Origin of the sequence: Thauera sp. (assembly GCF_035444905.1) — a bacterium.
Taxonomy (GTDB): domain Bacteria; phylum Pseudomonadota; class Gammaproteobacteria; order Burkholderiales; family Rhodocyclaceae; genus Thauera.
This window is the reverse complement of sequence record NZ_DAOMPS010000035.1, coordinates 1-47,198: the sequence shown is the minus strand read 5'-3', so window position 1 is coordinate 47,198 and position 47,198 is coordinate 1. Positions and strand designations below refer to the sequence as shown.

Genomic DNA, 47,198 nt, shown 5'->3' with positions numbered 1-47,198 from the left:
ATGCCTCAATCTGACAAATGCGGACCGCCGGCGACGTGAGCAGCGTCGGGTTCGGTCTCGGCCTTGGCGCGTGCCCGGAAGCGTTCATAGCAATCCAGCCCGCAGAAGTGCTCGACGTATTCCGCGCCTTCCGGGGTGAAGGCGGCATCGAGCGGAATCTCCTTGCAGCACACGCAGCAGGTAGCGGTGGACGGTTGGTTGGCGTTCATGATGGCGCTGCTCCTTTGGCTGACGAAGCAGGTGAACTCATCCGCCGGCATCGGCCTGGCGAACAGAAAGCCCTGTACCGCGTCGCAGCCCAGTTTCCGTAACTGCACGAAAGTGGCGTGCGTTTCCACCCCCTCGGCCACGACGTCCATGCCGAGACCGTGCGCGAGTTGGATCACGCTGCCGACGATGGTCCGGTCGCGGGTGTCATCCGCGAGGCCCGCAACGAACGATTGGTCGATCTTGAGCGTGGTGATCGGGCAGCATTTCAGGTGGCGCAGGCAGGAATAGCCCGTGCCGAAATCGTCGGCGGCAAAGCGCACGCCGATGGCGCGCAGCGAGTCGAAGACCGGAAAGGTGGCCGGATCGCCGAACGCGACCGATTCGGTCAACTCGATTTCCAGGTACTCGGCGGGCAGACCGGCATCGGTCAGTGCTTGTCTCACCTGCTCGCCGAATGCCGGCCCGACCTGGCTTGCGGATACATTGACGGCCAATCGGAACGGCCGCCAATTCAACGCCAGCCAGCGCTGCATCTGACGGCAGGCTTCACCCAGCACCCACGCGCCGATTTCGGACATCAGCCCGGACGATTCGGCCAGTGGCAGGAACGCGCCCGGCGGCAGCAGGCCAAGGCTCGGGTGCCGCCAGCGCAACAGCGCTTCCGCGCCGGCAATTCGGCCGCGGCGCAGTTCGACGATGGGCTGGTAGTGCAGCTCAAGTTGCCGGTGCTCGGCCGCCTGGGCCAGTTGCGCCGCCGTCCAGCCATCCGGCTCGTAAGCGCTCATGATCTTCCCTTGAACGCCCGCATCGCCCGCGCCAGGGACAGGACAAACAAGCCGGTCAAGCCGAGCGCCGCAATGCCCCAATGCTCGCCGAGGAACGCCCCGGCGGTGGTGCCGGCGAGCACAACGGCGAGAATCGGCAAATGGCAGGGACAGGTGAGCACGGCAAGCGCACCCCACAGGTAGCCGGTAAGCGGCTTGCGTGTCTCGAGGGAAACTCGCTCCGAACTGTTCATGCCGAAATCTCCGACGTGCTGTGCGCCAGTTCGGTCAACTGCGCGTCGAGCTTCGCCAGCGCCTGGCGTCGGCGCTCGACCTGCTGGCACAGGTCGGCCAGACGCGCCGACGCCTCATCGCCGTCAGCGGCGTCCAGCGCCCGGCACAACCGCGTCAGCAGGTCGAGGCCGATGCCTGCCTCCAGGGCGGCCCGCACGAAGCACAACCGCTGCAAGGCCTCCGCATCGAACAAGCCATAGCCGCCGGCGGTGCGCGCCACCGGCCGCAACAATCCACGCACCATGTAATCCCGCACGACATGCACGCTCACCCCTGCGTCATCAGCCAGTCGGGACACCGTGTAGGCGTTCATCGAACACCTCCTGTTCCTCACCCGGCGCAGCAGGACAGCTGCTTCACGTCCTTGTTGAACGTCTGCGCCGCGAGCTTCAACCCTTCAACCATCGTCAGGTACGGGAACAACTGCTCGGCCAGTTCCTGTACCGTCATGCGATTGCGGATGGCGAGCACTGCGGTCTGGATCAGTTCGCCCGCTTCCGGCGCCACCGCCTGTACACCGATGAGCCGTCCGCTACCTTCCTCGATGACCAGCTTGATGAAGCCGCGCGTGTCGAAGTTGGCGAGCGCGCGCGGCACGTTGTCGAGGGTGAGCAGGCGGCTGTCGGTCTCGATGCCGTCGTGGTGCGCCTCCGCCTCGCTGTAGCCCACCGTCGCCACTTGCGGGTCGGTGAACACCACGGCTGGCATCGCGGTCAGGTCGAGGGCCGCGTCACCGCCAGTCATGTTGATCGCGGCACGGGTGCCCGCCGCGGCCGCCACATAGACGAACTGCGGCTGGTCGGTGCAGTCGCCGGCGGCGTAAATGTGCGGGTTACTCGTGCGCATGCCCTTGTCGATGACGATGGCGCCCTGCGCATTGAAGGTGACGCCTGCCGCTTCGAGGTTCAGGCCGCGTGTGTTCGGTGCGCGGCCGGTGGCGACCAGCAGCTTGTCGGCGGCAATGATGCCGTGCCCGGTGGTCAGTACGAATTCCCTGTCCGCATAAGCGACGTGGCTCGCCTGGGTATGCTCCAGCACCTCGATGCCCTCGGCACGGAAGGCGGCGGTGACGGCCTCGCCGATGGCCGGGTCTTCGCGGAAGAACAGCGTGTTGCGCGCCAGGATCGTGACCTGGCTGCCCAGCCGGGCGAAGGCCTGTGCCAGTTCGACGGCCACCACCGACGAGCCGATCACGGCGAGCCGCTCGGGGATGCTGTCGCTCACCAGTGCCTCCGTTGATGTCCAGTACGGCGTGTCCTTCAGCCCGGGGATCGGCGGCACGGCCGCACTGGCGCCGGTGGCGACCAGGCAGCGGTCGAACGCCACCACGCGCTCGCCACCTTCGACCAGGCGCACGGTCAGGGTGTGTTCGTTCTTGAAACTGGCCTCTCCGCGCAGCACGGTGATGGACGGATTGCCGTCCAGGATGCTCTCGTACTTGGCGTGGCGCAGTTCATCGACGCGCGCCTGCTGCTGGGCCAACAATCGCTCGCGCAGGATCGCCGGCGGGGCGGCTTTGATGCCGCCATCGAACGGGCTTTCCCGGCGCAAATGGGCGATGTGGGCGGCGCGGATCATGATCTTGGACGGCACGCAGCCGACATTGACGCAGGTGCCGCCGATGGTGCCGCGCTCGATCAACGTGACCCGCGCGCCTTGCTCGATGGCCTTCAGCGCCGCCGCCATCGCGGCACCGCCGCTGCCGATGACAGCGATATGTAAACCACCCCCATCGCCCCCCGCCTTGTCGCCACTGCCCAGCCACTCGCGCATCTTGCCGAGCAACCCGCTGCCCATCGCGGCGGGCGGCGCATCGGCGAGCGCGGCCCGGTAGCCAGCTGCTGCGACTGCCGAGACGAGCATCGTCGGATCAAGCGCCGGCTCCCCGCTCACACGGGCCAAGGCGTCAGGGTACGACACCTCCGCCTTATGAACACCGGGCACGGTGAGAAGCACCTTCTCGACGTGGTTTGCGCAGGAATCGCAAGTCATCCCGGTGACGTGCAGAACACGGCCATTCATTTCATACCCCCTTCTTCTGGTTCAGTCCGATTTCAACTTCGCAGCAGACCGCTTCCGCCCGCCGGCGACGCCAGGCGTAGATCGTGATACCAACAAAAATGACGAGGGCCGGGATCAGCACGTAATCAAGCCACCCAACCCAGGCGGACAGACCCAGGACGCCGAGCAAAATCACGAGAACGGGCGTCGCGCAGCACACTGCGGCGATCACCGAACCGGCGATACCGGTCTTGAGCAAGGTCCGGTTATCCATGACTTACTTCTTGAGGCCGGAGGGATAGCCGGCGTCGGCGGTGGCCTTGGTGAGAGCTTGGACGTTGGTCTTCGTATCGTCGAAGGTGACGACGGCCTCGAGCTTCTCGAAGCTCACCGCGGTCTTGCTCACGCCTTCGACCTTGGAGAGCGCTTTCTTGACCGTGATCGGGCAGGCGGCGCAAGTCATGCCGGGCACCGACAGCGTGACAGTCTGCGTGGCGGCCCACACCGGGGCAGCAACGGCGACGAGGACGAGGGAGGCAAACAGCTTTTTCATGGCGAACTCCTGATCAGTAGAAAAATGGCACGACGAAGGGAAAGGCGAGCGCGACCAGAACCAGCGCGACCACGATCCAGAACATGAGCTTGTAGCTGCCCCGCACCTGTGGAATCGCGCACACCTCCCCCCGCTTGCAGGCTTGCACCGGGCGGAAGATGCGCCGGTAAGCAAAGAACAGCGCCACCAGCGCCGCGCCGATGAAGATCGGGCGGTACGGCTCCAGCACAGTCAGGTTGCCGATCCAGGCGCCGGAAAAGCCGAGCGCGACCAACACGAGGGGGCCGAGGCAGCAGGTCGAGGCGAGGATGGCCGCGACACCGCTGGTGGCCAGCGCGCCACGACCGGTCTTGGGTTCCGACATAAAGCTTCTCCTTCCGGGTCTTTGCTTGATGTTGTAACGTTACTGCCGTAGTCAACTACGGAGTCAAGCGGTATGGAGAACGATCTGGAGAATCTGACCATCGGCGCCTTCGGCAAGGCGGCCGGGGTCAATGTGGAGACGATCCGGTTCTATCAGCACAAGGGCTTGCTGCCCGAGCCGGCGCGGCCCTATGGCAGCATCCGCCGCTATGGCAGGGCCGATGTAGCACGGGTGAAGTTCGTGAAATCAGCCCAGCGGTTGGGGTTCAGCCTGGATGAGATCGCCGAGCTGCTGCGGCTGGAGGATGGCACCCACTGCGACGAAGCCAGCCGCCTGGCCGAGCACAAGCTCCAGGACGTGCGCGCCAAGCTGGCCGACCTGGCTCGCATGGAAATCGTCTTGTCCGAGCTTGTGTGTGCCTGCCATGCACGGAAGGGGAACGTGTCTTGCCCGCTGATTGCGTCGCTGCAAGGGGAGAAAGAACCTTGCAATGTTGGTAGCCGAGAGGCGGCTACCCTTTAACGTACGTTTTTTTCCGTTTTCTGAGACGACCCCTTAAAGGGCACCTTCGGACCTTAGCGTACGATTTTTCCCGTTTCGTGAGCTGACCCCGTAAAGGTAGCCCTGCTGCAGGCTGATGCCCATGTCGGCCAGGCAGCGCGCCTCGCCGAGGGTTTCGACGCCCTCGGCGATCAGCGTGCACGGCAGTTCGGCCGCGAGCCGGATCAGGTTGCGCACGATTAACTGACGCCGGCGATCCTGATCGATGTTGCGGGTCAGGTTCATGTCGAGCTTCAGCGTATCGGGCTGAAAATGCGTCAGCAGGTTGAGTCCGGCATAGCCGGCGCCGAAGTCGTCGATCGCCGTACCGAAGCCGATCGCGCGGTATTCCTCGACGATGCGCCGAAGATGGCCGTCGTTGCGCACCTCCTCGACCTCGGTGATCTCGAACTGCAGACGGTCGAGCGGGAAGCCCACCCGGTTCGCCGCCTCGATGGTGGCGTGAATGCAGGCACGTGGCTCATAGACGGCGTTGGGCAGGAAGTTGATGCTCAGCCTCGAGGACAGCCCGAGCTGGTGTGCGAGCTCGATGGCGCGGGTGCGGCAGCGCTGGTCGAACTGGTAGCGGTTGTCGTCGTTCACCCGCGACAGCACGCTGGCCGCGCCTTCGCCATTGGCGCCCCGTACCAGCGCCTCCCAGCCCCATACCGCCCCCGTGCCGAGGTCGACGATGGGCTGAAAGGCCATGCTGAAGTCGAATGGCAGGGGTTCGAGCGTACGACAGCGGTCGCAGGCGGGTGCCTCGGCGGCTGAATTCGCCGGGTGCAGCGGGATCAGCGTTTGCATGGTCGGCGCAGCCTTGGGGAAAAGAGGGTGCGCGACAATATGGGGCGTACGCAGCACGGGTCAAGGAGGAAAATCACGATCCGACCGGAGAGCCATGCGCAGTGTGCAAACGCGGGCTCAGCCCAGGCTCATGCGCAGCCTGCCGATGTCCGGAATGTGGATGGTGCGGCCCTCGACCTCGATCAGGCCGGCGCCGGTGAGCTCGTGCAGGATGCGCGAGAAGTGCTCCTGGGTGAGGTTGAGCCGCGAGGCGATGGTGCCCTTGCTGGTGGGTAGCCGGATCGACACTCGACCCACGGCGACGCCTTCGCCCTCGCGCTCTTCCTCGCGCAGCAGGTAGCCGATGATGCGCTCGCGACCCGAGCGCAAGGAGTAGCTCTCGACGTCGGCCATCAACTGGTGCAGGCGCTGCGCCAGGCCGGCGATGATCTTGCGGCAGAACGTCGGGTCGCCGGCCATCTCGTCGAAGAACACCTGTTTGCCGATATGCAGCAGGCTGGCATCGGTCAGCGCCTGTGCCATCACCACATAGGGCTTGTCCATGAACATCACCGCCTCGCCGAAGCTCTGCCCGGGATGCAGGATGTCGACCACCTTTTCGTTGCCCTCGGCCGAAGTGAAGGCGAGCTTGATCTGGCCGCTGAGGATGAGGTGAAAACCGTGGCAGGTGTCGCCGCGATGGAACAGGATGTCGCCACGGGCGGCCTTGAGTTCGCGTACGCCACGCGCGAAGCGGGCGATTTCGTGGCAGCCGAGGCCGTTGAACAGCGAAGCCTGGCCGAGAAGTCGGCACAGGCGCTCGAGTTCCGGGGTGGCGGACTCGCCGGACGTGTCGTCACGCAGCGCTTGGGCGCAGGGAAGGTCTCGGTGGTTCATGGCGTCACCGGGTGAGCTGGGCATAGAACATGGGCAGGCGGGCGGGCAGTTCGTCGGGCTGGCGAATGACGGCAAAGCCGGCCGGGCCGAACAGGTGGGGCAGGTAGCTCGCCCCCTCGCGATCGATGGTCACGCAGAAGGGCACGATGCCACGGCCACGGGCCTCGACGATCGCGACCCGGGTGTCCTCGATGCCGTAACGGCCATCGTAGAGATCGAGGTCGTTGGGCTTGCCGTCGGACAGGATGAGCAGGATGCGACGGGCCGCCGACTGCTTGTCGAGGATGCTGGTGGCGTGGCGGATGGCCGCGCCCAGGCGCGTATAGTAGCCGGGCTTGATCGCCATGATGCGGCCGCGGGCGCGGTCGTCGAAGCGCTGGTCGAAGTCCTTCAGGCGATGAAAGCGCACGTTGCTGCGTTTGACCGACGAGAAGCCGCACAGCGCGAAGCGGTCCCCGGTGGCCATCAGGGCCTCGCCGAACAGCAGCAGGGAGTCGCGGATGACGTCGATGACGCGCGCCTCGGACGACACCCAGGCGTCGGTCGACAGCGACAGGTCGGCCAGGGCGAGGCAGGCGAGATCGCGCTCGCGCTTTTCCAGCGACAGATAGAGCTGGTCGGAGGGGTGGTGGCCGCTGGCGCGGTCGGTGGCGGCACGCACCACCGCATCGACGTCGAGTTCGCTGCCATCGCCCTGCGCCTTCAACCAGCGGCGGCCCGGCGTGAGCGCGGCGAACTGGCGGTGGAGGCGGCGCGCGGTACGCCGCAGCGGCTCGGGCAGCGGGCAGGGCGCGGCACGCGGATCATGGGCGGCGGCGCTCAGCTCGATCAGACGCACGTGGTCCTCGCGCAGCAGGTTCTTGCGGTAGTCCCATTCGGGCAGCGGGATGCCTTCGCCCAGCACGACGTCGTCCTCGGCGGCCGAGGGCAGGTCGAGGTCGAAGCGTACCTTGGAGGCGACGCGCTCGTTGTCGCGCGTGATCGACAGGTGCTCGAGGTTAGCCGCGGCGTCTGCAGCGTTGTCGTCAGGATCGTCGTCCGTGCTGCGCTTGACCTTGATGAACTCCGCCACCGACAACAGGCTTTCGGCGCGGAAGGGGATGATCATGCCGTGCTTCTCGGGCGCATTCTCCTGGCGCTCGACGCGGTGGGCCTGCTCGCTGGCGTCGCGTCCGGGACGGCTGTTGCCGCCCTCGGCGGCTTCGGCGCCGCTGCCGCTACCGGTGAGGCCGCTGACGTCCTTGCTGCGGAAGTCGCTCAGCCACAGCAGCACCGGCTGCGCGGGCTTGGCCTTGAGGGGTAGGGCGGGGAGCGCCGCGACACTGCCAGGGGCATGCATCGCCTGGCGCAGCAGGGTCTCGCGCTCCGCCTCGGCCGGTGGCAGCTTGGAGGGCGGGCGGCGTTGGGCGATGACGGCATCGACCAGGCGCCGATAGCGCGCCTCGATCCCCGGCCAACGCTTGAGCGCGCGCAGCGTGGCGCGCTGGTTCTCGCGCAGCTCGCGGCTGGCTTCCACGTCGATCTGGCCCTGGGGCGGGGGAGGCAGCGCAGCGTCGACCGCGGCATCGGTGTCGGCGTCGCCGTCGGCATGGCCGGCGGCGAGCGCGGCCAGCCACAGGTAGAGATCGCGGTTCAGGCTGCGCTCGGGCAGCGCATCGATCTCCGGTGGCAGGCGCAGGGTGGAGATGTCCATGCGACCGCGGGCGAGGCGTTCGTCGGCGCCGGCCAGGCGTTGCAGCAGGCTGCGCCGAGCCCCATGGGCATCGGCCGTGGCGGCGGCGACACGCAGGCCGGGGTCGCCGCCGAGGGCGCGAAAGAACACGCCCGCGACCTTTTCGATGTCCTTGAGCCTGACCGCGGCCTTGGGAAAGTGGCCGCCCGCGGCGCGGGTGATCAGGCGGTGCCACAGCAGGCCGACGGACTCTTCCATGGTTCAGCGTTCCTTGAGCGCGCGGAAACCCGCTTCGTTCTGCCGTGCCGCCTCGTCGGCGACCCAGCTCAGCAGCGCGCCCTGCGGGTTGTCGCGCTGGGTTTCGCCGCAGGCGTCGATGCATCGGCGGCACTGCGTGCAGGTGAACATGTGGCGTTTGATGTTGCGCGGGCGCAGCCGCATCGGGCACACGGCGTCGCAGGCGGACTGGCGATCGGGCAGGCAGCTCGCGCAGTCGCTGGCGCGTTCGCGCTTGAAGCCGACCACCATGGCGTCCTTGTTGCCCATCCAGGCCAGGCTCTGGAACAGGCCAACGGCACACACGAAGCGGCAGAAGAGGTGGCGGGCGAAGAGGAATTCGAGGCTCAGCACCACGGTCGCTGCGGTGATGAAGATGAACTGGTTGCGGGTCAGTTCGCCGGCGAACAGGTTGCCGTAGACCTCGGCCGGCGGCAGCAGGTAGGTGAGCAGCACGACCGCCCACAGGAAGGCGAAGGCCACCGCCGCGGGCACGACGATGCCCCACCAGCGTGCGTCGGTGCGGGCCGGGGTGCCGTCGGGCTTCCACGCCGGCAGGCGGTGCTTCTCCCACACCGTGGGCTTGCCCGAGGCACGCGCCATGAGCTTGTTGATGGTTTCCACCACCGAGAAGTGCGGGCAGAGCCAGCCGCAATACATCCGGCCCCACTTCCAGGCCACCCAAAGCACCGCGGCTGCGACCGCCAGCAGGGGGACGAACAGGCGCAGGATGATGTTGCCCGCGGCCTCGAGGGCGCTCGCCTGGCCGGCGAGGAAGGGATCGAGCCCGAGCCGCCACTCCATGCCGAGCAGCCAGGCGTGGTCTGCATCGAGGTCGTAGCGGAACAGGTCGAACACCGGTGCCAGCACGAACAGCGCGAAGAATCCGACCTGAAAGGCCAGGCGCAGACGCTGGCGCGAGCGCGGCGCCTGCGCCTGCCCTGCGGCCGGAACGCGGGCGATGGGGATCACGCGGCGTGTGGACGCGGGCGCTGCCATGACGTGTTCCTGTCCCCTCACGCCGGTTCGCGCGGCCCGAAAACCGGATAGCGCCAGCTGCGACCGTTGATGGCGCGCGACAGGCCCATCACCCCGAGCAGGATCAGGCTGGCATGGACCACGGTGAAATAGAGCACGCCGATGACCCAGGTCCACGGGTTGTCGAGGCCGCCGAGGAGGAAGATGGACACGCTGATGATCACCAGCAGCAGTCCGCCCCAGATGCAGGTCCAGCCGGTCTGGCGCAGGTGGTTGCGCACCAGCGGGTCGGCGTGGTCGTGATGTTTGGCCCACAGGACCATCAGCGCGAGGAAGGCGAGGCCGGGCAACAGCATCAGGTTGATCAGGAACAGCGCCTCGGCGGCCACCGCGAGCTGCGGACCGGGCATGATGTGCTTGAGGGGGTCTGGGCGTTCGATGTTCATGAATTCTTTATAGCGCGCCGGTGCCGGATTAGCGTCCGAAGGTGGCGGCGACCACCTCCATCAGCCCCTCGGCGATGTCGGCGTCGTCGGTCAGGCTCTCGACGATGCCCACCCGGCAGGCCGCCACCGGGTCCATGCCGTCCTTGATCAGCAACGCGGCGTAGACGAGCAGCCGGGTGCTCGCCGACTCCTCCAGGTCGCGATCCTTGAGTGAGCGCAGGGCGCCGCCGATCGCGACCAGGCGCCGCGCCAGGTCGGGCGGGCAGGCGGTCTCGCCGATCAGGATGGCCTCTTCCTGCGCGGCACGCGGAAAGTCGAAGCGCACGCTGATGAAGCGCTGCCGGGTGGAGGGCTTCATGCCCTTGAGCAGGTTCTGGTAACCGGGGTTGTAGGACACCACCAGCATGAAGCTGGGTGGGGCCTCGAGCACCTCGCCGGTGCGGTCGATGGGGAGGATGCGACGGTCGTCCGCCAGGGGGTGGAGCACGACGGTGGTGTCCTTGCGCGCCTCGACCACTTCGTCGAGGTAGCAGATGCCGCCCTCGCGCACCGCACGCGTCAGCGGGCCGTCGCACCACAGGGTGCGCCCGTCGCCGATCAGGTGGCGGCCGACGAGGTCGGCTGCGGTCAGGTCGTCGTGGCAGGCGACGGTAAACAGCGGCAGGCCGAGGCGGGCCGCCATGTGGGCGACGAAGCGCGTCTTGCCGCAGCCGGTCGGGCCCTTGATGAGCAGGGGCAGGCGGTTCTTCCAGGCGTGCTCGAAGACCTCGACTTCGTCGCCGGCGGGTTGATAGAAGGGGATGTCGAGGTTGGGCGTGTCCGGCTTCATTGTGCGAGTCCTTTGATGTAGGCGATGGCGATGACGACCCACACCAGGATCATCCAGCCCATGGTGAGGGCGCGCCACAACAGGGGCGCGTGGCGCAGGGCCATGAAGTCGAGAATGATCACCGCGCCCTTCCAGAACGAGATCGTCGCCAGTGCGGCGATGGCCCAGGTTCCGGTGGCGCCGATCATGCCCATGCCCCAGGTGAGCAGGGTGGCGGCGATCAGCGTGATCCACAGCCAGGTGGCGCGCCGGGGCGTGCCGTGCATCTGGACGTCCATGTCCGGCTCCTCAGTGAATGACGTAGACCAGCGGGAAGAGAATCAGCCACACCAGATCCACCATGTGCCAGTAGGCGGCGCCGGTCTCGAGGCCGTTCATGTCTCCCGGCCCGTAACGGCCCTGGCGGGCGCCGTTCCACATCGCCACCAGGATCACCAGCCCGAGGATGACGTGCATGAAGTGAAAGAAGGTCAGCGACAGGTAGAACATGTGGAAGGGGCTGCTCGACAGGCTGATGTCGTGCGCGAATGCGGCGGCATACTCGCCCAGCTTGACGACGATGAAACCCAGCCCGGTGAGGATGGCCCCCAGCAGCCAGTTCGCGGCGGCGCGCGAGGCGCGCAGCTCGGCCGCCTGGACCGCCCGCACCACGAAGTAGCTGGCGGTCAGCAGCAGGATGGTGTTGAGTGCGCCGGCGTTGCGGTCGAGCGCCGCCTGCTCGGCATTGAACAGCTCGATGTTGTTCGCCCGCGTGAAGGCGTAGGCGGCGAAGAACACGCCGAAGGCCAGCAGTTCGGCCAGGATGAAGAACCAGATGGCCAGGTCGCCCGCCAGCCGCGGACCGCTGGCTGGGGCGGGGGTGCTCGTGGGGGCGACCGGAAGGGAGGTGCTTGTCGTTTCCATGCGCGGCAGTCTAGGCAAGCACGCATGGTTTGAACTTGATCGTGGTTAATTGGTGTCCGGTGCCGCCGGGTTGGGGTGTCCACCGGCGAGCCAGTGGCGGGTGACATCGGCCATGCGGCTGGCAAAGCCCCACTCGTTGTCGAACCAGATCATCAGATTGACCATGCGCGGCCCGATGGCGCGCGTCTGTCCGCCATCGACAATGGCCGAGTGCGGATCGTGGTTGAAGTCGATCGAGGCGTGCGCTTCGTCGGAATAGGCGATCAGCCGGGCGTAGCAGCCCTGGGCCGCGCTGCGCAGCAGATGGTTGATGTCGCCGGCGGTGACGTCGCGCGTCAGGGTCAGCACCATGTCGATCGCCGACACGTTGTGGGTCGGCACGCGGATGGCCTTGGCCTGCACGCGGCCGGCGAGCGCCGGCAACAGGCGCTCCACGCCGCGCGCCAGCCCGGTCGACACCGGAATGATCGACTGCATGGCCGAGCGCGTGCGGCGCAGGTCGGTGTGATGGTAGCCGTCGATGAGCGGCTGATCGTTCATCGCCGAATGCAGCGTGGTGAGCAGGACCCGCTCGATGCCGATCTCGCGCTGCAGCAGGTCGAGCACCGGGACCACGGCGTTGGTGGTGCAGGAGGCGTTCGACACCAGACCCTCGCTGCCGCGCAGCTCATGGTGGTTGATGCCATACACGATGGTGGCGTCGACATCTTCGGCACCATTGCCCGGATGCGACAGCAGCAGGCGGGGGCAGCCGGCGTCGAGAAAGCGCTGCAGGTCGGCGCGGCTGCCGTACTGGCCGGAGCATTCCACCACCAGATCGAGCTCGAGCGCACCCCAGTCGACCGTCTCCGGGCTGCGCGCATGCGTTACCAGGATCGCTCGGCCATCCACCAGAAGCGTGTCTTCGGTGCTGTCCACCGTTCCCGGAAAGCGACCGTGGGTCGAATCGAAGCGGGTGAGGTAGGCGATGCTCGCCAGATCGGCCGGCTCGTTGATGGCGACGACGCGGAACTGCTCGCTGAGGCCGGCCTCGTGCAAGGCGCGCAGATAGCAGCGGCCGATGCGGCCATAGCCGTTGATGGCAATGCGGAAACCGGGTGTGGCGGTGGACAAGGCAGGGGCGGTTGCGGACACGGCGGACTCTTGCAGGGCGAAAGCCGGCGGCAGGGCCGGCGTACGCGGGGAAGGCGCATTCTAGCGTTTCGCGTGCCCAAGGCCGACGCCAGCACAAAAAAAAGGGGCGGCTCGCGCCGCCCCAACCCCTTCCCCTGGATCGCCCAGGAGTTGCTACTACTGCACCTGCTGCATGTCAGGCCTTGACGCCCTTCGCTTCGCCCTTGATGAAGAAGCTGGCGAGGTAGGTCAGCAGGCCGATGAAGAACATCACCCCCGCCCATTCACGCATCCAGTAGAACAGCATCAGCTGGTCCTGGGTCGCCATGAAGGACATCGGCGTGTCGGAGACGCGCTGCAGCCAGACTTGCAGGATGCCGGCGGCGGTCAGGAACAGCGTGATGAACACCATCGCGATGGTCATCAGCCAGAACGACCACATCTCCACCACCTGGGCCTTGGTGTCGTTGGCAGCACGACCGCGCAGGATCGGCATGGCGTAGCTGATGATGGTGATCACGACCATCACATAGGCGCCGTAGAAGGCCATGTGACCGTGGGCGGCGGTGATCTGCGAGCCGTGGGTGAAGTAGTTCACCGGGGCCAGGGTGTGCAGGAAGCCCCACACGCCGGCGCCGAGGAAGGCCATCACGCCGGTACCGAGTGCCCACAGTACGGCAGCCTTGTTCGGATGCTCGCGGCGGCGGCGGTTCACCATGTTGAAGGCGAACACGGTCATGGCGAAGAACGGGATCGGCTCCAGCGCGGAGAAGATCGAACCCCACCACTGCCAGTACTCCGGCGTACCGATCCAGAAGTAGTGGTGACCGGTACCGATGATGCCGGTGACCAGCGCCAGGGTGATGATCACGTACAGCCACTTCTCGATCACTTCGCGGTCGACACCGGTGACCTTGATCAGCACGAAGGCGAGCAGCGCGGCCATGATCAGTTCCCACACGCCTTCCACCCAGAGGTGCACCACCCACCACCAGTAGAACTTGTCGCGAACGAGGTTGACCGGGTTGTAGAAGGAGAACAGGAAGAAGATCGCCAGACCCCACAGGCCCAACAGCAGCACGATGCTGATGACGGTCTTGCGGCCCTTCAGCACGGTCATGGTGATGTTGAACAGGAAGGCCAGGGCGACGACGACGATGCCGATCTTCGTCAGCAGGGGCTGCTCGAGGAACTCGCGGCCCATGGTGGCGAGGATGTCGTTACCCGTTGCCGAGGCAAGCGTGGCGTAGTCCACCAGCAGGTAGCCGAGAATGGTGGCCGCACCGGCGACGAGGAAGACCCAGAACAGGATCAGCGCCAGCTTCGGGCTGTACAGTTCGGTCTCGGTCTCTTCAGGTACCAGGTAGTAGGCCGCCCCCATGAAGCCGAACAGCAGCCACACGATCAGCAGGTTGGTATGCACCATGCGGGCGACGTTGAACGGGATTTCCGGGAACAGGAAGTCGCCGACGACGTACTGCATGCCCAGGATCAGGCCGAATATGATTTGCCCTACGAATAGTCCGATCGCCGCAATGAAGTAGGGCATGGCGACCGCTTGTGATTTGTATTGCATCTGTGATCCCCTTGTGGTCTCCAGGTTTCCGGTCAACCTTCGATGTTGGGCGGCCAGTTGGCAGTGTTGATGCCCGCCGTGTACTTGAAGAAGGCCACGAGCTGGTCGAGCTCTTCATCGGTGAGGTGGAAGTTCGGCATCTGGCGACGGCCCGGGGCGCCCGTGGGCTGGGACATCATCCACGCCTTGATGAAATCCGGGCCGCGGCGGGTGTAGACGTTGCCGAGTTCCGGGGCGAAGTAGGCGCCTTCACCCAGCAGGGTGTGGCAGCCGAGACAGTTGCGTGTTTCCCAGATGTGCTTGCCGGCAGCGACTTCAGGTGTGATGTTCTGCCGGTTGTCGCGATTCGGGAGTTCGCGTTCGGTGTCAAAGGTGAGCGCCAGGAACAGGAGGAAGAAGAACACCGTTCCCCCGTAGAAGATGTTCCGCGCCATGGATTTTGTGAAGATGCCGCTCATGGAGTACTCCTCATCGCTTGTCTCGTTTTGTCCGGATAGGTGGCAGGTTGGCTGGGTGGTTCAGGGGGTGAAGCTACCCACGGCGGTGCCGATGGTGGGCGCATTGTCCGAGTCGCGCCGGATGGGCTCCATGATTTGAATCAAGATTGTCCGGGCCGACGGCCTGCAAGGCGCGAACTGGCGTGCTTTCACGCTGTCGTTGAGGGAGCGAGGGCCGCCGCGGGCTTGCAAGCGGCATGGCCGTGGGCCCTCCTGAACAGGAACGGATCAATGAACGAGCGCTTCAGCACCCATGCTCTGCGCATGGGAGTGGGTATCCTGGCGGTGGTGGTGGCGCCGTGTGCGCTGGCCGGCGACTGGATTGCGGTCGACATCGGCCATACCCTCGAGGCGCCGGGGGCCATCAGCGCGCGTGGGCGCAGCGAGTTCGAGTTCAACCGCGACCTGGCCCGCGTGCTGGTGCACACGCTGCGCGCGCGCGGCATGCACGCCGAGCTGATCAATGCCGGCGGCCGCATCGACAGCCTGCAGGCGCGGCCGCGGGCGGCGCAGGGCGCGCGCCTGCTGCTGTCGATCCATCACGACTCGGTCAATGCCTTCGAGCTGCGGCCGTGGGAATGGGAGGGCCGCATGCTCGACTACAACGACGCGTTTGCCGGGCACTCGCTATTCGTGTCGCGCGACAACCCGCAGACGGCGCAGAGCATCCTGTGTGCGCGAGTGATCGGCGCCCGCCTGCAGCGCATGGGCTTCGAGCCCACGCACAAGAACGGGCGGCGCCGTGCCTATGCCGATTTCGAGCATGCGGTGCATTACTTCGACGGTCTTGCGGTGCTGCGCCACGCGACGATGCCGGCGGTGCTGTTCGAGGCGGGGGTGCTCAAGAACCGCGACGAGGAACTGCTGCTGCGCGACCCCGCGCGTCAGGCGCGCATGGCCGACGGCATTGCGACCGCGCTCGCGGCCTGCCTCGACCATGGCCTGCCCGCCGACGACGAGGCGGCGGCCGATCGCCCGGATGCCGTCGATACGCGCCCCGTCGAAGGCACGCACGGAGGCTGACGCACATCGTGCGAGCGGGCTCTCCGCCGTCCGGCGGGAGCCCTTTCGAATCGTCGCCCCGGGGGGAGTCAGCGCTGGTTGGGCAGGCGCGAGGACACACCCTGGACGAAATAGTCCATCCGGCCGAGCGTCGCATCGTCCATCACCGCGCCGGCCGCAAGGCGCTCGCTGCCCGCCTGGTCGATGACCGGGCCGGTGAAGGGGTGGAAGCTGCCGTCGCGGATCCTGTCCTCGAGCGCGCGCACCTCGGCCTGCAGGTCCGCGGGAATGGCCGGATTCAAGGGCGCGAGCTTGATCATGCCGTCCTTGATGCCGCCCCACACGTTTTCGGGCTTCCAGGTACCGGCCAGCACCTCGTTGACGGTGCGGGTATAGAACTCGCCCCAGTGGTGGGTGGTGGCGGTGAGCTGCGCCCTGGGGCCGTACTTCGCCATGTCGGAGTGATAGCCGAAGGCATGGACGCCACGCTCCTCGGCCGCCTGTACGGTGGCGGTGGAGTCGGTGTGATGAGTGACCATGTCCGCACCCTGCGAGATCAGCGTCATCGCGGCTTCGCGCTCCTTGCCCGGGTCGTACCAGCTGTTGACCCAGATCACGCGCACCTCGACGTTCGGGTTGACGCTGCGTGCGCCCATCGTGAATGCGTTGATGCCCTGCAGCACCTCGGGGATCGGGAAGGCGCCGACGTAGCCGAGCACGTTCGACTTGCTCATCTTGCCGGCGATCACGCCATTGAGGTAACGCCCTTCGTAGAAGCGCGCGTTGTAGGGCGCGAAGTTCCTGGCCGACTTGTAGCCGGTGGCGTGGAGGAAGGTGACGTTGGGAAACTGGCGGGCGACGCGCTCGACGTAGTTCATGTAGCCGAAGCTGGTCGCGAAGACGATCTTGCTGCCGCTGGCGGCAAACTCGCGGATCACGCGCTCGGCGTCGGCGCCCTCGGCCACGCTTTCGACGAAGCGGGTCTCGACCTTGTCGCCGAGCGCGGCCTGCATCTGCTTGCGGCCCTCGTCGTGCTGGTAGGTCCAGCCCGCATCGCCGATCGGACTCACATAGACGAAACCGATCTTGGTCGGCGCCTGCGCCGCGGCGCTGAACGGCAGGGTGGCCGCCACGGCGAGCGCGGCGGCAGACAGCATGAACTGGCGACGGGGCTTCATCGAGACTCTCCTGGACGATTCACGAGGTGTGGATGGCGGAAATTGTAACGCCGGGACCCTGCGGTCAGCCTGGCTGGTCAGCCGTGGCGCGCACGCATTCGCGCACCAGTGCTGGACCACGATAGATCAGCCCGCTGTAGAGCTGCACCAGCACGGCGCCGGCCTGCAGCTTGGCCCGGGCATCGGCCCCCTCGAGCACGCCGCCGGCGGCGATGATGGGCAGCTCGCCGCCAAGGGCCTGGGCCAGCTGGCGGACCACGGTGGTCGAGGCTTCGAGCACGGGCGCACCCGATAGCCCGCCTTGCTCGTTGCCGTGGCGCAAGCCCTGCACCTTGTCGCGTGCGATCGTGGTGTTGGTGGCGATCACGCCGTCGATGCGGTGGCGGCGCAGCGCGTCGGCAATGTTGATGACCTGCGGTTCGTCGAGATCGGGCGCGATCTTGAGGGTGAGCGGCACGTAGCGCCCGTACGTGTCGGCAAGCCGCGTCTGCGCCGCCTTGAGGCGCCCGAGCAGGTCGTCGAGTTCGGATTCGCCCTGCAGCTGGCGCAGGTTCTTGGTGTTGGGCGAGGAGATGTTGACCGTGACGTAGCTCGCCAGCGGGTAAACCTTGTCGAGGCAGGCGAGATAGTCGTCGGCGGCGCGCTCGATCGGGGTGTCGAAGTTCTTGCCGATGTTGATGCCGAGAATGCCGCGGTACTTGGCCGCCCTGACATGGGCGATGAGGACATCGACACCGTGATTGTTGAAGCCCATGCGGTTGATGATGGCGCGCGCCTCGGGCAGGCGGAACATGCGTGGCCGCGGGTTGCCCGGCTGCGCGCGCGGCGTGATGGTGCCGATTTCGATGAAGCCGAAGCCCATATGGGCTAGCCCGTCGATCGCCTCCCCGTTCTTGTCGAGCCCTGCGGCAAGGCCGATGCGGTTGGGAAAGGTGAGGCCCATCACCTCCACCGGCGTGGCGGGGGCGGGCTTGGCGGGCGGCAGCAGCTTGCCGGCGTAATGCAGGGCGTGGAGCGCGAGTTCGTGGGCGTCTTCGGGATCGAGCGAAAACAGCAGCGGGCGGGCGATGTCGTAGAGCATCGGCGGATTGTAGCGATTCGCCGTGCATGCGGCGAGGCGCGCCGTTCAGCCCGGCGGCCGGAACGGCTGCCACTCGCCGTCGCGCAGGATTTCGAGTGCACCAAAGCGCGACTTGTAGGCCATCTTCGGGCTCTCGGCGATCCAGTAGCCGAGATAGACGTGGGCCAGATCCAGCCGGCGACAGGCGTCAATCTGCCACAGGATGCCGTAGGTGCCGAGGGCGCTGCGGGGCAGTTCGGGCTCGTAGAAGGTGTACACGCTCGACAGGCCGTCCGACAGGCGGTCGATCACGCTGACCATGCGCAACACGCCATCCTCGCGGAATTCGACCAGGCGGGTGTCGACATGGCTCTGGAGCAGGAAGTGGCTGTATTGCTCGCGGTTGTCGAGGTCCATGCCGCCGCCCGAGTGGCGCGCCGCCTGGTAGCGCTGATAGAGCAGGTAATGCTCTTCGAAGAACTCGAGCGGACGCTCTCCCGCCTGGAGTACCGCGTGCTTGGTCCACGCGCGGCGTTGACTGCGATCGGGGCGGAAGGCGTCCACGGCGATACGCACCGGCACGCAGGCATGGCAGTGGTCGCAGTAGGGACGGTAGGTGAACACCCCGCTGCGACGAAAGCCGCGGCGCACGAGCTCGCTGTAGACCTGCGGGTCGATCAGATGCCCCGGCGTGGCGACCTGTGAACGGGCGCTGCGATCGGGCAGGTAGGAGCAGGCGTAGGGCGCCGTCGCATAGAACTGGATCAGCGCGTAGGGGTAGTCCTTTTGCATCGCGTGGTCTAGGCGGCTCGGGGTGTGTTCAGGTCCAGTCGAACGAGCTTGCTGCATCGGCCGCCCAGCGTTGAGCGGGCGGCCCCTCGTCCACCCACCTTGCCAGGGCCCGCGAGAACGCTGCGCGCGGCATCTCGCACGCACCCATGGACTGCAGGTGAGACGTCGTCATCTGGCAATCGATCATGCCATAAGCGCGTTCGGCAAGCAGGCGGGCGAGATGCGCAAGAGCGACCTTGGAAGCGTCGGTCTCGCGCGAGAACATCGACTCGCCGAAGAACACCCGCCCGATCGCGATGCCGTACAAGCCGCCCACCAGGCGGTCCTCGCGCCAGCATTCGACACTGTGCGCATGACCCAGTTCATGCATGCGCAAGTAGGCGGCCTGCATGGCCGGGGTGATCCACGTCCCGTTGGCCGGCGGTCGCGGCGCGGCACAGCCACGCAGCACCTGGGCAAAGGCGCTGTCCACCCGCACATCGAAGCGCCGGCGGCGCAGGGTCTTGCGCAGCGAATGGCTGATGTGGACATCGTGGGGCAGCAGCACCAGGCGTGGATCGGGGCTCCACCACAGGATCGGCTCACCGGCGCTGAACCAGGGAAAAATGCCCCGCCGATAGGCCGCGAGCAGCCATTCCGGCGAGAGCTCGCCGCCTGCCGCGAGCAGGCCGTTGGGTTCGGCCAGTGCGCAATCCACCGGCGGAAAGGCCGGTTCCTCGCCCAGCCAGGGGATCATGCCGCCACGGCTTCCGGGTGGGCGGCGAGGTTCAGCCCGGTGCTCTCGTCCTGGAAGGTCACCACATGATCGACCCCGAGGCGGATGCCGATGCGCTCGCCGATGGCGTGGTTGTGGTGGCTCGGCACCAGCGACAGCACCCGGGAGCCACTGCTCAGGCGAAGGGTATAGAGGATCTCGGCGCCGCGAAACGCCTTGTGCACGACCTCCGCCTTCAAGGCGCTGGCATCGTCGTGCACGATGTCGTCCGGGCGCAGCAACACGTCGACATCGCTGCCATGGGTGCAGCCGCCGCAGTCGTCGCCGCACACCAGCGGCACCGCGCTGTTGAGAATGCCGAGCTCGACCCGCACCTGGCGGTCGTTGAGCACGCGGCCGCGCAGGAAGACGCCCTGGCCGATGAAATCGGCGACGAAGCGGTTGATCGGCCGGTGATAGAGGTTGTAGGGCGTGTCCCATTGCTGGATGCGGCCCTCGTACATGATCCCGATCTCGTCCGCGACCGCGAAGGCCTCGTGCTGGTCGTGCGTGACCAGGATCGCGGTGGTGTTGGTGGCCTTGATGATGTCCCGCACCTCGTAGGACAGGCGTTCGCGCAGGTCGACGTCGAGATTCGAGAACGGCTCGTCGAGCAGCAGCAGGCTCGGCCTCGGCGCCAGCGCGCGGGCCAGCGCGACGCGCTGCTGCTGGCCACCGGACATCTCGTGCGGGTACTTCGCGCCGTGCTCGCGCAGGCCGACCAGGCCCAGCAATTCCTCCACCCGGTGGCGCTTGCTTGCGGTGCTCTCACCGCGCAGGCCGAAGGCGATATTGTCGGCGACCGAAAGGTGCGGAAACAGCGCGTAGTCCTGGAACACCATGCCGATGCGGCGGCGCTCGGGCGGTACGCTGTGGCTCGGCGTGCCGACGGTGACGCCATCGAGCTGGATCGCGCCCGCCGTCAGGCGCTCGAAGCCGGCAATGCAGCGCAACACCGTCGTCTTGCCGCAGCCCGACGGACCCAGCAGGCAGCCGATGCGGCCCTTTTCCAGTCGCAGCGACAGCTTGCGCACGATCATGTGCTTGCCGAAGGCGAGATCGATGTCATCGAGTTGGAGGTGGGACATGGGGCGGGCCTGTGCGCGGGTTTTTTTGCTCGGATGATTATTGCACCGGGGCGTTCCAAATGCGATCAATTATAATTCTGCTCCACGAGCGGGCGCGCCATCTGCAGCACCCCATGACAACGGACAAATGATGAAGGGTACGGGAGGGCAGGGCAGGGCACGACTGCACTGGTCGACGCTGACACTGACGGCGGTGCTCATCGCTGCCTTGATTGCCGCACCGGTGCTGTCGGTGTTTTCCAACGTGTTCATCGGCGGCACCAGCGAGACCTGGTCACACCTCGCCGACACCGTGCTGGGCGAGTTCGTCTTCAACACCGTGGTGCTGTGCATCGGGGTGGGGCTGGGCGTGTCATCCATCGGTGTCACCTCGGCCTGGCTGACCACGATGCTGGACTTTCCCGGGCGGCGCTTCTTCGAATGGGCGCTGGTCTTGCCGCTGGCGATGCCCGCCTATGTGATGGCCTACGTCTACACCGACTTCCTGCAGTTCGTGGGCCCGGTGCAGAGCTGGTTGCGCGAAACTTTCGAATGGCGGCGGGGCGACTACTGGTTCCCGGACGTGCGCAGCGTCGGTGGTTCGGTGGCGATGTTCATGTTCGTGCTCTATCCCTATGTGTACATGATCGCGCGTACCGCCTTTCTCGAGCGCGCGGGCGGGATGCTCGAAGCCGGACGCTCGCTCGGCCTCGGGCCCTGGGGTTCGTTCTTCCGCGTGTCGCTGCCGCTCGCGCGGCCGGCGGTGGTGGCCGGCACGGCGCTGGCCCTGATGGAGACGCTGGCCGATTTCGGCACCGTGTCCTACTTCGGGGTGCAGACCTTCACCACGGGCATCTATCGGGCCTGGTTCTCGCTCGGCGACCGCATCGCTGCGGCGCAGCTGTCGGCCGCCTTGCTGAGCTTCGTGATCCTGGTGCTGACCCTCGAACGCATCTCGCGCGGGCGTGCCCGTTTCAACAACACCTCGCGCCAGCAGATCCTGCCGGTACGCCTGCGCCTGCCGCTACCGCTGGGTCTGCTCGCCGCATTTGCCTGTTTCATGCCGCTGCTGCTGGGTTTCCTGCTGCCTGCCGGATTGCTGTTGCAGATGGCTTTCGCCGAGGGCGATGCGCAGTTCGGTCCGCGCTTCCTGCAGCTTGCGCGCAACAGCTTCGTGCTGGCAGCGGTCACGGCGCTGATCGCGGTGCTGCTCGCAGTGCTGCTCGCCTATGCGGCGCGGCTGGCCCGCTCGCGCCTGCCGCAGGCGCTCAACCGGGTGGTGGGGCTGGGCTATGCGGTGCCGGGCTCGGTGATCGCGGTCGGCGTGCTGATTCCGCTCACCCGCCTCGACAACTGGCTCGCACAGTCCTGGGAGACGGCGTTCGGCAGCAATCCCGGCCTCATCCTGACCGGCGGCATCGCCGCCCTGGTCTATGCCTATCTCGCGCGCTTTCTGGCGGTGGCGCTGCAGGCGGTGGACTCCAGCCTGGGCAAGATCACGCCCAGCATGGACGACGCCTCGCGCAGCCTCGGCTTCGGCAAGTGGGCGACGTTGGCGCGGGTGCACATGCCCATGCTCAGGGGCAGTCTGCTCACCGCCGGTCTGCTGGTCTTCGTGGACGTGATGAAGGAGCTGCCCGCCACGCTGGTGATCCGGCCCTTCAATTTCGACACCCTGGCCACCCAGGCCCACACCCTGGCCGCAGACGAACGCCTCGCCGAGGCGTCCACGGCGGCGCTGATCATCGTCGCCGTCGGCCTGTTGCCGATGTTCCTGATCTCGCGCCAGATCCTGCGCGTCAGGCGCAAGTAGGCGTGCCGCGATCAGGCCCTGCGGCGGGCGTGAGAATTGCCTCAGGACGGCGCTGAAGCCACGCTATGTGGTGATCCGGATGAGGGATAATCGCGTCCGTGCGCACGCAGCCATCCCCCGCCCCGGAGGCCATCTTGTCTCCCATGCTCTCGAATCGACCGCTGCAATGGGCGATCGGATTGAGCGTCGTCTTTCTGCTCAGCGGCCTGTTGCCGCCCCTGCCCCTGTTCTCGGCGCCCGAGCACTATCTGGCGCTCCATACCGCGCTCGAATTCTTCTCGATCGCGGTGGCGGGCATGGTGTTCGCGCTGGGCTGGAACCTGCGCCGCATGATCGCCGGAGGGCGGCTGGTGTGGCTGGGGGCGGTGTTCCTGGCGGTTGGCCTGATCGACCTCGGCCATACGCTGTCCTACCAGGGCATGCCGGTGTTCGTGACGCCGAACGATGCCGACAAGGCGATCCAGTTCTGGCTCATGGCGCGCCTGGTGATGGCGGTGGGCCTGATGGTGTTCGCCTTCATGCCGCAGGAACGCTGGTCGGGTGCGCGGGCGAAGGGCGTGACCACGGCCGCCTTGGCGCTGGCGCTGCTGTGGACCTGGGTCGTGCTCGCGCACCAGGATCGCCTGCCGCGAACCTTCATCGACGGGCAGGGAATGACCGAGTTCAAGGTCCGGGCGGAGTACCTGCTCGCCGGCCTCTTTGTGCTTGCGGCCGTGCTGCTCGCGCGGCGTGCGCGTCAGGAGCACAACGCGTCCCTGCTGTGGCTCGCGGCAGCGGCCTGGGTGCTCGCGCTCGCCGAATTGTTTTTCACGCGCTACGTCGAGGTGAGCGACTTCTTCAATGTCGCGGGTCATGCGTACAAGCTGGCGGCCTGCGCGATGGTCTATCGTGCAGTCTTCGTGTCGGGGGTGCGCGAGCCGCAGGCGCAGCTTGCCCGCGAGCGGGCGCTGCTGCGCGGCTTGATCGATTCGGTGCCCGACCTGATCGCCTTCAAGGATCCCGATGGGCGCTACCTGGGCTGCAACAAGGCCTTCGCACAGGCCTACGGCGTGAGCGAAGCGCAGGTCCTCGGCCGGCGTGACGGCGAAGTCTTCGCTGGCCGCCGCGGGCTGGCCGGCGCCGAGCGCGATGTCGAGGTGGTGCGCGCGCCGGCGCATCATGAGGAATGGCTTGAAGGCCCGGACGGGGCCTTGCGCCTGTTCGACACCTTGCGCACCCCCTACCGCGACGAGGAAGGCGAATGCCTCGGCGAGATCCGTGTCAGCCGCGATTTCACCGAACGGCGCAAGGTGCGCGAGCAGATCGCCGAGCGCGAACGTCGCCTGATGCGCGCGCTAGAGGGTGCGGAACTCGGCTTGTGGGACTGGGACGTGCCTGGTGGCAAGTCGCTGTTCAGCCCGACCTGGTGTCGCATGCTCGGTTACGAGGTCGATGAGCTGCCGCCGATCGCAGCGACCTGGGAGGGCCTGGTGCATCCGGACGACTGGCGCGACATCCGCGACGCCCTCGAGCCCCATCTGCGCGGTGAGACCGATGCCTACCGGGCCGAGTATCGGCTAAAGCATCGCGACGGGCGCTGGATCTGGATCCTGGCGGCGGGACGGGTGCTGGAACGCGGCGAGGGGGACGAGCCGCTGCGCGTGGTGGGCATCCATCAGGACATCTCGCAACGCAAGGCGATGGAGGAGAGCCTGCTCCAGCTCGCCACCAGCGATCCGCTGACCGGCCTGTGGAACCGGCGCCACTTCACCGAGATGGTGCGTGGCGAGCTCGGACGGGTACGCCGCCAGCAGTCGCAGGCGGCCTTGCTGCTGCTCGACCTGGATTTCTTCAAGCGCATCAATGACACCTACGGCCATGCGGCCGGCGACGAGGTGCTGCGGCATTTCGTGCTTGTGGTCAATGCGCAGTTGCGCGAGGCGGATGTCTTCGCTCGCATGGGGGGCGAGGAGTTCGCCGTGCTGCTGCCGTGCATCGATGCGCTCGGTGCGATGCGTGTGGCCGAGCGCCTGCGGCGTGTGGTGGCGGATACGCCAGCCCGTTTCGAGGCCCGACCGCTCGCATTCTCGGTGAGCATCGGCGCCGCCATGCTGCACGCGGACGACGAGGGCTACGAGGAGGCCTATGCGCGGGCGGACCAGGCGCTCTATGCGGCCAAGCACGGCGGGCGCAATCGGGTCGTGCTGGCGCCCGGACGCGACACCGCCCCGGCATCGGGCGATGCCGGGGCGGTGAGCGGTGGAGCCTGAGTCGCTGCTCGAAGCAGCGCGCGCCTTGCTTAGCGGAAGCCGGCGCGGTCGAAGATGCGCTGTGCTTCGGCGACGGTGGCCGCCAGTTCGCCGATCGGGAGGGTGTCGGCCTTGAACTCACCCAGCGCGTTCAATGCTGGGTTATCCACCTTGAGCGTGCTGACCACCGGCCACTCGTTGTTGCCATTGGCGAAGTAGGCCTGTGCATCGTCCGAGGCCAGATACTCGAGGAACTTGACCGCCGCTTCCTTGTTCGGGGCGTGCTTGAGCATGCCGGCGCCCGAGACGTTGATGTGGGTGCCCCAGCTGTTCTGGTTGGGCCACACGGCCTTGACGTTGGACACCACCTGCTTGTCTTCAGCGCGCTCGGAGTTCATCAGGCGCGCAAGATAGTAGCTGTTGGCGATGGCCACGCCGCATTCGCCCGCGGCGACCGAGCGGATCTGGTCGGTGTCGCCTCCCTTGGGCGCACGCGCAAAGTTGGCGACGATGCCGCGGGCCCAGTTTTCCGTCGCTTCCGCGCCATTGTGCTTGATCATCGCCGCGCCCAGCGACAGGTTGTAAGGGTGGCTGCCCGAGCGGGTGCACACCTGGCCCTTCAGGGCGGGGTCGGCAAGCTGCTCGTAGGTCTGTACCTGCTCGGCCTTCACCAGGCTGGGGTTGTAGACGATGACGCGCGCGCGGGTGGAGTACGAGAACCAGTTCTCGGCACGCAGGTGGGCGGGGATGCGGGCCTCGAGTTCGGCCGACTTCACCGGTGCGAAGATGCCAAGCTCGTCGGCCTTGGCCAGGCGCGAGGCATCCACGGTGATCAGGATGTCGGCCGGGCTGTTTGCGCCCTCGGTGCGGATGCGCTCGAGCAGTTCGTCTTCCTTTGCCTCGATGCGGTTGATCTTGATGCCGGTCTGCTGCGTGAAATTGCCGTAGAGCTGTTCATCGGTCTGGTAGTGGCGCGCCGAGTAGATGTTGAGTTCGGCAGCGTTTGCGCTTGCGGCGATGCTGAGGGCAGAGACCAGTGTGGCAAGGACGACTTTCTGCATGATGGATAAGGGCCTGTGAGGGTTGTGTGGGGAGTGCGCGGATCATAACGATAAAGATTCGCAGTTGCAAATGACTCGTATTTTGTTCACTATGAATGCGAATAGTTCGCAATAAGGAGTCTTGCATGGATGCACTGCTGGTCGGTGCCGATCGTCTCGGCAATATCCCGGACGTCCTGGGTGGCTTCGGGATCCGCATTGCCGCGCACGTCAGTGGCCGTGACACAAGCCATCAGCGCCGCTCCACCGCGCTGCCGAGCGGCATTGGGATGGTCATCCTGTTTACCGATTTCCTCGGCCACAACGTCATGCAGCGTTTCCGCGAGGCGGCCAGTCGTGAGGGCGTGATGTTCGTGTGCTGCCGGCGCTCGACCTGCGCCTTGCAGCAGGCCCTGGACAAACGGCTCGACAGGCGGCCTTGCAGCGAATGTCCGCGCCGGGCTCGAGGCGGACGTTGAGCGGCCTTTGCCATGGACTGCGGACGAAAAAAAGCCCCGCGCATTGGCAGGGCGTGGCGACCGGGGGGCAGGTCCGGTGTGCGTTGCGCGTTTTCGGTCGCGATCAGCGCAGCGCGCTCAGGGCTGCGCCATTTCCGACCATGCTCGTGTCGTCGACCAGCCGGCGAGCGCCGTTGAAGCGCTGGGCCCAGTAACGCGTGGCGATGCTTTCGACGCGGACCTTGCCACCACTGGAGGGGGCGTGGACGAACTTGCCGTCTCCGAGGTAGATGCCGACGTGGGAGAAGGTGCGCCGCATGGTGTTGAAGAACACGAGGTCGCCGGGCTTGAGCTCCTGCCGACCGATATTGTCGCCGAGCTTGGCCATTTCGCGCGCGGTACGGGGCAGGTCTAGGCCGACGGCGTTGCGAAACACGTTGAGCACCAGTCCGCTGCAGTCCAGCCCGGTCTCGGGCGAGGTGCCGCCGAAGCGATAGCGGATGCCGAGGTAGGACAAGGCCTCATCGACAAGCTGCTCTGCAGCATTGGCGTACTCGTCGAAGGCCGAGCGCTCCGTCTTCACCTGCGGCAGGGGCTTGGCCGTTTCCACCGCCTGGGCGGCAAGTGGCGAAAACACCAGCGTCAACAGCAGGAAGAGGGCGGGGCGGCGCAAAAACATTCGGCGGAATATACGCAGGCGAATGGAACTTGTAAACAGGAAATGTCTGATTTCCAGGACTTTGTTCCGGTCTGCATGCCATTGCGTGGCGCCACCGGGCCGCGCTCAGGTCTTCAGTTTCTGGCGGTAGGCCCGCTCCTGTTCGGCAAGCGCCGGGGCCGTGTTCAGGCCGATCGACAGGGCACGGGCCTGGGCCGCAAGGAAAAGCTGGGCGATCGCCCAGGCGTCACCGAGTGCATGGTGACGCTGAAAGGTCTCGATGCCGAAGCTCGCCATCCAGTCGGCGAGGCGCACCGGACGCTCGAAACGCTCCGGGAACAGCGTGGGCAGCAGGAAGTACAGATCCAGCCACAAGTGCTCGGTGCTCAGGCCAAGCTGCTCCTGCAGGGCGCGCTCGAGCATGTTGCGGTTGAAGGCGGCATTGAAGACGACCAGCGGACTCTTGCCGGCAAAGCCGAGCAGGGCGCTCAGGGTGTCGGCGGGAGCCGGCTCGAGTTTGGCGTAGTAGGCGGCGTCGAGGTGGATGAGCCCGCAGTCGACGGCGATGGCACCGACCGCGAGCAGGCGATCGCGCTCGAGGTCGAGGCCGCTGGCCTCGGTGTTGATCACCGCGTAGCGCGTCTCGAAGTGCGCGTGGGTGAGATCGGGCTCGGCGAGTGCCTGCCACTTCTGCAGGGTCTCGGCCGCTTCGGCGCTGAGCGCCTGACGCCCGCTGCGCGCCGAGATCAATCGTGACAGCCAGCCGGTCATAGTTGGTAGTCCAGCTTCAGACGCAGTTGCAGCTTGCGGGCCTGGCGGAAGGCTTCCTTGAGGATGCGGCGGTCGAGCTCGTTGAGCGAGTCGGGGTCGATGCGGTTGTCGCCGGGGGCGTCATGTTCGGTCTCGAGGTGCTGCGAGCGCAGCCGCAGTAACTGGATGAAGTTGAAGCCGTCGATGATCGCGGCGGCCTCGTCGGCCGAGACGCCCATGCGCCCGGCAGCCTGGCGCAGGCGCTGCACGGTGCTGCTGGAGTCCACGCCGGTTCGCAGGGCGAGGATGCGCGCGACGTCCACGAACAGGCGGGCGCCAGACTTCTTGAGGTCGATGGTGCCGTCGTCCTCAAGCACGAAGTCGCGGATGCGGCCCAGCGGCGGCACCACCTGCAGCGCGTTGACGGCCATCATGCGCAGGAAGGTCGAATTGCCCTTGACGGTCTTGTTGAGCCAGGCGCGCAACTGGTTCGCCGGCCGCTCGCTGCCGTACAGCACACGGAAATCGAAGAAGATCGAGGCGTTGAGCAGGGCCTGGGGGTCGGGCTCGCGAATCCAGGCGCCAAAGCGCGATTTCCACTCCTCGAGCGTCAGGCACAGCTCGGGGTTGCTCGCCATGATGTCGCCCTTGCACAGCGGGAAGCCGCAGGCGGCGAGGTCCTGGTTGACGTCGCGTGCGAAGGTGACGAGGCGCTGGCGGGTGCGATCGCAGTCGTCCATTTCGGCGCAGCGCCACAGTATGCCGTTGTCCTGGTCGCTGGACAGGGTCTGCTCGTGCCGCCCCTCGGAACCAAACGCGATCCAGCTGAAGTCGATGCCGTTGAGGTCGTGGCGGGCAAGGGCAAGCTCGATGATGCGGCGCGTGAGTGCGTCGTTGAGGGCGGAGATGAACTGGGTGAGCTGCTCGGCACCGATGCCCTGCGCGATCAGGTTGAGGGCGAGCTGGCGGATGTCCTTGCTCGCGCGCTGCAGCGCCTCGATATCGGCGGCGTTCTCGATGCCGGCGCGGATCTGGCGCAGGCTGATACGCTGCAGCGAGAACAGGTCGCGCTCGGACACCACGCCCTTGAGGCGGCCGTCGGCGGCGATCACGAGCAGATGACGGACGCCGTGGGTGGCCATCTCGAGCGCGGCGTCGTAGGCCGAAGCGCTGGCCGGAAGCTGGTGCGGGTTGGCCGTCATCACTTCGCCGATCGGTCGGTCGAGGTCGAAGCGGGCCAGGATCACCCTGGGCAGCAAGTCGCTCTGCGTCAGCACGCCGACCGGATGCTTGTCCGGGTCCACGACCACGATGCAACCCAGTCGCAGCTCGCTCATGCGCTCGAGCGCCGTGCGCGTGGGCGTGTCGGGGGTGACCGAGAAGGGCTCCTGCTTGATGAGCTCGGCGAGCGAGGTGGTCATCGTCTGCTGCTCGGCCGCGCGCTGGGCGAAGGTGGTCTGCAACTGCTGGCGCGACTGGTTGAGCAGGCTGGCGATGTAGTGCGTGCAGAACAGGTGGAACACCCGGCTCATCTGCATCAGCTGCAGGAAGTCGTCGGCGCTGATGTGGAAGCAGAAGCTGTCCTCGGCGGCGACGTAGGCGTTGGTCGAGGGGCGACGTGCCGAGATGGCACCAATCGGGAAGCACTCGCCGGGCCCGAGCGCCAGGCTGGCATATTCGGTGACGACCGCCCCGCGGGTCTGGCGCGCCTGCACCTTGCCCCGCTGCACGATGTAGAAGTGCTTCGGTACGCCCATCTCGGGGGTCAGGATGTCGCTGCCGCGGGGGTGGAAAGCGAGTACGGCATGCTCGGCCAGGAAGGCGAGCGCTTCGGGCTCCATGCCGTTGAAGGGCGAGAAGTTACGCAGGAAGTCGGTGCTGGCTCCCTGCAGCAGGTTGGCGGCGGTGGCGGTCATGACGGGCGGTCGTCGGGCTAATCCCGCGATTATACGGGGGCGCCCGGCGGGTGGCCTTATCGCATGCAAAACCTCATTAATGAACAGCGCCTTGGGCGCAGCTCGGTGCGCCCTCAGAGGACCTCGGCGGCGTAGTCCGCCAGGCGCGAACGCTCGCCGCGCTGCAGCGTGATGTGGCCCGAGTGGCCCCAGCCCTTGAAGCGGTCGACGACGAAGGTGAGGCCCGACGAGCCCTCGGTGAGGTAGGGGGTGTCGATCTGGGCGATGTTGCCCATGCAGATCACCTTGGTGCCGGGGCCGGCACGGGTGATCAGGGTCTTCATCTGCTTGGGCGTGAGGTTCTGCGCCTCGTCGATGATCAGGTACTTGTTGAGGAAGGTGCGCCCGCGCATGAAGTTCAGGCTCTTGATCTTGATCCGGCTGCGGATCAGGTCGCGAGTCGCGGCGCGGCCCCAGTCGCCACCTTCGCCGGCGGTGCCGTTGAGCACCTCGAGGTTGTCCTCGAGCGCACCCATCCACGGCGCCATCTTTTCTTCCTCGGTGCCGGGCAGGAAGCCGATGTCTTCGCCCACCGGCACGGTGACGCGGGTCATGATGATCTCGCTGTAGCGCTTGGTCTCCAGTACCTGGGTGAGGCCGGCCGCGAGCGTCAGCAGCGTCTTGCCGGTGCCGGCCTGACCGAGCAGGCTGACGAAGTCGATCTCCGGATTCATCAGCAGGTTGAGGGCGAAGTTCTGCTCGCGATTGCGCGCGGTGATGCCCCACACGTTGTTCTTGTGGTGGCTGTAGTCGACCAGCGTCTCGAGCACCACGCTGGGCCCGTCCTTGTCCTTGACCCAGGCCTGCAGCGGGCTGTCGCCGTCCTGGAAGACGAACTCGTTGATCAGCAGCTCGGGGGCGAGCGGACCGCTCAGGCGGTAATAGGTCTGGCCTTCCTCCTTCCACGACTGCATCCCGCGGCCATGGGCTTCCCAGAAATCCGCCGGCAGTTCGCGGGTGCCGGTGTACAGCAGGTCGCTGTCTTCCAGCACCTTGTCGTTGAAGTAGTCCTGCGCCGCGAGCCCGAGGGCGCGCGCCTTGATGCGCATGTTGATGTCCTTGGACACCAGGATGACTTCGCGCCCCGGGTGCTTGTCCGCAAGGTACATCACCACGGCCAGGATCTGGTTGTCGCCGCGTGCGGTGGGCAGCGCGGCCGGCAAGGCCACGTCGATGGCCTCGGTCTGCAGGTACAGGCGGCCGGTGGCGAGCTTGCGCGACACCTGCTCGAGTTCGATGCCGTCGCCGATGCCGTCGGGGGCCGAGCTGACGATCTCGTCCAGCAGGCGGCTCGCCTGGCGGGTGTTGCGCGCGAGCTCGGTGGTGCCCTTCTTGTTGTTGTCCAGTTCCTCCAGCGTCATGATCGGCACGTAGAGGTCGTGCTCCTCGAAGCGGAACAGGCTGGTGGGGTCGTGCATCAGGACGTTGGTATCGAGCACGAACAGCTTGCGGGCGTCTTTCTTGGCCGCCTTGCGACGGCTGAAGGCAGGGGCGGACGGGGTCTTGGTCTTGGCGGTCGCTGGCATGATGTGTCGGCAGGAGTGGGGGCGGTGACGGTCGGGTGTGGCTCAGAGCGCCTGCACGGCGGCGAGGACCTCTGCCGCGTGACCCGGTACTTTCACGCCGCGCCACTCGCGGGCGATGCTGCCCTCGGCGTCGATCAGGAAGGTGCTGCGCTCGATGCCGCGCACCTGCTTGCCGTACATGTTCTTGAGCTTCATGACGCCGAAGGCTTCGCAGGCGACCTCTTCCGGGTCGGAAATGAGCTCGAAGGGGAGCTCGAGCTTGGCCTTGAAGTTCTCGTGGCTTTTCAGGCTGTCGCGGCTGACCCCGAAAATCGTGCAGCCGGCGGCGTCGAAGTCGGCGTGGAGTGCGGCGAAGTCCCGGGTTTCGTTGGTGCAGCCCGGCGTGTTGTCCTTGGGGTAGAAATAGATCACCACCTTGCGGCCGCGCAGTGCGGCCAGGCTGATGGTTTGGCCGCCGGTGGCGGGCAGGCTGAAGTCGGGGGCGGGTTTCGCGCTCATGGGTTCTCCTGCGGGTCGGGGGCAATGCGCTGCGGGTGGATCAGGGTAGCCGAAGGCTCTCGGGGCTGACAATCTTGCCGTGCTCGAGTCGTGCCGGCCGCTCCCGTGCTGCCGGCGCTAGGCTTCGTAGAGCAGGGCGAGGGCGACGGCCCGGCTTTCGCCGACCAGGATGTTGTAGGTGCGACAGGCGGCAGCGAAGTCCATGAATTCGAAGCCGATGCGTGCCTCGATCAGCGGGCGCAGCAGTGCTGGTTGGGGAAAGCGCTGGCGCTTGCCGGTGCCGACAATGAGGATCTCGGCGCCGAGTGCGGCCGCGGCCGCGAGATCCTCGGCGCGCAGGCCCCTGAGGTCGGCCGCCGCCCCGGGTGCCCAGCCGGTGACGATGTCCCTGGCGGTCAATAGCAGGTTGCCGTCGTGACGTACCTTGCTGATCATCACATGATCGTCGCCGTAGCCGGTGACGACGTTGGTGTTGGCATTGCTGTCGAGATAGAGCTTCATGTCGCGGTTTCCGGCTGCATGGCGAAATTGCCGCAGTGCGGCAGCAAGGCTAAGATAACAATCTTTTGCAGCCGCGGGCATGCCGCGCTGCGCATCTCCCTCTGTCAGGACAGGCGAACATGAAAGCGGTGAAGACACTCGAGCTTGCAACGGTATCCCCCGACCCCGTCGTGAAGGCCGAGGCGGGTGCGTCGGCCCTGCGCCCGATCCGCAAGTCCACCAAGCTCGCCGAGGTGTGCTACGACATCCGCGGCCCGGTCCTGGTTCGTGCCAAGCAGATGGAGGACGAGGGGCACAAGATCATCAAGCTCAACATCGGCAACCTCGCCGCGTTCGGCTTCGATTCGCCCGAAGAGATCCAGATGGACATGATCCGCAACCTGCCGAATGCGGCGGGCTACTCGGATTCGAAGGGGATCTTCTCGGCGCGCAAGGCGGTGATGCACTACACGCAGCAAAAGGGCATCAAGGGCGTCGACATCGAGGACATCTACATCGGCAACGGAGTCTCGGAGCTGATCGTGATGGCGATGAACGCCTTGCTCGACGCCGGTGACGAGGTGCTGGTGCCGGCACCCGACTACCCGCTGTGGACCGCAGCGGTGAGCCTGTCGGGCGGCAAGCCGGTGCATTACCTGTGTGACGAGTCCAAGGGCTGGATGCCCGACCTCGACGACATGCGGGCGAAGATCACCCCCAACACGCGCGCGATCGTGATCATCAACCCGAACAACCCGACCGGCGCCGTCTACCCGGACGAGGTGCTCAAGGACATCATCGAGCTTGCCCGCGAGCACGACCTGATCCTGTATGCCGACGAGGTGTACGACAAGGTCCTGTATGACGGTGTCACGCACACCTCGGTTGCGGCGCTGTCCGAAGATGTGCTCACCATCATCTTCAACGGACTGTCGAAGAACTACCGCTCCTGCGGTTATCGCGCCGGCTGGATGGTGGTGTGCGGCGACAAGCGTCGGGCGCGCGATTACATCGAGGGCCTCAACATGCTGGCTTCGATGCGCCTGTGTGCCAACGTGCCGGGCCAGTACGCGATCCAGACCGCGCTCGGTGGCTACCAGAGCATCGACGACCTGGTCGCCGAGGGCGGGCGCATGCGCCGCCAGCGCGATCTGGCGTGGGAGCTGATCACGCAGATCCCGGGCGTGAGCTGTGTCAAGCCGCAGGCCACGCTGTACATGTTCCCCAAGCTCGACCCCAAGGTGTACCCGATCAAGGACGACCAGGCCTTCATCGCCGAGCTGCTCGAGGAAGAGCGCGTGCTGCTGGTGCAGGGGTCGGGCTTCAACTGGCCGCACCCCGACCACTTCCGCCTGGTCTTCCTGCCGCATGAGGACGACCTGCGCGACGCCGTCGGCCGCGTGGCCCGCTTCCTCGAAAACTACCGCAAGCGCCACGGTACCTGAGCTTTCACCGTGAGACGACGCCAGCGCCGTCTCGCTCCTGCCCCCTCACTCCTGATTCCTGACGCGAAAAATGAAACCCATCAATGTTGGCCTTCTTGGCATCGGTACCGTCGGCGGCGGCACCTTCACCGTTCTGAAGCGCAACGCCGAGGAAATCACCCGGCGCGCCGGTCGCCCGATCGTCATCACCACCGTGGCCGACAAGAATCTGGAGCTCGCGCGCAAGGTCACCGGCGGCGCAGCCAAGCTCACCGATGACGCCTTCGCCGTCGTCACCGATCCCGAGATCGACATCGTGGTCGAGCTCATTGGCGGCTACGGCGTGGCCAAGGAGCTGGTGCTCAAGGCGATCGAGAACGGCAAGCACGTGGTCACCGCCAACAAGGCGTTGCTCGCGGTGCATGGCAACGAGATCTTCGCCGCGGCGCAAGCGAGGGGCGTGATGGTGGCCTTCGAGGCGGCGGTCGCCGGCGGCATCCCCATCATCAAGGCGCTGCGCGAGGGCCTGACCGCCAACCGCATCGAATGGCTGGCGGGCATCATCAACGGCACCACCAACTTCATCCTGTCAGAGATGCGCGACAAGGGCCTGCCCTTCGCCGAGGTACTGAAGGAAGCGCAGGCGCTCGGCTACGCCGAAGCCGACCCGACCTTCGACATCGAGGGCGTGGACGCCGCACACAAGGCGACGATCATGAGCGCGATCGCCTTCGGCATCCCGATGCAGTTCGACAAGGCCTACATCGAGGGTATCAGCAAGCTCGACTCGATCGATATCGGCTACGCCGAGCAACTCGGCTATCGGATCAAGCTGCTCGGCATCGCCCGCATGCGCGACGCCGGCGTGGAGCTGCGCGTGCATCCGACCCTGATCCCGGCGAAGCGCCTGATCGCCAACGTCGAGGGTGCGATGAATGCGGTGCTGGTGCAGGCCGATGCGGTCGGCGCCACGCTCTACTACGGCAAGGGCGCCGGCGCCGAGCCCACTGCGTCGGCCGTCATCGCCGACCTGGTCGATGTCACCCGCCTGCATACCGCCGACCCCGAGCACCGGGTGCCGCACCTGGCCTTCCAGCCCGATCAGGTGCAGGACCTGCCGGTGCTGCCGATCGAGGAGGTCGTCACCTCCTACTACCTGCGCATGTGCGTGGCGGACAAGCCGGGCGTGCTCGCCGACATCACCCGCATCCTGGCCGACAGCGACATCTCGATCGAGGCCCTGATCCAGAAGGAAGCGGCCGAGGGCGAGACCCACACCGACATCATCCTGCTCACCCACCAGACGGTGGAGCGCAATGCCAACGCCGCGATCACCAAGATCGAGGCCTTGCCGGTGGTGCAGGGCAAGGTGACCAAGCTGCGCATGGAAAGCCTGTGATCCCGGGCTGAAACCGCGACCAGGGCCGTTCCCGCTGGAGCGGCCTTTTTCGTCAACTGCATCGCCGACCGCGATGGAGCGGCGCCGGGGAGGAGAGGCATGAAGACCGTTATCGATCAGATTTTCACCGGTCGGGTGCGGCCGATGCTGCCCGAGGGAGAGCCGACCGCAATCCACAAGACCGCCGTGGAAGGTGCGTTGCGCCTGACCGCGACCGGGCTGGAGGGTGACGAGCAGGGTGATCTGCGTCACCACGGCGGCCCCTGGAAGGCCTTGCACCATTATCCGGTCGAGCATTACGCCGTCCTCGCCCAGGAATGGCCGCAATGCGCCGCCCTGCTCGGTGCGGGCTTACTGGGCGAGAACATCAGCACGCACGGCCTGACCGAGCACGAGGTCCATGTCGGCGACATCTTCCGTATCGGCCATGCCCGCGTGCAGGTCAGTCAGCCGCGCTCGCCCTGCTGGAAGATCGACCGCCGCCTGAAGGTGGATGACGCCTCGCGCTTTGTCGAGGCGGCCGGGGTCACCGGCTGGTATTACGCGGTGCTGACGCCGGGAGAGATCGCTGCCGGTGATTTCATCGAGCTCGAGGAGCGGCCCAATCCCTGGCTCACGCTCGCGGATTACTGGGACACGGTGATCGCGCACCGCCCCGATCCGCTTGCCTTGCGCCGCATCGCGGCGGCAGTCGGCCTCGCACCCGAGAAGGCACAACGCTGGCAGGAGCGGGCCGACTGGCTGGAGCGCCATGGCTTGAGCCCGAAAGCCTGAGCGCGCGTCGAGCAGAGCGAGGTGCGACCGACTACACTTGCAGGGCGGCACCGAGCCGCCTGGCTTCGTCCCCAACCGCGCAATCGGACGCCGTTCCGCTCACCATGGCCTTCAAACTGATCACCTTCGCGCTCATCCTCCTCGGCATCGCCGTACTGGGCATGCGTGGTTACCGGGCGGCCGTGCATCGCTTCGAGCGTGAGGCGGGGGCGGGTGGCTCGCAGCAGGCCTTGAACGAAGCGCACTGCGAGGAGGCGAAGCGGGAGCGGCCGCCAGCCTGAGACCGCTGCGTTGATACGACCACCGGGAGAACACCATGTCCAGCCATGTGTACAAGATGATCGAATTGGTCGGTTCGTCGCCCAAGGGCACCGACGATGCGATTCAGAACGCCATCGAGACGGCGGCCCAAAGCATTCGCCACATTGACTGGTTCGAAGTCCTGGAGACGCGCGGCCATGTGGTCGATGGCAAGGTCGCGCACTTCCAGGTCACGCTGAAGGTGGGCTTCAGGCTCGAGACGAGCTGAAGCGGAGCTGGTTTTCGCCGCCCCTCGGTCATGCAGGCCGAGGGGGCGTTCATCGCTGCGCGTCAGACCGGCGTCGCGCCGGTGATCTGGTGCAGGCGGCTGACGGTGTCACCGTCCAGTCCGAGTCGCTGCGCGAGCTGGCGCAGGTAGGCGACCTCGGCCGGGGTGTCGATATCGATCGCGAGCAGCGAGGCGGCATAGACCTCGGCACCCACCAGCGGATTCGGCACCTCGGCAATCAGACCCTGGAGGTCGAGCGGGCGGCGAAGCTCGTCCATCAGGAAGCGCTTTTCCTCGGCGCTCACGCCGTCATCGCTGAGCTTGCCGACGATGCGCTGGATTTCGGTTTCGTCCACGTCGCCGTCCGCCTTCGCTGCCGAGATCATGGCGCGCAGGATCAGCGCCTCGGTGTCGGGCGCCGTCATCGATGACAACTGCTGCGCCGAGATGTCGCCCCCCGTCAGGCCGGCCATCGAGGCGCGGCTCGTGCTCCAGTTCTTGAACGCCGCGAGTGCAATCGTTGCCAGCAGCCCGATTGCAGCGTTGCTGCCTCCGCCTTGTGCCGAGGACGCGCCGCGCCCACCCCCCAGCAAGCCCCCGAGCAGGTCGCCGAGCCCGCCTGCGCCTGCGCCGGGTGCGGCCGGACGCTGGCCCAGCATGCCGCCCAGCAGATCGCCCAGGCCGGCGCCGCTGCCGCTGGCGCCACGACCGCCGCCAAGCGCGGCACCGAGCAGATCGCCCAGCCCGCCGCCACTGCCGGCGCGGCTGCCGGTTGCGCCGGCCTGTCCGCCCAGCACGGCGCCGAGAAGATCGCCGATACCACCCGGGCCGGCGGCATGTTCGAGCCGCGAGCGGCTTTGTCCGGCCATGCCTTGCTGCAGGATCTGACCAAGTAGGTTGCCGAGGCTCATGGGTGCTCTCCGATCGAGGATGGATGAAGCCATTGTAGCCATCCACGGCGATTGGGTGCGGTACGCGGGCGTGATTCGTTAGAATCACGGTTTCGCGCATCGGTCGGCAAGCCTGCGCCCACCGACCATTCCAATCTCAAGGACTGCCTCGTGAAGTACATCTCCACCCGCGGCCATGCCGGTCAGCCCGCCAACCCCGAATTCTGCGACATCCTGCTCGGTGGCCTTGCGCCGGACGGCGGTCTTTACCTGCCCGAGCGTTATCCGCAGGTGAGCCGCGCCGAACTCGATGCCTGGCGCGGCCTCTCGTACGCCGAGCTGGCCTTCGCAATCCTGTCGAAGTTCATCACCGACATCCCGCCCGCCGACCTCAAGGCGATCTGCGACAAGACCTACACGGCCGAGGTCTATTGCCATGCGCGCGCCGGCGACGATGCCAGCGACATCACGCCGGTGCACTGGCTGGAAGAGGGACGGTTGGGCCTGCTCCAGCTGTCCAACGGCCCCACGCTCGCCTTCAAGGACATGGCGATGCAGTTGCTCGGCAACCTGTTCGAGTACGTGCTGGCCAGGCGTGGCGAGACGATCAACATCCTCGGTGCCACCTCGGGCGACACCGGTTCGGCCGCCGAGTACGCGATGCGCGGGAAGCAGGGTGTGCGCGTCTTCATGCTCTCGCCGCACGGCAAGATGAGCGCCTTCCAGCGCGCGCAGATGTATTCGCTGCAGGACGACAACATCTTCAACATCGCCGTCACCGGCATGTTCGATGATGCCCAGGACATCGTGAAGGCGGTCTCCAATGACCACGGCTTCAAGGCCGCGCACAAGATCGGTGCGGTCAATTCGATCAACTGGGCGCGTGTCGCCGCGCAGATCGTCTACTACTTCAAGGGCTATTTCGGGGCCACGAAGAGCAACGACGAGCAGGTCGCCTTCTGCGTGCCCTCGGGCAACTTCGGCAACATCTGCGCCGGCCACATTGCGCGCCAGATGGGCCTGCCGGTGGCGCGGCTGATCCTCGCCACCAACGAGAACGACGTGCTCGACGAGTTCTTCCGCACCGGCATCTATCGTCCGCGCAAGGCGGCCGAGACGCATGTCACCTCCAGCCCGTCGATGGACATCTCGAAGGCATCGAACTTCGAGCGCTTCGTCTTCGACCTGGTCGGTCGCGACCCGCAAAGGGTCGCCGCGCTGTGGGCCGAGGTCGACGCCGGGCGTCCCTTCGATCTGTCGGCGTCGGCCGAATTCGCGCGCATCGCCGACTTCGGCTTCATCTCGGGCGCGAGCAGCCATGCCGATCGTCTGGCGACGATCCGCGAGGTCTTCGAGCAGTATGGCGTGATGATCGACACTCACACCGCCGACGGCGTGAAGGTTGCCTGGCAGCACGCGGCCGAACTGCCGGCGGGCGTGCCGCTGCTGGTGCTGGAGACCGCCTTGCCGGTGAAGTTCTCCGAGACCATCGTCGAGGCGCTCGGCCGTGAGCCCGAGCGCCCGGCAGACCTCGAGGGCATCGAGAAGCTGCCGCAGCGGGTGACGGTGATGGCGCCCGATGTCGATGCGATCAAGCGCTTCATCACCGAGCGCGTCACGCCGCAGTAAGGCTCACTGGCGCTGCTTGTCGGCGCTGCCGGGGAGCATGCGCCTGAGGATGTCGTCGCGGTCGATGAAGTGGTGCTTCAGCGCGGCCGCAACGTGACCGGCAAGCGTCGCCGCGAGCAGCCAGTTGAGGTACTTGTGGGTGGCCTGCAGCAGGGTGCCGAGCGCCTCGTCCTTCGCCAGCAGGTCGGGGATGGGGAGCACGCCGAACCACACCGTGGGCACGCCCTTGGCCGAACTCATCAGCCAGCCGGTGAGCGGAATCGCCAGCATCAGCACGTAAAGCATCAGGTGGCCCGCATGGGCCGCGAAACGCAGCGTGGGCGACATGCTCGCGGGCAGCGGCGGAGGGGGGTGGCGCAGGCGCCAACCCAGGCGCAGCACGGCGAGCGTGAAGAGCGTCAAGCCGGCCCACTTGTGCCACGAGATCAGCTTGAGCTTCTCAGGCGAAAAGGGCAGGCCTTCGACATACATCCCCAGCGCCATCGAGGCCGGAATCAGGACCGCCATCAGCCAGTGCAGCAGCTTCGCCGTGGCGGTGTAGCGGACGGCGGGTGTCATGCGGGCACTCCCTGCTCGAAGGCGAAGATATCCATGGCCAGTACGCGATCGTCGATGCCTGCGTGCAGGCGCCTGGCGGCCGGGCGCTCGCCCGCCGCACCCAGGGCGACGTACAGCGGCAGCAAGTGTTCGTCGCTCGGGTGGGCGCGTGCGGCGTCCGGTGCCTGCTGGCGATAGTCGAGCACGGCGGGGATGTCGCCGGCCGACAGGCGGTCGCCGAACCAGTCTGCGAAGCGGCGGACATAGGGCGGCGTGTCCGGCTCGCGCGTATCTCGGAAGCGGAAATCGGCCAGGTTGTGGGTCAGGTTGCCGGAGGCTAGGATCAGGAAGCCACGTTCGACCAGTGGCGCGAGACTGCGCCCCAGTTGCCAGGCCGCGGCGGGCCCGCCGTGGCTCTGGATCGACAGCGGCACGACCGGGACATCGGCGTCCGGAAACATGGTCCGCAGCGGGATCCAGGCGCCATGGTCGAGGCCACGCGCCGCATCGCGCTCGACCGGCAGGCCGGCGGCGAGGAGGGTCTGCACCACTTCCTCGGCCGCTTCGCGGCAGCCGGTGGCGGGATAGCGCAGGCGGTAGAGTTCGGCCGGAAAGCCGTAATAGTCGTGAATCGTCTCCGGCCGCCCAGCAAAACCGACGGTCGGGATCGTGGTGTCCCAGTGGGCGCTGACAACGACCACGACGCGGGGCTGCGGCAGGCGCCGAGCCGTTTCAACCATGGCAGCGCCGGCCGCGCCCGGGCGCAGCGCGAACAGGGGCGAGCCGTGAGGGACGAACAGGGAGGGCAGGCTGGAGGGCATATTGGTTCGGGGTGGATCGCGTTGAATCCACTATAGGCGCCACGCCTGATCCCGGATACCGCACAATCAAGACATTTCTGTTGCAGGAATGACAACAATGGACCGGTTGGACGCAATGCAGCTCTTTGTCCGCGTGGCCGAGACGGGCAGTTTCTCGATGGTCGCGCAGCAGCTGGGCATCGCGCGCTCGGTCGTGACACGCAAGATCGCTGCGCTCGAGGCCCATCTGGGGGTCAAGCTCATGGAGCGCAGCACCCGCCGTCTGACCTTGAGCTCGGCGGGCACGGCCTTCCTCGAGCGCTGCCGGGTGATCCTGAATCTGGTCGAGGTCGCCGAGGCCGATGTCGCCCAGGAGCGCGCCACGCCGCGCGGGAGGATTCGCCTGAGCCTGCCGCTGAGCTTCGGGCTGCGCCGGCTGACGCCGCTCTTGCTCGACTTCTCGCAACGCTACCCCGAGGTCGGGCTGGACACGGAGTATGCCGATCGCAAGGTGAACCTGATCGAGGAGGGCTTCGAGCTGGCGATCCGCATCACCGCGGAGCTCGAGCCCGGCGACATCGTGCGCCGCCTGGCAAGCTGCCGTCTGCTCGTGGTCGCCGCCCCCGCCTATCTGGCGCAACATGGCCGGCCGCAGCATCCGCGCGAGCTCGCGCACCACGACTGCCTGGGTTACATGACGCGATCGGGCAGTCAGCTGTGGCGCTTCAACGTCGATGGCCGGGCTGAGAACCATACGCCGCGCTGTCGCATCAATGCCAACAACGGCGATGCGCTGATGGAAGCCACGATCCGCGGCCTGGGGATTTCGGTGCAGCCGGACTTCATTGCGGAAGAGGCGCTGGCGAGCGGCAAGGTCGAATCGATCCTCGACGCCTTTGCGCCGCCCGAGCTGGGCGTTTTCGCGGTGTTGCCGAGCAATCGCCATGTACCGCACCGGGTGCGGATGCTGATCGACTTTCTGGCGGAAAGACTCTCGGCCGAACGGCCGGGAGATGGTGCCTTGGGCGAGACTCGAACTCGCACGGCTTTCGCCACTACCCCCTCAAGATAGCGTGTCTACCAATTTCACCACCAAGGCATTCCCACGCAGCAAGCCTTCCAGTCGCGCCAACGCGTCGCTTGCCGGCTGTGCTGAATGAGGGCGCGGATTATAGCCGCGACCCCCAGGGGGCCGTCAAGGGCCGCCGCTAGGGTCGGCAGTGGCGCCTGTGGCCTGGGGGTCGAGCTGAAAACCGAAGCGGGCGGCAAGCGCGCTCCGTGGGCAGGCGACGAGCCTGTGCCCGCGCCAGAACAGCGCCTCGACGGCGGTGCCGCTGAGGGTGGCAAGCAGGGCATCGTCGCTGGCGGGCTGGCCCTGCGCATCGCACAGCTCGGCAATGAAGCTCGCGAGGTCGCGATCATCGACCACGCCCGCTCCGGCATCGGTGGCGAGGACGATGCAGCCTTCCTCGTCGATGCACACGGGGGCACAGGGTGTGACGGCGCGGCCGGTGTGGCTCGACAGGCGGCCGTCGGGTTGCAGGCGCAGCACCAGCGGGGCGCGTTCGAGGCGCACATAGACGCGCTGCGGGCCGTTGTTGACGAGCCAGTTGCCCTCGGCGTCATGGGCGTAGTGGGCGTTCAGAAAGGCGATCAGCCCCGGGTGGGCGATGCGTTCTTCCTTCAGGCGCCAGTTGCCACGCGCGTCGAGCGACAGCCAGCCGTAGCAGGCGGGGACGTCGGGCCAGGGGGGCAAAGGGGTGGCCATGGTCATGCGCGCCAGAGGCCGGCCTGCAGGCTCATTCCTCGATGTGGCGCAGCGACAGATCGAGTGCGCGCACGTCCTTGGTCAGGGTGCCGATCGAGATGCGGTCGACACCCGTCTCGGCGATGGCCCGCACGCGTTCCAGGTTCACGCCGCCCGAGGCTTCGAGTTCGGCACGGCCGGCGGTGATGGCGACGGCCTCGCGCATCTGTTCCAGGCTCATGTTGTCGAGCAGGATCATCGTGACGTCGGCATCGAGCGCCTCCTCCAGCTGCTCGAGGGTCTCGACCTCGACCTCGATGAAGACGTTGGAGGGTGCGATCAGGCGCGCCTGCTCCACCACCTCGTGGATGCCGCCGGCGGCGATGATGTGGTTCTCCTTGATCAGGATGCCGTCGTAGAGGCCGACGCGGTGATTGGTGCCGCCCCCGATCGCGACCGCGTATTTCTGCGCCAGGCGCAGGCCGGGGAGGGTCTTGCGCGTATCGACGATGCGCGCCTTCGTGCCTTCGACCGCATCCACGAAGCGCCGCGTCACGGTGGCCGTGCCCGACAGCAACTGGAGGAAGTTGAGCGCGGTGCGCTCGGCGGTCAGCAGCACGCGGGCGCGGGCGAGGATCTCGCACAGCACCTGGCCAGGCTGGACGCGGTCGCCGTCCTTGACGTGCCAGTGCACGACGGCTGCCGGGCTGAGGGCGGCGAAGGCGGCATCGAACCAGGCCGTGCCGCAGATGATGGCGTCCTCGCGGGTGATGACGCGGCCGCGCGCTTCGGTCTCGGGGGCGATCAGCCTCGCCGTGAGGTCGCCGGTGCCGATGTCCTCGGCGAGCGAGGCTGCGATGTTGCGCTGGATTTCGACGCGGAGCTGTTCGGAGAGCATGGTGGCGGCCACGAGAGTAGGACAGGGGCGGATTCTAGCACCTGGTCCTGGCCCCGGTCGGGGCGGCGCCCGCTGCACTCACCGTGGCGTGCGTGGGGCGGCGTTGCGGGGTGGACGCTGCGCCTCGATCAACCAGCCGTTGAAGATGCCGCGCGCAGCGTCGATAGTCTCGCTGGCGGTGAGACCGACGGGGCCGATGCCTTCGCGCGCGAGTCGATCGGCCGCCGCGCCGTGCAGATGCACCGCGGCGATGAGGGCTGACTCGGGCGGCCAGCCCTGCGCGAGCAGGCCGACGGTGAGGCCGGTGAGGACGTCGCCCATGCCGGCACTGGCCATGCCGGGGTGACCGGTGCCGTTGATGAACCAGCGCCCGTCCGCGGTGGCGATGATGCTGCCGCAGCCCTTGAGCACGACCAGCGCCTGGTAGCGGCGCGCGATCTCCAGTGCGGCGCGCAGGCGGTCGCGCTGCACGCTGGCGGTGTCGCAGGCGAGCATGCGCGCAGCCTCGGCCGGATGCGGGGTCAGCACGCTGGGTGCCTGGCGGGCGCCGAGCGCCGCGCTGAGGCCGGCGTCGGCGCCGATCAGGTTGAGGGCGTCGGCGTCGAGCACGAGCGGGATGTCGCGTTCGAGGGCGGCGGCGAGCAGTCCTTCGGACGCCGCCTGGGTGCCCAGGCCGGGGCCCACGGCCAGCGCGCTGAGCCGTTCGGGCAGGCCGCCCGCGTGGCGCAGCATCAGCTCGGGGCGGACGAGATCGACCGCCGGGCCATGCTCGTCGAGCAGCCCGACATACACGCGCCCGGTCCCGAGCCAGAGCGCCGCACGGCCGGCGAGCAAGGCGGCCCCCACCATGCCCGTATTGCCGCCGAGGATGCCGGCGTCGCCATAGATGCCCTTGTGCGTGTTGCGCGGGCGTGGCCGCAGCAGGCCGCGAAACAGCGAGGGTGCGATGGCGTGGCCGCTGGCGGGCAGCCAGGCCTCGGCGTCGATGTCGATGCGCTGGACGCTGATCTCGCCGCAATAGTCCGGGCCGTCATTGGTGAGCAGGCCCGGCTTGAGTGCAATGAAGGTGGTGGTGTGGGTGGCGCAGAAGGTGGCGCCGAGCGGCTCGCCCGAATCGGCATTGAGTCCGCTGGGCACGTCGAGCGCCATGCGCGGCACCGGTTGTGCGTTCAGGGTGTTGATCCAGCTGGCGTAGCGGCCTTCGATGCGACGAACGAGACCGATGCCGAACAAGGCGTCGACGACCAGCGCCCAGCCGTTGGCCGGCGCGGCCGGCAGGTCGGACACGAGGGTGCCGCCGGCCGCGACGTAATCGGCATGGGCTTTGGCAGCCTCGGCCGGCAACCTGTCCGCCGTCGCGCAGAAGGCGACGATCACCTCGCGCCCGGCCTGGGCGAGCTGGCGCGCCATCACGAAACCGTCACCACCATTGTTGCCGGGGCCGCAGGCGACCAGGATGGGGCCGGGGCGGTCCATGATCAGGCGCACCGCGTCCTCGGCGGCTGCCCGCCCGGCGCGCTCCATCAGCGGCGGGCGGGCGCTCGGGATGAGCTTGTTCTCGATGGCGCGGATGCCGGCTACGGGATAGATGGGCCGCAAGGGGCTGAACATGCGAAAACTCCCTGAAGTGAGCCGGGGATTCTAATTGCCTTGGCGGCCTGGCGGATGCGCCGCCGTGCTTCAGCAGGCGGGGCGGGGCTTCTCGGGGCGGATCTCGTTGCTCAGCTCGGCGCTGCCGTCTTCGGCAACGGACTCCAGGCGGACGGTGAAGCCCCACAGGCGGGCGACGTGGCGCAGCACCTCGTCGGTGCTGTCGGCGAGCGGGCGGCGGTGGTAGGGCTGGTGGCGCAGGGTCAGCGAGCGGTCGCCGCGCAGGTCGACGTTCCAGACCTGGATGTTGGGTTCGCGCGCGCCCAGGTTGTACTGGTCGGAGAGGATCTCGCGCACGCGCCGATAGCCGCTGTCGTCGTGGATGGCGGAGACCTCCAGCTTGTCCTTGCGGTCGTCATCGAGGACGGCGAACAGGCGGAAGTCGCGCATGAGCTTGGGCGACAGGTATTGCGCGATGAAGCTCTCGTCCTTGAAGTTGCGCATCGCGAAGTCGAAGGTCTCGAGCCAGTTGCTGCCGGCGATCTCGGGGAACCAGCGCCGATCCTCGTCGTCCGGGTTCTCGCAGATGCGGCGGATGTCCTGCCACATGGCGAAGCCGAGCGCGTAGGGGTTCATTCCACTGAACCAGCGGCTGTTGTAGGGCGGCTGATACACCACATTGGTGTGCGACTGCAGGAACTCCAGCATGAAGCTGTCCGCGACCAGGCCCTCATCGTAGAGGGTGTTGAGCAGGGTGTAGTGCCAGAAGGTGGCCCAGCCCTCATTCATGACCTGGGTCTGGCGCTGGGGGAAGAAGTACTGCGAGATCTTGCGCACGATGCGCACCACCTCGCGCTGCCAGGGCTCGAGCAGCGGGGCGTTCTTCTCGATGAAGTAGAGCAGGTTTTCCTCCGGTTCGGGCGGGAAGCGCTGCTCCTGCTTGGGGCCGGGCCGGGTGTCGTGGGTCGGGAGCGTGCGCCACAGGTCATTGACCTGGCTCTGAAGGTATTCCTCGCGTTCCTGCTGGCGCAGCTTTTCCTTTGCCAGCGAGAGCTTGGGTGGGCGCTTGTAGCGATCGACGCCGAGGTTCATCAAGGCGTGGCAGGAGTCGAGCAGCAGCTCGACCGCCTCCTCGCCGTAGCGTTCCTCACACTGGGTGATGTAGTTCCGCGCGAACACCAGGTAGTCGATGATCGCATCGGCATTGGTCCACGAGCGGAACAGGTAGTTGCCCTTGAAGAAGCTGTTGTGTCCGTAGGCGGCGTGGGCGATCACCAGGCCCTGCATCGTCAGCGTGTTCTCCTCCATCAGGTAGGCGATGCACGGATTGGAGTTGATCACGATCTCGTAGGCCAGGCCCATCTGGCCGCGCTTGTAGCCCTTCTCGGTGGCGAGGAAGTGCTTGCCGAAAGACCAGTGGTGGTAATTGACCGGCATGCCCACCGAGGCGTAGGCATCCATCATCTGCTCGGCCGTGATGATCTCGATCTGCACCGGGTAGATGTCGAGGCCAAAGTCGGCCGCCACGCGGGCGATCTCGCTGTTGTAGCGGTCGATCGCCTCGGCGGTCCATTCCGAGCCGCTGGGCAGCGGCGCCTTCCTGTGCTTGCGGCCTTCCAGGGTCGTCATGGCATTCATGCGATGGTCTTCTTGAACAGTTCACGAAACACCGGATAGATGTCGGCTGGCGATTCGATGCGCTGCATGGCGAAGTTGTCGTGCTCACCGCTGAGCTTGGCGTATTCGCGCCACAGGTTCTGCGGCTCGCCGGCGGTGATCTCGATGTAGGCGAAATACTGGCACCAGGGCAGGATCTCGTTGCTGAGCAGGCGGCCGCAGATCGGCGAGTCGTTGTCCCAGTTGTCGCCGTCCGAGGCCTGCGCGCCATAGACGTTCCACTGCCCGCTGGCGTAACGCTCGCGCAGGATGTCGCGCATCATCACCAGCGCACTCGACACCACTGTGCCGCCGGACTCGCGCGAGTGGAAGAACTCGTCCTCGTCCACTTCCTTGGCCACGGTGTGATGACGGATGAAGACGACTTCGATGTGCTCGTAGCTGCGGGTCAGGAACAGGTAGAGCAGCATGAAGAAGCGCTTGGCGATCGACTTGCGCTCCTCGTCCATCGAGCCGGAGACGTCCATCACGCAGAACATCACCGCCTGGGTGGTCGGGCGCGGCACCTTGATGCGGTTGTTGTAGCGCAGGTCGAAGCTGTCGATGAAGGGAATGCGCTCCACCTTGGCGCGCAGCGCACCGAGCTCTTCGCGCAGCAGCCGCACCTCCTCGCTGTCCTCGCCGCAACGGGGCAGTGCCTCTTCGAGCGCCTGCTGCAGCTCGCGGATGCGTGCGCTGTAGGGGGAGCCGAGCGCCAGCCTGCGTCCGAGCGCGCCGCGCATCGAGCGGATGATGTTGATGTTGGCCGGCGTGCCATCGGACTTGAAGCCGGCGCGCTGGGTCTTGTAGTCGGTGACCTTGGCGAGCTGGGTGCGGATCAGGCGCGGCAGCTCGAGGTCCTCGAAGAACAGGTCGAGGAACTCCTCGCGCGAGAGCTGGAAGACGAAATCGTCCTCGTGCTCGCCCTCGTTGCTCGCCTTGCCCTTGCCCGAGCCACCGCTGCCGCCCAGCGGGCGATTGATGCGGTCGCCGGTGCTGAACTGGTCGTTGCCCGGAAAGACCTGCTCCCAGACACCGCCCTTGCCGTGATGCAGCGAGGGCTCGGAGAGGTCGCGAGCGGGGATGGAGATCTGCTCGCCATTGTCGAGGTCACGGATGGAACGACCGTGAATGGCCTCAGACACCGCCTTGCGGATCTGCTGCTTGAAACGGCGCATGAAGCGCTGGCGGTTGACCGCGCTCTTGTTCTTGCTGTCGAAGCGTCGGTCGATGATGCGAACCATATCTCCTCCCTGTGCCATGCCCCGGGCGGGCGAGGCATCCGGCCCCGCCGCGCCCCTGTGGCAGCCTTACGACGACTTGCGCACGCGCAGGTACCACTCGCACAGCAGGCGCACCTGCTTCTC

Annotated in this window: 49 protein-coding genes, 1 tRNA gene and 1 pseudogene; 12 read left to right on the top strand and 39 right to left on the bottom strand. The window is 66.7% G+C overall.

Annotated elements, in window-relative coordinates; translation table 11 throughout:
- Positions 1-5: 5 nt before the first annotated feature.
- The 7 genes from PLC66_RS15130 to merT are packed head-to-tail and all read right to left on the bottom strand — an operon-like array spanning position 6 to position 4,186.
- Positions 6-995: a DUF3330 domain-containing protein gene (locus tag PLC66_RS15130; protein WP_346765748.1), complete on the bottom strand. Its 990-nt coding sequence runs from the start codon at positions 993-995 to the stop codon at positions 6-8.
- The gene (gene merE, locus PLC66_RS15125; protein ID WP_153167266.1) at positions 992-1,228 is read right to left on the bottom strand and encodes a broad-spectrum mercury transporter MerE; all 237 of its coding nucleotides are present in this window, start codon (positions 1,226-1,228) and stop codon (positions 992-994) included. Before merE ends, PLC66_RS15130 begins: the two co-directional genes overlap by 4 nt.
- Positions 1,225-1,581: a mercury resistance co-regulator MerD gene (merD, locus tag PLC66_RS15120; RefSeq protein WP_276660339.1), complete on the bottom strand. Its 357-nt coding sequence runs from the start codon at positions 1,579-1,581 to the stop codon at positions 1,225-1,227. Before merD ends, merE begins: the two co-directional genes overlap by 4 nt.
- Positions 1,582-1,598: 17 nt before the next feature.
- Positions 1,599-3,290, bottom strand: coding sequence for a mercury(II) reductase (gene merA / locus PLC66_RS15115; protein ID WP_323030436.1), 1,692 nt, complete (start codon positions 3,288-3,290; stop codon positions 1,599-1,601).
- Position 3,291: 1 nt separating this feature from the next.
- On the bottom strand, positions 3,292-3,543 hold the full coding sequence (gene merF, locus PLC66_RS15110) for a mercury resistance system transport protein MerF (RefSeq protein ID WP_276660333.1): 252 nt from the start codon (positions 3,541-3,543) through the stop codon (positions 3,292-3,294).
- 3 nt (positions 3,544-3,546) lie between these two features.
- Complete coding sequence (gene merP / locus PLC66_RS15105) at positions 3,547-3,822, bottom strand: mercury resistance system periplasmic binding protein MerP (protein WP_153167269.1); 276 nt, start codon at positions 3,820-3,822, stop codon at positions 3,547-3,549.
- A 13-nt stretch (positions 3,823-3,835) separates the two neighbouring features.
- Positions 3,836-4,186 carry a mercuric ion transporter MerT gene (gene merT / locus PLC66_RS15100; RefSeq protein ID WP_276660329.1) on the bottom strand — a complete coding sequence of 117 codons (351 nt, stop codon included), beginning with the start codon at positions 4,184-4,186 and terminating at the stop codon, positions 3,836-3,838.
- 72 nt (positions 4,187-4,258) lie between these two features.
- Here merT and merR point away from each other — a divergent pair, with 72 nt between their 5' ends.
- Positions 4,259-4,708, top strand: a complete 450-nt coding sequence (gene merR / locus PLC66_RS15095; RefSeq protein ID WP_324541848.1) for a mercury resistance transcriptional regulator MerR — start codon at positions 4,259-4,261, stop codon at positions 4,706-4,708.
- A gap of 33 nt (positions 4,709-4,741) precedes the next feature.
- Here merR and PLC66_RS15090 read toward each other — a convergent pair whose 3' ends face one another.
- From PLC66_RS15090 to PLC66_RS15040, 11 genes are all read right to left on the bottom strand, one after another.
- Positions 4,742-5,533 (bottom strand): EAL domain-containing protein, encoded by a 792-nt coding sequence (locus PLC66_RS15090; RefSeq protein WP_324541846.1) that lies wholly within the window; start codon positions 5,531-5,533, stop codon positions 4,742-4,744.
- Positions 5,534-5,650: 117 nt separating this feature from the next.
- Positions 5,651-6,409, bottom strand: coding sequence for a Crp/Fnr family transcriptional regulator (locus tag PLC66_RS15085; RefSeq protein ID WP_324541844.1), 759 nt, complete (start codon positions 6,407-6,409; stop codon positions 5,651-5,653).
- A 4-nt stretch (positions 6,410-6,413) separates the two neighbouring features.
- Positions 6,414-8,339: a nitric oxide reductase activation protein NorD gene (locus PLC66_RS15080; protein ID WP_324541842.1), complete on the bottom strand. Its 1,926-nt coding sequence runs from the start codon at positions 8,337-8,339 to the stop codon at positions 6,414-6,416.
- 3 nt (positions 8,340-8,342) lie between these two features.
- The gene (locus PLC66_RS15075; RefSeq protein ID WP_324541840.1) at positions 8,343-9,356 is read right to left on the bottom strand and encodes a 4Fe-4S binding protein; all 1,014 of its coding nucleotides are present in this window, start codon (positions 9,354-9,356) and stop codon (positions 8,343-8,345) included.
- Positions 9,357-9,373: 17 nt separating this feature from the next.
- Entirely contained in the window at positions 9,374-9,781 is a 408-nt protein-coding gene (locus tag PLC66_RS15070; protein WP_324541838.1) for a magnetosome magnetite crystal formation protein family, read from the bottom strand.
- 28 nt (positions 9,782-9,809) lie between these two features.
- Positions 9,810-10,610, bottom strand: a complete 801-nt coding sequence (locus tag PLC66_RS15065) for a CbbQ/NirQ/NorQ/GpvN family protein (protein WP_324541836.1) — start codon at positions 10,608-10,610, stop codon at positions 9,810-9,812.
- Complete coding sequence (locus PLC66_RS15060; RefSeq protein WP_324541835.1) at positions 10,607-10,888, bottom strand: cytochrome C oxidase subunit IV family protein; 282 nt, start codon at positions 10,886-10,888, stop codon at positions 10,607-10,609. The genes PLC66_RS15065 and PLC66_RS15060 overlap by 4 nt, the downstream gene beginning before the upstream one ends.
- A 10-nt stretch (positions 10,889-10,898) precedes the next feature.
- Positions 10,899-11,513, bottom strand: coding sequence for a cytochrome c oxidase subunit 3 family protein (locus PLC66_RS15055; RefSeq protein WP_324541833.1), 615 nt, complete (start codon positions 11,511-11,513; stop codon positions 10,899-10,901).
- 45 nt (positions 11,514-11,558) lie between these two features.
- On the bottom strand, positions 11,559-12,647 hold the full coding sequence (locus PLC66_RS15050; protein ID WP_324541831.1) for a type I glyceraldehyde-3-phosphate dehydrogenase: 1,089 nt from the start codon (positions 12,645-12,647) through the stop codon (positions 11,559-11,561).
- Positions 12,648-12,822: 175 nt separating this feature from the next.
- Positions 12,823-14,202 carry a cbb3-type cytochrome c oxidase subunit I gene (locus tag PLC66_RS15045; RefSeq protein ID WP_324541829.1) on the bottom strand — a complete coding sequence of 460 codons (1,380 nt, stop codon included), beginning with the start codon at positions 14,200-14,202 and terminating at the stop codon, positions 12,823-12,825.
- 32 nt (positions 14,203-14,234) lie between these two features.
- Positions 14,235-14,660, bottom strand: a complete 426-nt coding sequence (locus tag PLC66_RS15040) for a c-type cytochrome (protein WP_324541827.1) — start codon at positions 14,658-14,660, stop codon at positions 14,235-14,237.
- Positions 14,661-14,930: 270 nt separating this feature from the next.
- On the opposite strand from PLC66_RS15040, the gene PLC66_RS15035 reads away from it, so the two are divergent.
- Positions 14,931-15,722 carry an N-acetylmuramoyl-L-alanine amidase family protein gene (locus PLC66_RS15035; RefSeq protein WP_324541825.1) on the top strand — a complete coding sequence of 264 codons (792 nt, stop codon included), beginning with the start codon at positions 14,931-14,933 and terminating at the stop codon, positions 15,720-15,722.
- 68 nt (positions 15,723-15,790) lie between these two features.
- Here the strand turns inward: PLC66_RS15035 and PLC66_RS15030 are convergent, their stop codons facing one another.
- From PLC66_RS15030 to PLC66_RS15010, 5 genes are all read right to left on the bottom strand, one after another.
- Positions 15,791-16,879, bottom strand: coding sequence for a BMP family ABC transporter substrate-binding protein (locus PLC66_RS15030; protein WP_324541823.1), 1,089 nt, complete (start codon positions 16,877-16,879; stop codon positions 15,791-15,793).
- 64 nt (positions 16,880-16,943) lie between these two features.
- Positions 16,944-17,960: a quinone-dependent dihydroorotate dehydrogenase gene (locus tag PLC66_RS15025; protein WP_324541821.1), complete on the bottom strand. Its 1,017-nt coding sequence runs from the start codon at positions 17,958-17,960 to the stop codon at positions 16,944-16,946.
- 45 nt (positions 17,961-18,005) lie between these two features.
- Positions 18,006-18,731, bottom strand: a complete 726-nt coding sequence (locus PLC66_RS15020) for an arginyltransferase (RefSeq protein WP_324541819.1) — start codon at positions 18,729-18,731, stop codon at positions 18,006-18,008.
- Between the two features lie 28 nt (positions 18,732-18,759).
- Complete coding sequence (gene aat, locus PLC66_RS15015; protein WP_324541817.1) at positions 18,760-19,467, bottom strand: leucyl/phenylalanyl-tRNA--protein transferase; 708 nt, start codon at positions 19,465-19,467, stop codon at positions 18,760-18,762.
- On the bottom strand, positions 19,464-20,573 hold the full coding sequence (locus PLC66_RS15010) for an ABC transporter ATP-binding protein (protein WP_324541815.1): 1,110 nt from the start codon (positions 20,571-20,573) through the stop codon (positions 19,464-19,466). The genes aat and PLC66_RS15010 overlap by 4 nt, the downstream gene beginning before the upstream one ends.
- A gap of 130 nt (positions 20,574-20,703) precedes the next feature.
- Here PLC66_RS15010 and PLC66_RS15005 point away from each other — a divergent pair, with 130 nt between their 5' ends.
- Together PLC66_RS15005 and PLC66_RS15000 are read left to right on the top strand one after the other, a co-directional pair.
- On the top strand, positions 20,704-22,365 hold the full coding sequence (locus tag PLC66_RS15005; protein ID WP_324541857.1) for an ABC transporter permease: 1,662 nt from the start codon (positions 20,704-20,706) through the stop codon (positions 22,363-22,365).
- Between the two features lie 143 nt (positions 22,366-22,508).
- Positions 22,509-24,614, top strand: coding sequence for a sensor domain-containing diguanylate cyclase (locus tag PLC66_RS15000; RefSeq protein ID WP_324541856.1), 2,106 nt, complete (start codon positions 22,509-22,511; stop codon positions 24,612-24,614).
- Between the two features lie 29 nt (positions 24,615-24,643).
- On the opposite strand, the gene PLC66_RS14995 is transcribed toward PLC66_RS15000, so the two are convergent.
- The gene (locus PLC66_RS14995) at positions 24,644-25,654 is read right to left on the bottom strand and encodes a Fe(3+) ABC transporter substrate-binding protein (protein WP_324541813.1); all 1,011 of its coding nucleotides are present in this window, start codon (positions 25,652-25,654) and stop codon (positions 24,644-24,646) included.
- Positions 25,655-25,779: 125 nt separating this feature from the next.
- Here PLC66_RS14995 and PLC66_RS14990 point away from each other — a divergent pair, with 125 nt between their 5' ends.
- Positions 25,780-26,112, top strand: coding sequence for a DUF2325 domain-containing protein (locus PLC66_RS14990; RefSeq protein ID WP_324541811.1), 333 nt, complete (start codon positions 25,780-25,782; stop codon positions 26,110-26,112).
- Positions 26,113-26,215: 103 nt separating this feature from the next.
- Here the strand turns inward: PLC66_RS14990 and PLC66_RS14985 are convergent, their stop codons facing one another.
- The 6 genes from PLC66_RS14985 to PLC66_RS14960 form a co-directional block, all read right to left on the bottom strand.
- Entirely contained in the window at positions 26,216-26,770 is a 555-nt protein-coding gene (locus PLC66_RS14985; protein ID WP_324541809.1) for a C40 family peptidase, read from the bottom strand.
- A gap of 105 nt (positions 26,771-26,875) precedes the next feature.
- Positions 26,876-27,520, bottom strand: coding sequence for a 3'-5' exonuclease (locus PLC66_RS14980; protein ID WP_324541807.1), 645 nt, complete (start codon positions 27,518-27,520; stop codon positions 26,876-26,878).
- Positions 27,517-29,415, bottom strand: a complete 1,899-nt coding sequence (locus tag PLC66_RS14975; RefSeq protein WP_324541805.1) for a DUF294 nucleotidyltransferase-like domain-containing protein — start codon at positions 29,413-29,415, stop codon at positions 27,517-27,519. The genes PLC66_RS14980 and PLC66_RS14975 overlap by 4 nt, the downstream gene beginning before the upstream one ends.
- A gap of 113 nt (positions 29,416-29,528) precedes the next feature.
- A complete protein-coding gene (locus PLC66_RS14970; protein WP_324541802.1) occupies positions 29,529-30,980 on the bottom strand; it encodes a PhoH family protein in 1,452 nt (483 codons plus the stop codon).
- Positions 30,981-31,022: 42 nt separating this feature from the next.
- The gene (locus PLC66_RS14965; RefSeq protein ID WP_324541800.1) at positions 31,023-31,478 is read right to left on the bottom strand and encodes a peroxiredoxin; all 456 of its coding nucleotides are present in this window, start codon (positions 31,476-31,478) and stop codon (positions 31,023-31,025) included.
- Between the two features lie 117 nt (positions 31,479-31,595).
- The gene (locus PLC66_RS14960) at positions 31,596-31,979 is read right to left on the bottom strand and encodes an Mth938-like domain-containing protein (RefSeq protein WP_324541799.1); all 384 of its coding nucleotides are present in this window, start codon (positions 31,977-31,979) and stop codon (positions 31,596-31,598) included.
- Between the two features lie 119 nt (positions 31,980-32,098).
- Between PLC66_RS14960 and PLC66_RS14955 the strand changes: the two genes are divergently transcribed.
- From PLC66_RS14955 to PLC66_RS14935, 5 genes are all read left to right on the top strand, one after another.
- Entirely contained in the window at positions 32,099-33,403 is a 1,305-nt protein-coding gene (locus PLC66_RS14955; protein WP_324541797.1) for a pyridoxal phosphate-dependent aminotransferase, read from the top strand.
- A gap of 70 nt (positions 33,404-33,473) precedes the next feature.
- On the top strand, positions 33,474-34,781 hold the full coding sequence (locus PLC66_RS14950; protein WP_324541795.1) for a homoserine dehydrogenase: 1,308 nt from the start codon (positions 33,474-33,476) through the stop codon (positions 34,779-34,781).
- Positions 34,782-34,880: 99 nt separating this feature from the next.
- Complete coding sequence (locus tag PLC66_RS14945; protein WP_324541794.1) at positions 34,881-35,555, top strand: MOSC domain-containing protein; 675 nt, start codon at positions 34,881-34,883, stop codon at positions 35,553-35,555.
- Between the two features lie 104 nt (positions 35,556-35,659).
- On the top strand, positions 35,660-35,836 hold the full coding sequence (locus PLC66_RS14940; RefSeq protein ID WP_324541792.1) for a hypothetical protein: 177 nt from the start codon (positions 35,660-35,662) through the stop codon (positions 35,834-35,836).
- Between the two features lie 35 nt (positions 35,837-35,871).
- A complete protein-coding gene (locus PLC66_RS14935; RefSeq protein WP_324541790.1) occupies positions 35,872-36,084 on the top strand; it encodes a dodecin in 213 nt (70 codons plus the stop codon).
- Positions 36,085-36,146: 62 nt separating this feature from the next.
- On the opposite strand, the gene PLC66_RS14930 is transcribed toward PLC66_RS14935, so the two are convergent.
- On the bottom strand, positions 36,147-36,995 hold the full coding sequence (locus PLC66_RS14930) for a tellurite resistance TerB family protein (RefSeq protein ID WP_324541788.1): 849 nt from the start codon (positions 36,993-36,995) through the stop codon (positions 36,147-36,149).
- Positions 36,996-37,145: 150 nt separating this feature from the next.
- Between PLC66_RS14930 and thrC the strand changes: the two genes are divergently transcribed.
- Entirely contained in the window at positions 37,146-38,603 is a 1,458-nt protein-coding gene (gene thrC / locus PLC66_RS14925; RefSeq protein ID WP_324541786.1) for a threonine synthase, read from the top strand.
- 3 nt (positions 38,604-38,606) lie between these two features.
- On the opposite strand, the gene PLC66_RS14920 is transcribed toward thrC, so the two are convergent.
- Both PLC66_RS14920 and PLC66_RS14915 read right to left on the bottom strand, forming a co-directional pair.
- Positions 38,607-39,161, bottom strand: a complete 555-nt coding sequence (locus tag PLC66_RS14920; protein WP_324541783.1) for a cytochrome b — start codon at positions 39,159-39,161, stop codon at positions 38,607-38,609.
- Entirely contained in the window at positions 39,158-39,880 is a 723-nt protein-coding gene (locus tag PLC66_RS14915) for a DODA-type extradiol aromatic ring-opening family dioxygenase (protein ID WP_324541781.1), read from the bottom strand. The genes PLC66_RS14920 and PLC66_RS14915 overlap by 4 nt, the downstream gene beginning before the upstream one ends.
- Before the next feature lie 169 nt (positions 39,881-40,049).
- Here PLC66_RS14915 and PLC66_RS14910 point away from each other — a divergent pair.
- Positions 40,050-40,874: pseudogene (locus PLC66_RS14910) on the top strand (LysR family transcriptional regulator); the annotation flags it as partial.
- 80 nt (positions 40,875-40,954) lie between these two features.
- Here the strand turns inward: PLC66_RS14910 and PLC66_RS14905 are convergent.
- The 6 genes from PLC66_RS14905 to PLC66_RS14880 all read right to left on the bottom strand — a co-directional run bounded on the left by PLC66_RS14905 (position 40,955) and on the right by PLC66_RS14880 (position 47,075).
- Positions 40,955-41,039, bottom strand: a tRNA-Leu gene (locus PLC66_RS14905).
- 96 nt (positions 41,040-41,135) lie between these two features.
- Positions 41,136-41,708 (bottom strand): DUF2946 family protein, encoded by a 573-nt coding sequence (locus PLC66_RS14900; RefSeq protein WP_324541779.1) that lies wholly within the window; start codon positions 41,706-41,708, stop codon positions 41,136-41,138.
- Between the two features lie 31 nt (positions 41,709-41,739).
- Positions 41,740-42,585, bottom strand: a complete 846-nt coding sequence (gene nadC, locus PLC66_RS14895) for a carboxylating nicotinate-nucleotide diphosphorylase (protein ID WP_324541777.1) — start codon at positions 42,583-42,585, stop codon at positions 41,740-41,742.
- Positions 42,586-42,663: 78 nt separating this feature from the next.
- The gene (locus PLC66_RS14890; RefSeq protein ID WP_324541775.1) at positions 42,664-44,196 is read right to left on the bottom strand and encodes an NAD(P)H-hydrate dehydratase; all 1,533 of its coding nucleotides are present in this window, start codon (positions 44,194-44,196) and stop codon (positions 42,664-42,666) included.
- Between the two features lie 69 nt (positions 44,197-44,265).
- Positions 44,266-45,813, bottom strand: coding sequence for a SpoVR family protein (locus PLC66_RS14885; protein WP_324541773.1), 1,548 nt, complete (start codon positions 45,811-45,813; stop codon positions 44,266-44,268).
- On the bottom strand, positions 45,810-47,075 hold the full coding sequence (locus PLC66_RS14880) for a YeaH/YhbH family protein (protein WP_324541771.1): 1,266 nt from the start codon (positions 47,073-47,075) through the stop codon (positions 45,810-45,812). The genes PLC66_RS14885 and PLC66_RS14880 overlap by 4 nt, the downstream gene beginning before the upstream one ends.
- Positions 47,076-47,198 lie beyond the last annotated feature (123 nt).

Coding starts and splice junctions, on each gene's coding strand:
- PLC66_RS14900 (WP_324541779.1), bottom strand. CDS start 41,708: ATGGCCACCCCTTTGCCCCCCTGGCCCGACGTCCCCGCCTGCTACGGC.
- PLC66_RS14970 (WP_324541802.1), bottom strand. CDS start 30,980: ATGCCAGCGACCGCCAAGACCAAGACCCCGTCCGCCCCTGCCTTCAGC.
- PLC66_RS14955 (WP_324541797.1), top strand. CDS start 32,099: ATGAAAGCGGTGAAGACACTCGAGCTTGCAACGGTATCCCCCGACCCC.
- merD (WP_276660339.1), bottom strand. CDS start 1,581: ATGAACGCCTACACGGTGTCCCGACTGGCTGATGACGCAGGGGTGAGC.
- nadC (WP_324541777.1), bottom strand. CDS start 42,585: ATGCTCTCCGAACAGCTCCGCGTCGAAATCCAGCGCAACATCGCAGCC.
- merT (WP_276660329.1), bottom strand. CDS start 4,186: ATGTCGGAACCCAAGACCGGTCGTGGCGCGCTGGCCACCAGCGGTGTC.
- PLC66_RS14980 (WP_324541807.1), bottom strand. CDS start 27,520: ATGACCGGCTGGCTGTCACGATTGATCTCGGCGCGCAGCGGGCGTCAG.
- PLC66_RS15035 (WP_324541825.1), top strand. CDS start 14,931: ATGAACGAGCGCTTCAGCACCCATGCTCTGCGCATGGGAGTGGGTATC.
- PLC66_RS14930 (WP_324541788.1), bottom strand. CDS start 36,995: ATGAGCCTCGGCAACCTACTTGGTCAGATCCTGCAGCAAGGCATGGCC.
- PLC66_RS15060 (WP_324541835.1), bottom strand. CDS start 10,888: ATGGACGTCCAGATGCACGGCACGCCCCGGCGCGCCACCTGGCTGTGG.
- PLC66_RS14960 (WP_324541799.1), bottom strand. CDS start 31,979: ATGAAGCTCTATCTCGACAGCAATGCCAACACCAACGTCGTCACCGGC.
- PLC66_RS14890 (WP_324541775.1), bottom strand. CDS start 44,196: ATGTTCAGCCCCTTGCGGCCCATCTATCCCGTAGCCGGCATCCGCGCC.
- PLC66_RS14940 (WP_324541792.1), top strand. CDS start 35,660: ATGGCCTTCAAACTGATCACCTTCGCGCTCATCCTCCTCGGCATCGCC.
- PLC66_RS15020 (WP_324541819.1), bottom strand. CDS start 18,731: ATGCAAAAGGACTACCCCTACGCGCTGATCCAGTTCTATGCGACGGCG.
- PLC66_RS14920 (WP_324541783.1), bottom strand. CDS start 39,161: ATGACACCCGCCGTCCGCTACACCGCCACGGCGAAGCTGCTGCACTGG.
- PLC66_RS14935 (WP_324541790.1), top strand. CDS start 35,872: ATGTCCAGCCATGTGTACAAGATGATCGAATTGGTCGGTTCGTCGCCC.
- PLC66_RS15025 (WP_324541821.1), bottom strand. CDS start 17,960: ATGCTCTACGACATCGCCCGCCCGCTGCTGTTTTCGCTCGATCCCGAA.
- PLC66_RS15075 (WP_324541840.1), bottom strand. CDS start 9,356: ATGGCAGCGCCCGCGTCCACACGCCGCGTGATCCCCATCGCCCGCGTT.
- PLC66_RS14945 (WP_324541794.1), top strand. CDS start 34,881: ATGAAGACCGTTATCGATCAGATTTTCACCGGTCGGGTGCGGCCGATG.
- PLC66_RS14975 (WP_324541805.1), bottom strand. CDS start 29,415: ATGACCGCCACCGCCGCCAACCTGCTGCAGGGAGCCAGCACCGACTTC.
- merE (WP_153167266.1), bottom strand. CDS start 1,228: ATGAACAGTTCGGAGCGAGTTTCCCTCGAGACACGCAAGCCGCTTACC.
- PLC66_RS14995 (WP_324541813.1), bottom strand. CDS start 25,654: ATGCAGAAAGTCGTCCTTGCCACACTGGTCTCTGCCCTCAGCATCGCC.
- PLC66_RS14880 (WP_324541771.1), bottom strand. CDS start 47,075: ATGGTTCGCATCATCGACCGACGCTTCGACAGCAAGAACAAGAGCGCG.
- PLC66_RS14885 (WP_324541773.1), bottom strand. CDS start 45,813: ATGAATGCCATGACGACCCTGGAAGGCCGCAAGCACAGGAAGGCGCCG.
- merF (WP_276660333.1), bottom strand. CDS start 3,543: ATGGATAACCGGACCTTGCTCAAGACCGGTATCGCCGGTTCGGTGATC.
- PLC66_RS15010 (WP_324541815.1), bottom strand. CDS start 20,573: ATGTCCCACCTCCAACTCGATGACATCGATCTCGCCTTCGGCAAGCAC.
- PLC66_RS15055 (WP_324541833.1), bottom strand. CDS start 11,513: ATGGAAACGACAAGCACCTCCCTTCCGGTCGCCCCCACGAGCACCCCC.
- PLC66_RS15005 (WP_324541857.1), top strand. CDS start 20,704: ATGAAGGGTACGGGAGGGCAGGGCAGGGCACGACTGCACTGGTCGACG.
- merP (WP_153167269.1), bottom strand. CDS start 3,822: ATGAAAAAGCTGTTTGCCTCCCTCGTCCTCGTCGCCGTTGCTGCCCCG.
- PLC66_RS15045 (WP_324541829.1), bottom strand. CDS start 14,202: ATGCAATACAAATCACAAGCGGTCGCCATGCCCTACTTCATTGCGGCG.
- PLC66_RS15000 (WP_324541856.1), top strand. CDS start 22,509: ATGCTCTCGAATCGACCGCTGCAATGGGCGATCGGATTGAGCGTCGTC.
- PLC66_RS14985 (WP_324541809.1), bottom strand. CDS start 26,770: ATGTTTTTGCGCCGCCCCGCCCTCTTCCTGCTGTTGACGCTGGTGTTT.
- PLC66_RS15130 (WP_346765748.1), bottom strand. CDS start 995: ATGAGCGCTTACGAGCCGGATGGCTGGACGGCGGCGCAACTGGCCCAG.
- PLC66_RS15085 (WP_324541844.1), bottom strand. CDS start 6,409: ATGAACCACCGAGACCTTCCCTGCGCCCAAGCGCTGCGTGACGACACG.
- PLC66_RS14965 (WP_324541800.1), bottom strand. CDS start 31,478: ATGAGCGCGAAACCCGCCCCCGACTTCAGCCTGCCCGCCACCGGCGGC.
- PLC66_RS14990 (WP_324541811.1), top strand. CDS start 25,780: ATGGATGCACTGCTGGTCGGTGCCGATCGTCTCGGCAATATCCCGGAC.
- PLC66_RS15090 (WP_324541846.1), bottom strand. CDS start 5,533: ATGCAAACGCTGATCCCGCTGCACCCGGCGAATTCAGCCGCCGAGGCA.
- PLC66_RS14950 (WP_324541795.1), top strand. CDS start 33,474: ATGAAACCCATCAATGTTGGCCTTCTTGGCATCGGTACCGTCGGCGGC.
- PLC66_RS15040 (WP_324541827.1), bottom strand. CDS start 14,660: ATGAGCGGCATCTTCACAAAATCCATGGCGCGGAACATCTTCTACGGG.
- aat (WP_324541817.1), bottom strand. CDS start 19,467: ATGATCCCCTGGCTGGGCGAGGAACCGGCCTTTCCGCCGGTGGATTGC.
- merA (WP_323030436.1), bottom strand. CDS start 3,290: ATGAATGGCCGTGTTCTGCACGTCACCGGGATGACTTGCGATTCCTGC.
- PLC66_RS15065 (WP_324541836.1), bottom strand. CDS start 10,610: ATGAAGCCGGACACGCCCAACCTCGACATCCCCTTCTATCAACCCGCC.
- PLC66_RS14915 (WP_324541781.1), bottom strand. CDS start 39,880: ATGGTTGAAACGGCTCGGCGCCTGCCGCAGCCCCGCGTCGTGGTCGTT.
- merR (WP_324541848.1), top strand. CDS start 4,259: ATGGAGAACGATCTGGAGAATCTGACCATCGGCGCCTTCGGCAAGGCG.
- PLC66_RS15070 (WP_324541838.1), bottom strand. CDS start 9,781: ATGAACATCGAACGCCCAGACCCCCTCAAGCACATCATGCCCGGTCCG.
- PLC66_RS15030 (WP_324541823.1), bottom strand. CDS start 16,879: ATGAAGCCCCGTCGCCAGTTCATGCTGTCTGCCGCCGCGCTCGCCGTG.
- PLC66_RS15080 (WP_324541842.1), bottom strand. CDS start 8,339: ATGGAAGAGTCCGTCGGCCTGCTGTGGCACCGCCTGATCACCCGCGCC.